Raw genomic sequence first — 57671 nt, forward strand, 5'->3', positions numbered from 1 at the left:
TTTAGCCTGTCTTTCGATGAAGCTACTTGGGGTCGAATTGTCTTTTTCTTCTTTGGTACTTATTTCGTATTCAGTGCTTTATTCGACTGGGAAATTTCAAAAAACCTCCTGACGTTTTTTGCAAGAAATGAACATATCACGCCATCCGAAGATATTTCAGAAAAGAAATCAAACTACCAACGCAATGAATATAAAATTGCTTTGATGCTCATTGGCTCGGTGAATATTTTACTGTTGATTATCAATATCATAGATATTAATTTTCTTTGGTTTAGTTTTGATTATTCGCAGGCAGGAAATCTTTCAAAGTTGGTACACGAAGGTACAGGAACGCTAATTTTAAGTATTTTCTTATCGATTGCTATTTTGCTATACTATTTCCGAAAAGACCTCAATTTTTATCAAAATAATAAGCTTTTGAAATATGTAGCTTACGCATGGATTGTTCAAAATATGATTTTGATAATTTCTGTTAGTCTGCGAAACTACTATTACATTAATTTCTATGGACTTACGCATTTACGTATCGGTGTTGGGCTTTTCTTACTAATCACGCTAATAGGATTGGTTACTTTATGGATGAAAATTAGAGATTTAAAGTCATTTTTCTATATGTTTCGTGTAAATACTTGGGCTTTGTATATAGTTTGGGTGGGTTTGACATTGGTTAATTGGGATGTGCTGATTGCTCGTTATAATCTTGCTAATACCTTTAGAAATGGAGTAGATTATGAGTATTTACTCACACTTTCAAACAAAACCTTGCCAATTATCTACGAAAATCGTACTCAACTACCTGAAACAAATCAAAATAGATTGAAAGTAAGAACAGAACAGTATTTTAAGCATCAAGATGGCTATACTTGGTGTTCATGGAATTTGGCGGATGCTGCTGCAATCGAAAAACTAAAAACCCAAATGGCAACTGACCCAATTATTACACCTAAAGCAAACTAAGATGGAGCAAGAGGAACTTTGGGTTAGGGTTTTAAAAAGGTTGAATATTTTGCCTTTAGTTGTTTGTTCTGTGTTGTTGATAGCATTGCTTGGAACATTTAAAGAAATTCAATTTATTCTGATAGCGTTATTTGGTGTAATATCTTATTCTATGGTTTATTTTGTTGAATTGGAGGAACAACAGCAAGTTAAAATGATTTGGATTTGGGCATTAAATCTGATTTCGACTACCATTTGGTTGATAATCTTCTCTAAATTGGCAGTAATGATGTTGATCACAATTGATATTTTTCCAATTCTATTGAGTGTCTTTATTGTTGGCTATCCATTATATATGCTTTATTACAATTTTAGGCTATTCATGAACGAAATTTCAAAACCAGAATTGTGTGACGGATTTCCTAATCCGTCTTACTAAAAACTATCAATTATGTTCACATTTAATCTAAAACCTTTTATCATTTTCCTCTTATTATTTCTAACAGAAGTAATGATTGCTATTTTCATGCATGATGCTATCATTCGTCCAATTTTTGGAGATTTTTTAGCGGTGATTACGTTATATTACTTGTTGAAATCATTTCTAACGTTCAATAATCTCTCCCTTATTTTGGGTAGTCTTTGTTTTGCTTATTTGCTTGAATTTTTGCAGTATATTGATTTTTTGACTTTTACAGGTTTGAAAGATTATAAAATCATTGCAGTTGTACTTGGTACTTCATTCAGTTGGGGCGATATCGTTGCTTATACTTTTGGAGCTTTATTTATTATGCTTTCAGAAAAACAATTGAAAAATCAAATCATTCAGAAAATCTTTTAATCATGGCCAAGAATGCAATAGTTCGTCAAATTTGGGGAAATGCTGATACGATTTTGTTTATTTTCGGTGGAGCAGCGGCCGAATTTTCACTCAATAAAGCAGTTGATTGGCTATATTTTACAGGAAAATTGCCTGCCGACCCTTTGGGTAGGCTATTTTCAACAGTGGTTTATGCCCAACAAATTCTCTTTTTAGATGAAGAATCAGCTTTGAGAGCAATTGATAAAATTACGGCTATTCATCATGCAGTGGAGGAAAATAGAGGTATGAAAATTCCAGATTGGGCCTATCGTGATGTTCTTTTTATGCTCATACATTACTCAATTTCTGCCTTTGAATTGCTCGAAAGAAAATTGACTGGGGTTGAAAAAGAAGAAATTTTTGAGGTTTTTTTTCGAGTAGGTAAACGAATGAATTTAAAAGATTTACCTCAAAATTATCAAGATTGGTTGGTAGTTCGTGAGCAGCATCTTCAAGAGAATTTATTAAAAAGTGATTTTACAATGGATTTATACAAGCAATATAAAAAACATTTAGGCTTCTTACGATATATGATTTTGTTGGAAGGACAAAAGTTGGTTGTACCTTTTCATGTAAAAAAACTATTGAACTTTAGTAGTATTTCCATACTGCCGATTTTCTTATGGTTTTATAAAATTAGCCGAAAACTTAAATTTGATAAGTTATTAAAATCAGCTTTATTACCATCTGATTATAAACAGCAAATTTTTGCTTTAGATATGTAAATAAGTACAGGTTCTGTTAGGGTTTAGTTGGTAAAAGCCATTTGAATTTTAGATGGCTTTTCTGCTAGTTTTTATTAGCGGTTTGTTAAATTATATAAAGTTTATTATCAAATAAAAAGATAGAATAGCATTCTACATTCTTAATTCTACATTCTTCATTGTGCTTTAGCACCTAAACCCAAACATTTTTTGTAATTTTGTAAGATAATCAAAAAAATACGCTCGAATGAATGTTGGACAAGCATATTGCTCTTTTTGTGGCAGACGTAAAAACGAAGTTGAATTACTAATATCAGGAACTGAGGCAAATATTTGTAATTATTGTGTGGAACAAGGTTTTCAGTTGGTTCAACAAGAATTGCATGGTGGAGTAGCTCCTCAGAAAAAAGAAAAAAAGAAGAAAACAGAATTACCAAAGTTTGATTTAAGACCACCCGCTCAGTTAAAAGGGCATCTAGACCAATACATTATTGGACAAGATGAAGCAAAAAAAGTTTTGAGCGTAGCGGTTTATAATCATTACAAGCGATTGACTCAGCCTAAAAGAGATGATGATGTAATGATTGAAAAATCGAATATTATCATGGTTGGCGAGACAGGAACTGGTAAAACTTATTTGGCTCGTACCATTGCCAAAGTTTTACAAGTGCCATTTGCTATTGCTGACGCCACTGTTTTGACAGAAGCTGGTTATGTGGGTGAAGATGTAGAGAGTATTTTGAGTCGATTGCTTCAAGCTGCTGACTTTAATGTTGAATTGGCTGAAAGAGGCATTGTTTATATTGATGAGATTGATAAAATTGCTCGTAAAGGCGATAACCCCTCTATCACGCGTGATGTAAGTGGAGAAGGTGTACAACAGGGACTTTTGAAATTATTGGAAGGCTCGATTGTGAGTGTGCCACCACAAGGCGGACGTAAGCACCCAGAACAAAAGTTGATTCAAATCAATACTGAAAATATCCTTTTTATTTGTGGTGGAGCTTTTGATGGCATCGACCGCCATATCGGAAAACGTATGAATACTCGCCCGATTGGTTTCTCAAATGGCGGAAAAAATGTCGAACTTTCGAGTGATACCAGCTTATTACGCTTCGTAACACAACAAGATTTAAAATCTTTTGGCCTTATTCCTGAGTTGATAGGACGTTTGCCTTTGCTTACTTACCTCAATCCACTTGACCGTGAAGCACTCCGCCGTATTTTGACTGAACCAAAAAATGCTTTGGTAAAACAGTATAAAAAACTTTTTGCAATGGAAGACGTTGTACTTGAGTTTTCGGATGAAGTACTTGAGTTTATTGTTGACCAAGCTATGGAATATAAATTGGGAGCAAGAGGTTTACGCTCGGTTTGTGAAGCAATTATGACTGATATTATGTACGAAATTCCTTCCGATAAAACCATTAAAAACTTTACGATTACACTTGATTATGCTCAAAATATGTTTGAGCGTTCGGCATTTTTTCAGTTGAAAATGGTTGCCTAGATAGTCACAAAATAGGTAAAACAAAAATACGCTGAAAGCTAAACTTAGCTTTCAGCGTATTTTTGTTTTAAAGTAAACAGGATTATTTAAAATCCCTTACATCAATTATGTTTTTGCAAAAGCTATATTCATTTGGTTGATTGGAACAAATGATAAGTAGGCGATTGGCTGTATGTTTTTCAATTTGTTCTAAATACCATGCTATACCTTGAGCATCAAGATTAGAAGTTGGCTCGTCAAGCAAAATGACTGGGGATTCTGAAAAGAAAGCCAAGCCTAATTTAAGACGTTGCTTCATTCCAGATGAAAAATTCTTAACAGTTTTATCTTTGTGTGCCGAAAGTTGTAATAAATCAATCAATTGCGTAGCCGAAATATTATCTTTAAAAGCCTTGAATTTTTGATGAAATTCTACGGATTCTTGCAGCGTAAACTCTTCAACCAATTCAAGATAAGGTGCTGCAATGACGATTTTTTTGAAAATATCATCAACACTGACTTTCTGATTAGCAACTTGATAGCTAATGTTTCCTTCAGTGTGAGGCATCACGCCAGCAAGTACTTGTAAAAGCGTAGATTTTCCGCTGCCATTTGGCCCTACAAAAGTATAGCTATTTCCAAGTTCAAAAGATAGATTTACCTTTCGGAAAATCCATTCTTTGCGAAACTTTTTGCCAAGATTTTCTAACAGAATTTTCATTAAGTATTAAACTCCCCTTTAGGGGCAGGGGGTTTACTCTTCGACTGATTTTTTTACAGGGCTTTTAATGATTCCTCTTTCAGAATTTGAAATGAAATTTAAGATTTCGTCTCTTTCTGGTGTAGCAGGAAATTCTAATTCGACTTGCGTGATGGCATCACTATTATTCAATCCTCTGAGGTAAATAAGGCGATAGATGTTTTGAATCTCATTGATTTTCTCATCTGTATGGCCTCTTCTACGCAAGCCCACAGAGTTGATACCTGCATAAGAAAGTGGCTCACGTGCTGCTTTAATATAAGGAGGAACATCCTTTCTAATTTGTGAACATCCGCCAATATAAGTGTGTTTACCAATTTTGACAAATTGTTGAACTGCTGACATTCCGCCGATATTGGCGAAATCTCCCACGGTGATATGTCCAGCTAATTGAACACAGTTGGCTAAGATGACATTATTACCGATAATACAGTCATGGGCAATGTGAGTATAGGCCATAATGAGGCAATTTGACCCTATTTCAGTACGATATTTGTCGGTTGTACCTCTATTGACAGTTACACATTCTCTGATTGTGGTATTATCGCCAATGATAGTTTTGGTATCTTCTCCCTTAAACTTTAGGTCTTGTGGAACTGCTGAAATGACGGCACCAGGAAATATCTTGCAATTTTTCCCAATTCTTGCACCTTCCATGATGATTGCGTGCGAACCTATCCATGTTCCTTCGCCTATTTCAACATCTTTGTTGATTACTGCAAATGGTTCAATTACTACATTTTGAGCGACTTTTGCGTCGGGGTGAATGTATGCTAACGGTTGATTCATTCTAATTAATTAAGACGGGGTGGCCCGTACGATTATAAATGATGAATGATGAATGATTGCAGTGTAAAGAATCAATTTCTTTACTAATAATTCATCATTGGATTTTGTGTGTTATTTGGCTTTTCTGACTAATCGAGCAGTCATATCTACATCACAAACGAGATTTTTTCCTACCCAAGCTTCACCGTGCATTTTTGCCACACCAAGTCGGATCGCTGCAAGGAGATGGCATCTAATAATCAACGTGTCACCTGGTAAAACATTGCGGTAAAAACGACAATTATCAATACCCACTAAGTATGGCCAAAACGCTTCAGGATCACCTGTAGAAGTCAATACCAAAACACCTCCTGTTTGAGCAATCGCCTCTATTTGGAGTACACCTGGCATTACTGGGTTTTCAGGAAAGTGCCCTGTAAACTGAGGCTCATTCATGGTAATATTTTTTACACCTACTACAGCTTGCCCGTCCAGATATACAATCTTATCTACGAGAGCAAATGGATAACGGTGGGGTAGAAGTCTTGCGATTTCACTAACATTATATACAGGAGGTACATTTGGATCAAATTGTGGAGCTCCTTTAGCTGAATCAAGCATTTGTTTTTTGATTTTCTTTGCTAAAGCAACATTAGGGGTATGCCCTGGACGTGCCGCTAAAATATGTGCTTTCAAAGGGCGTCCAATCAATGCCAAGTCGCCCATTACATCTAATAACTTATGTCGAGCAGGCTCATTGGCAAAACGCAAAGGCATATCATTCAAAATGCCAGTTTTGCCGATTTCTATTTTTTCTTTATTGAGTAATTTCGATAAATTTTCAACTTCTCCTTCTGAAACTTCTCTATCAACAATTACCACGGCGTTGTCAACATTACCACCTTTGATTAATCCAGCTTTGAAAAGAGCTTCCAATTCGTGTAAAAAAACAAAAGTTCGGCATGACGCAATTTGTTGTTTAAATAAATTGATGTCATGCAATTGAGCGTGTTGGCTATGTAAAACCGTTGAATTATAATCAACCATTACCGTCAAACGGTAGTCATTGAGTGGTAAAGCAGCCAATTCGATACTTTGGTCGTCGTTGCGGAAATGTATCGCTTCTTCGATTTCGTAGTAATTTCTTAAAGAATGTTGTTCTTCCAAACCAGCTTCTTCAATGATTTCAACAAACTTGATAGCACTTCCGTCCAAAATAGGAACTTCAGGACCATCTAATTGAATCATCACATTATCAACTTGCAAACCTACCAAAGCCGCTAAAATATGCTCGGTAGTATGAATTCTAACGTCATTTTTTTCTAAAACTGTTCCCCTCGAAGTATCCACTACGTAGTCAACGTCGGCCTCAACGATTGGTTTTCCTGGTAAATCAATTCGCTGGAATTTATAACCATGATTAATAGCTGCCGGTTGTAACAACATGGTTACTTTTTCTCCTGTGTGTAATCCTACGCCAGTAATTGAAACTATTTTTTGAATTGTATGTTGTTTAACGTTCATTGTAATATAATGTTACTTGTTCTTTGGTAAGTGTATATGATTGAATAGGGAATTCTATTTAATAATGGATTTTGAAAATTATCAACTTTTTGTAATAGGTTGATTATGCCAAAACTCCTTGATTGATCAAATCTTCTATTTGTTCTTCTAATGCTTTTACTTGTTTTTCTAAAGCAGGAAGTTTGCGGAAAACTGCCATTGCTCTCAGATAGTCATTCAAATCAAATGCAGGTGTTCCATTGATAGCAATTCCAGCTTTTTTGACGCTTTTAGTAACACCCGCTTGCCCTCCAACTTTTGTTCCATCGGCAACGGTGATGTGTCCGTTGACACCAACTTGACCTGCAATTACACAGTTTTTGCCAATTTTGGTTGATCCTGCAACGCCCGTTTGAGCTGCAATGACCGTATTTTCTCCAATTTCAACGTTATGGGCAATTTGTACTAAATTATCAATTTTTGCACCTTGGCGAATAATTGTTGAGCCCATCGTCGCACAGTCAATGGTTGCATTAGAACCAATGCTGACATTATCTTCAAGAATAACATTTCCTAATTGCGGAATAGTTTTGTACGTACCATCCGCTTGTGGTGCAAAACCAAAACCATCACTACCAATAACAGCTCCAGAATGAATCACACAAAAATTGCCAATAACACAATTTTCATAAATTTTGACACCTGCATACAAAATGGTATTATCGCCAATAATAACATTATCACCGATATAAGCATGAGGGTAAATTTTTACATTTTCGCCAATTTTACAATTTTTACCAATATACGAGAATGCCCCCTGATAAATGCCTTCGCCTAAAGTAGTATTTTCACCTAAAAAAGCAGGTTGTTCGATGCCTTTCTTAGAAAAGTTCAATATTTTTTGGTATTCTTCGAGTAGTTGTGTAAATGCAACATAAGCATTTTCTACAACAATTAACGTAGTAGAAAACTCTTTTTTTGGTTCAAAATCTTTATTGACAATTACGGCAGTTGCATGAGTAGTATAAAGAAAAGACTCATACTTTGCATTGGCAAGAAAAGAAATGTCGCCTTGCGAACCTTCTTCGATTTTTGATAAAGACTTGATTATCAAGGAATCATCGCCTTGAACTTCGCCATTGAGTAGGTGTGCTATTTGCTTAACCGTGAATTTCATAAATTAATTTACCTTCGTATGGCCTACCCATACTTAGTTTTTGCGTTAGTTTTTAGCTATTCGCTCAATTCAGTATTACGATATTGACTGAATAACTGGTTTTATAGAAAATATTCTTGAAATAATACAAAAACACAAATCTTTCTCGCAAAATCATTGCAAAGATACGTTTTTGCCCCAACATACATAGTATTTTTTCACGATGTTGCTTAAAGCCTTGATGGTCGGTAAGTCAGAGGCATCAGCGATATCAACTACGTTTTTGTTTTTAGTCAAAATATTGATGGTTTCATCGCCCGAAACATAGCCTTTATTACTTACATCGCCTTCGATGAGAAAATACCCAAAATCTTTTTCTTGAATTCCTTTTTCTTTGAGAGATTCAGTAATTGACTGAATAAAAGAGTCCTCAATGGGAAAGTTAGAAATTCGGATTTTATATAAATTTCGATTTAATAAATCACTGCAAATAGTCGAAAGAATTTTGTCAGAATGAAATTGCCAAGTTTTTACGCAAGCCCAAATATCATAATCGTCTAATTTGGTGAATGCTTCTAAATATTTATCGTCTGTTTGAAAAGCCTCTAAAGTAATATTTTCTTTTAAAAACATTAAAAAAGGGGGCGTTACAAATAAATCTATGCCATTTCTTATCAATTCTCTGGCTCGACTAATAATCTGAATCAGCATTGCTTCAGTACAAATTGAAGTTTTGTGCAAATATACTTGCCAATACATTAACCGCCGTGCGTTCAAAAAGTTTTCAACACTTAGCAAACCTTTTTCTTCTACAACCAATTGATTATCAACAACATTGAGCATTTTTATGATTCTATCAACGCCAATTGTTCCTTCGGCCACCCCTGTAAAGAAACAATCACGATTGAGGTAATCCATCCTGTCCATGTCCAACTGGCTTGAAATCAATTGATGAAAAAACTCCCGATGATAAGTACCATTAAACATTTCAATCGCTAAATCCAATTGTCCACCCAATTCTTGATTGAGTTTTTCCATCAAAAGTGCCGAAATATGCTCATGGTTTACTTCATTCAAGATGGTATATTCCAGTACATGCGAAAAAGGTCCATGACCTATATCATGTAATAAAATGGCAATCTGAGCGGCTTCCCACTCAATATCTAAAATAAAATGCCCTTTAGCTTGCAAAACTTGTAAAGCCTGCCCCATGAGGTGCATAGCTCCGAGTGCATGATGGAAACGAGTATGTAAAGCTCCAGGGTACACATATTCAGCCATGCCCAATTGTTTAATACGACGTAAACGCTGGAAAAAAGGATGCTCGATCAAATCATAAATTAAATCTGATGGCACACTTACAAATCCATAAACAGGGTCATTGAATATCTTGCGTTTATTGGTCATTTCTAGAAATGGCTTTAGACGACTATACAAAATTAGTCTTTTATTTTTTTATGCTTATCTATCAACAACGCAAAGAAGAATTTTTTAGTTGTGAAGAAGAGAAAAATGAGGATAAAATTTCTTTTTGCATAAAAATATTGATACTTTTTGTAATGGCTGGCAGCGACATAGTAAATCATAATTGTTTTCCTTTTAGCTATATTTTGCATTAGAAATAAAGCTTTCAATGCAAGAACTTTATGAAGGAATTTTTTAGTATTTAATTTTTTTGTATATTTGCACCACAAAGCCAAATTTTGGTTTTAGGGCCTATAGCTCATTCGGTTAGAGCAACTGACTCATAATCAGTAGGTGCTTGGTTCGATTCCAAGTGGGCCCACTCTATAAAAGGTCTAATAATCCAACGATTATTAGACCTTTTATATTTTTTATGCTTATTTGATTTGGAGTATAAGTTAAGATGCAAACGAGATTAAATATAAAAAGACTTTTCTCCAAAACGTTCCATGCAGTGATTGGGCTTAGGACAGTTCGCTCTTTCTGCCCTACAGTTAGATCTGCTTTCTCAAAAACAAAGCGAATACCATTTTCTTGAATTATAGGAAAACATCATTTATTAGGGAGTTCTTATTAACTTCTTTGTAGCACTAAACAAAAACAATTTTATTATTGAATTTCTTTTCGCAAATTTGGATACGATTCCTGTGATTTAATATCAAGAAACCCTATCCATTTAAAATGAGTGCTACAATTATATTTTTCGTTATTTTAGCCTACTTCTCTGTCTTAATAGTCATTGCAAGATTGACTTCCAGACAAACAAATGATAATACCTTTTTTGATGGAAATCGAGAATCTCCTTGGTTTTTGGTCGCTTTTGGCATGATTGGCTCGGGGATTTCGGCAGTTTCATTGGTGTCAATTCCAGGAAATGTCGGAAATAACAACCTTTACTATTTTCAATTTATACTTGGTACAATTGCTGGATATGTGTTTATTGCTTTTATTCTAACGCCATTATTCCATCAATTAAAACTTGTTTCGATTTATACCTATCTAAAGATTCGATTTGGGAATATAACTTACAAAACTGGTTCAATTTTCTTTTTAGTTTCTCAGTCATTTGGTGCTGCCCTTCGCTTACTTCTTTCTGTAAAAATATTACAATATGCTTTTTTTGATACCTTACATATTCCGTATTATGTAACTATTTCTGTTGTTTTGCTCCTAATCTGGCTATATACTAATAAATCAGGCATAAAAACTATTGTATGGACTGATGCTTTGCAGTCATTATTTTTGATTTTAGTGATTTTGATTTCTATTTTTACCATAAAGAAATCTTTAGGTTTTTCAATTTCTGAACTAACAAGCACAATTATACATCACCGATATGCCAAACTTTTTGATTGGAATATTCAATCTGGCTCGAATTTTTATAAACAATTTATTTCTGGTTTGTTAATTACAATTGCCTTAGTCGGACTTGACCAAAGTATGATGCAAAAAACGCTGACAGTAAAAAAAATGAAAGATGCCCGAAAAAATGTATTTGTATTTAGTTTTTTTATTGCTTTTGCCCAAACGTTATTTTTAGGGTTAGGAATATTGATTTATGTTTATGCCGAAAAAAATGGAATTAACCTACCCACCGAAAATGGAAAGTTTATCAATACTGATAGCGTTTATCCTTTGCTTACATTAAACTATTTTGGACAAATCGGTGCAATTGCGTTTTTGATAGGTGTAATCGCCTCAACCTTTGCAAGCGTGGATTCTTGTATAGCCGCACTTACTACTGCTTTCAGTTATGATTTCATGGATATAGAAAATCAAGCCCATGTCAAGAAAAACAAAATCAAAAATAGTGTTCTTTTAGGAGTAAATGTGGTCATGTTTGTTATTGTAATGGCATTTTGGAATAGTCAAGGAGCAATTATTAATACTATTTTTAAAATTGCAGGCTATACCTACGGGCCACTTTTAGGATTATATATGATAGGACTATTTTCTAAAATAAAACTCAAAGAAACTTTCGTGCCATTTGCTTGTATTGGGGCTGCATTGCTTACTTATTTACTAAATGAATATTTCATCGAAGCATTTAATTTTGATTTTGGCTTTATGAATATACTGGTAAATGCTCTTTTGACAATGCTTTTTTTAGCTATAATTAAAGAAAGAAAATGAAATCAAGCCAATTTTCGATAATACAAACATCTGACATCAATGATTTTGCAAAATGTGCAAAAATGATGACAGAAACTGATCCTTGGATTACGTTGGACTTAGATTATTATCAGTGCTTAAATGCTTTTGAAGGGCAATGTAAGGAGGTTTATCTTTTAAAATTGGGTGAAGAGGTTGCTGGTTTTGTAATTTTGCAAATGTGTGGCACATTTAAAGGTTATATTCAAACTCTTTGTATCAATCAAACCCACCGAGGTAAAGGTTTTGGTTCAATACTTTTGAATTTTTGTGAAGAAAAAATCTTAAAATTTTCACCCAATATCTTTATTTGTGTTTCATCATTCAATGTTAGAGCGATTAAACTTTATCATAAATTTGGTTTTAAAACGGTTGGAAATTTAGATAACTTTGTAAAAGATGGTTTTACAGAAATATTGCTTCGCAAAACAATTGGACCAATGGTTTTAACTAAAAAACAAATTTAAAATACGTAATCATGTTAAAAAAAATATTTACTTTATTTCTTTCGTTTTGTTGTCTTTTAGGGTTTTCTCAAAAGAAAGAGTCCTCTCTAACTAATGAAATAAATGCCATCATTCAAACTCAAATCGAACAATCTAAAATTCCTGGGGCAGTTATCCAAATTAAAAAAGGTAACAAAACTATCCTCAAAAAAGCATACGGATTTGCTCAATTAAAAGACTTCAATGGTAATCAGTTGGACTTTCCCGAAAAAACTTCAATCAATCATTTATACGACATTGCATCTTTAACAAAGGTTATTGGTACTACCACTTCAATAATGCTCTTGGTTGATGCTGGAAAAATCAATATGGAGGATAAAGTAGGTAAATACATTCAAGGGTTCAATCAGCCCGACAAAAAAGATATTACCATCAGACATCTGCTCACGCATACATCTGGTCTATACGATTGGTATCCATTGTATTATCGTTGTAAAAATAAAGGAGAAACCTTCAAGTTTATCGAAGAACTTCCACTCAAATTCCCGATTGGAGAAGGCCGCCATTACAGCGATTTGGGCTTTACTATTTTAGGTGAAATTATTGAAAAAATTTCTAATAAGCCTTTAAACATATTCATGGAAGAAAATATTTTTCAGCCTCTTAAAATGTCCAATACAACCTACAAACCTAATAATACAGGTCGAAAATTCAAAATTGCCGCTACTTCGCATGGTAATCCTTATGAAAAGCGAATGGTTGAAGATTCAACATTAGGTTTCAAAATTAAAGGAATTGACCCAAATTCATGGAATGGCTGGCGTAAATATACGCTCAAAGGTGAAGTAAATGATGGAAATACATGGTATGCCAATGAAGGGATTTCGGGAGCTGCGGGTATTTTTTCGACAATTGATGATATTCAAAAATTGGTAGATGTATTAAGAAGTAAGGGTAAAAATGGCTCAAAACAATTTATTTCTGAGAAAACCTTGAACCTTTTTCTGACAAAAGACAAATTTAAAAACGGGTTAGGTTGGATGATGGATAACCAAAATGCCTTTATGAAAAATGCAAAAGAAGATACTTTTGGGCATACTGGTTTCACTGGTACGAGCATTACCATTAGCTCAAAAGACAATATTTCAATTGTTTTGCTTATCAATCGTCAAAATATGGGCTTGCAACAAACCAAAGATTATTACAATGTAAACCCTATTCGAGAACAAGTTTTCAATACCGTTATGAAATATTATGGCGAATAACTACCTTTTAAATAAAAATTACTCCAAATTGACAAAATAATCAGACAAATTGACCAAAAGAAACATTGCATTCTTTTAGAAAATACTTTTGATGCTCCCCATTTCATAAAAAGTGTATGATATGGGGAGCTACTAAAAAAAAGGCTAAGTTCCCTATTGAATATTCACATTGAAATCAATATTTACATCATCACTTCCTGGAGTAATACTACCATCTTTGCTTGCTTTGCCGTTGATAGGTGGCTGGTGGCGTAGCTGAACCTTCAATTTCCCTGTTGCGGTTGCACCCGTTTTTACACTACCAGTCAAGCCAACATTCAAATTCCTTGAATCTTTATCACCATAGCTATAAGTCAATAAACTGGCTGGAGAGGGAGTATAAACAAATAAATGCTCATCTCTTTTGGTCGAAACTTCATTTGTAATATTACTTACAGGATTTTTTGATTCATCTAAAATCTCAATCGTCATCGTATAAGTTGTGTTGGCTTTCAAATTGATGATTTCGATAATTGGAGCTTTTCCTCCATCACCATCGGGGTCAGCGTATGCGAACGTTTGAGTTATACCACCCGTAGCAAAAGTCAATTTTACAGAAGTGATTAACTCATTTTCATCGGCTGCTTCTACGCTGTCTTTTTTACAGCTTGAAATCAAAAGAACACTACTCAATAGTGAGCTCAGAAAAAAAGACTTTTTTACCATGATTTATTTAGATTTGGAGTTTATGAAGTGTTGTTGTTTTTGCATTAGTGTTGCAAATATAGATCGCAATTAAATTAAATGCAATAATGTTGCAGAAAAAACTTGTCAAAAAGTATATTTTGCTCGCAAGACAACATTTCTTCCAATTTCGTCAGCAAAATAACGAAAACGGTTGAGGTAATCTCTGTATGAAGTATTCAGTAAATTGCTGACTGTCAATGAAATACCTAGGTTTTGTTTGCTTTTAATTGCAAATTGATGACTAATGGCAGCATTCCAAAGCATATATGCAGGTGGGGGAGGAGCAAAATCACCTCCAAATTCAGTAAAAACGATTTCAGAAGTTGGAATATCCTTGAAAATTATTTTGGTAGGAACCCGGTTTTGTTTGGCAACATAGAGATTGGTAAGTGAAATAATCGTTTTTTTCCAATCATAGCGAATCGTATTTTCCCAACGATTGGCAGGAATCAGAATGAGTGCTTGATTATTACTTAAATCTTGAGCTTCTAAGTATGAAAGCTTTGAATTGAGTGCAATATTTTTTTGTATTTGAAAATTGCCTGTTAAATCAACGCCTCGAAAACGAGCATTGGTTTGAGTATAGAAAAACTCAGGGAAAGCTCCTCGAATAGTCAAAGTTGGGCGACCAGTCGGTGATAAAAAGATATAGTTATTGATGAAATTATTATAGAAATGAATTTCTGTTTGGACATTTTTAGAAACATAATCGGCTGTAAGTGAAAGATTTAAAGCTACTTCTGGTACAAGATTTTCATCTCCACGCTCGTAACTTGCTGCTCCATGATGCACACCATCGCTATAAAGTTCATTGACGGTCGCTGCTCGCCAAGCCGATGAAATATTTGTGAGGAAGTTCCAATGAGAATTAGGGCGGTAATTTGCTCCTAAAGTACCTGTAAGGTTTTGGTTATTTTTTTTATTTTGGGTAATTGTTTGTTCGCCACGAGGAATGCGATAAACAGTTAAATTACGCACATCATAACGAAAACCACCTTCTATTTCCCATTGTTTTCTTACAATTCTTTCAATGAGAAAAATTCCTGAGGTAAAATTCTTGAAGTTTGGAATTAAAACCGTTGAGGTACGGGGCTGTGTCAGTGTTCCTGTCGTAAGATTTTCTTGATAAAGCCCAGTTATGCCCGCTGAACCAGTGAGCAATCTAAATAATGGTTTGTGTTCAAATAAAAATTCTCCTGTATATGTATTGAGTTTGAATAATTGCACCAAGTTTTTATCGCCTCTCAAAATATCAATTTCTTTCCTAAAATCATATTGCCTGCCTAATGTTAATGAAAGTTTTCCTGATCTGATTTGTTGTAAATTTTTGACTTTAAGCAAATTATGTTGTACTTCTTGGTAAGGGCGGTCGATTGTGTAAGTGAAATTTTCTGGTGTATAGATAGCCAATGGTGTACCACGCTTAATAGCTTCAATCAAGTCTGTTACATTGCCAATATGTGAGCCCGAAAAAACACCAATTTTTGTATTAAATTGACTAAAGAAAATATCAGTAGTCCAGTTTTTTCTTTTATAATTACTTGATAATGAGTAATTTACTTCAGAAATACCTGTATTCGCTAATCTATAATTTGGTGTTGAAATATCACCACCACGCTTAAAAGTTCCCTGTAATCGTAAACCAAAGGAATTCTGAGTTCTGAATTCTGAACGGTTCGCCGTGCGATTCTGAGTGTGTGGCTTTCTATTTCTGACTCCTAAATTTTTTAAGCCATACTCAACAATTCCAGAAGTTACAATTTGATTGCCATTAGAGAAATAAACAGTATTAAGTTCACCACCAATTTTATTTGAGTCGGGTAGGGCTTCAGGTTCGAGCATGATTACGCCCGCAATAGCATCTGAACCATAGCGAACGCCAGCCGCACCTTTCAAAACTGTGATTTTTTTTGCTACAAAAGGGTCAATTTCGGGAGCGTGTTCGCTTCCCCATTGTTGTCCTTCTTGTCTCACGCCATTATTCATGATCAAAACCCGATTGGAGTGCATGCCATGAATGACAGGTTTGGCAATCGAACTGCCTGTTTGTAAGGTAGTTACACCAGAAATCTGTTTCAATGCTTCGCCTAAAGATTGTCCACGGGTTTGGTCAAGAGCAGCATTTTCAAGCGTACTTTTAGTTTGAGTAAGATTATCTATTTTTTGAGCTTTGATGTCAATATTTGCTAAATGAAGTTCACTTTCTGAAAGTTTGATATTTTGTTCTGCCCCATGTTCCAAATTAATGATGTAGCTTTTTTCTTCATAACCCACAATTCGTCCTATGATTGTATATTTTCCTTGACAAATATTAGAGATTTTATAAAATCCTTTGGCGTCTGTACTTGTACCTTTATTTAATTCTTTGACCAAAACGACTGCTCCAACAATGGGTTGTTTTGAAATTTCATCTAAAACAATACCTTGAATGAAGCAGTCACAATCGTGGTGAATTGCTGTTTTTGTTTGGGCGGACAGCCCATTTGCCCCGAGTAGGGGAGAGAGAAGAATAAATAGACAGGCAAAAAAGTTTTTTTTCATACTTAGACTGGCACAATTTTGAAAATTGTGCTACTAAAAGTGCAACAATGTTGCAATATAGCAAAAAATCCTCTTTGAAACCAATCAAAGAGGATTTTAAAAATGACTTATTAATCTTACTGACTTACTCTGTCATAATATTTATTGTACGTAGCTTCGTAGCGTTTTGCGGCTGCTTCTTGTCCGTTTCGGCTGCAAATATTGGCAATAACTTGCAAATTACGGAGATTAATCTGGAGATAATCTTGTACATTGTTTGGCATCCATTCAGCACTTGTGTACTTGCTTTTTTCTGTAAAGTAAGCCAAATTCCCATCTGCACGCTTGGTGATTGTTTCGGCAATTTCCATTGCTTTTTTCGAATCACCTACCTCAAAGTAATACATGACGTAGTTTGAACATAATTGGTCAAAAGGAACAGCTTTATCAGGCAAAACTTTATTAGCATAGTCTAAAACTTCTTTTGCTTTAGCTTTTTTCTCTTCTCTTACCAATTGGTCAGCCAAACGCAAGAACGCCAAACGAGCAGTAATGATTGGAACTTTCAAATATGTTTCTGAATCGTAATACACATTTGGATTGTCCATGCCTCTCCACGACATTTTCTTCAACATATTTTCATACATGATGTCTGTATTGGCAAAGCCATCATCTCCTTGACTCACTTTGATTGGCAACAAACGGTAAGCATAGCCTTCCAATTGCATATAATCTTTAAGATTCAAATAATTATCATTGGCCAATGTTCCTGCAAAATAAATTGGACGTTTCCAGTTGTTTTGAGCAATCATTTCGAGTTGCATCAAATCATTTTTCAACAAGTCACGCTTGCCGATATTCCAAGTAATTTGACCACTTAAAAAAGGCTCAAATTGTTTTGGAACAAAGCCTAATTTCTTGACATCTTCTACATTATAAGTCAAGAAAAGACTATCAGATGGCAATGAATTAATGCTTTCACCTGTCGTTAATGGAATTTGAATGGCAGGATCATTTTTCTTCACTAATTCCAAATAATCCTTCAAATTGATAGGGTCTTTCAGACGTTCAACATAAGGAATTTGGTCATTCACACCACTCAACAATTGGTCAGTGCTGAATGTAATTGGTAAAGCTTCTGACTCATAGGTTTTACGTTTCATTTGCTCACAATACCAATCAGTTCCTAACAAGCTAAGGTTACATACACGCACATCAGTACGGAAGCCTTCTACTTCTTGAACATACCAAAGAGGGAAAGTATCATTATCACCTCCCGTAAATAATATGGCATTTTTTGCACAAGAATTCAATAAGTTTTTTGCAAAATCAACTTGGTGGTAACGTCCAGAACGGTCATGACCTTTCCAAGTTTGCGGAGCCATAATCAATGGAACTGCTAAACCTAAAGCTGTTGCACCGATAGCTCTTGATTGTGAGTTTTTGATGAATTTGAGTGCATAATCAAATAAGCCCATCACACCCAGACCTACCCAAATGGCCCAAATGTAGAATGAACCTACATAAATGTAATCACGCTCACGAGGCTCAACTGGCGGAGAATTTAAGAAAACAACCAAACCAATTCCTGTGAATAAGAACAACAAGAACATCACCAAAGCATCACGTTCACGACGAAAGTAGTGATAAAGTAAGCCCAAAATGCCTAAAATAACAGGAAGTCCGAAAAAGTTGGTTCTTCCTCGATTTTCTTTAATAGCAGGTGGCAAACTTGCCTTTGTTTCTAAGATATTGGTTGGTCCTGCACCTTCAATGTCACTCGAACGTCCCCAGAAATTCCAAGCAAAATAACGCCAGTACATATAACCCATTTGGCGTTTAAACATATAGCCAATATTGGTAAAAAGGGTTGGCTTTTGGTCTTGAGCAAGCCCCATTTCTTGGCGATAAATTTGTTGATGACCAGCATCGGTACTCCACATACGAGGCAATAGACTTTCGCTGTTTGGTCCCCAAATATAAGTTGGCTTGTAATCGTAGATTTCATATTTGCCTTTACCCATTTTATAAATAGGCTCGCCATTTTCAATCGACTCTAATTTTCCAGTGAATACTGGGCCGTATAATAACGGACGGCTACCATATTGTTCACGTTTCAAGTAGGAAACATAATTCAATACATTGCTTGGATTGTTTTCGTTGATGGGAGGATTGTAATTTGAACGAATCAAAGCGATGGTATATGACGAATAACCAATTAACACAAATGCGAAAGAAAGGAGGGCAGTATTGGCAATTTCCATTTCTTTCTTTTGAGTATAGAAAATACCATAAGCTAATCCACCAATCAATAAAATTACGAAGAAAATAATACCTGAGCTGAATGGCATTCCGAAGCTATTGACAAATAGTTTTTCAAAAGTAAACCCTAATGAAGGGAAACCTGTGATGACACCAACATTGACAACTCCTAAAACGACCATCCCTACTAAAAATGCAGCGATTCCACCTTTCCAAGTGATTTTTTTAGCTTTTTTGTAGTAATAAACTAAGCCTAAAGCAGGAATCGTAACGAGGTTCAATAAGTGAACTCCGATAGAAAGACCTACTAAATAAGCGGTAAATATCAAGAAACGGTTTGCGGCAGCTTCATCTTCGATGTTTTCCCAACGGAAAGCAGCCCAAATAACGATTGCGGTAAAGAAAGAAGACATTCCATAAACCTCAGCTTCTACTGCCGAAAACCAGAATGAATCAGAAAAAGTATAAACCAACGAACCAACAGCACTGGCACCAAGAACTAATATTGTTTCGGTTGTATCCAAATTTTCGCCTTTTTTGCCAAAAACTTTACGAGCCAAAAGCGAGATTGTCCAAAACATAAACAAGATTGTAAATGCTGAAGCAATGACAGAAACCATGTTTACCATTAAGGCTACTTTGGTTACATCGCTTCCCGCAAGCAATGAAGCCATGCGTCCTATCAATAAGAAAAGAGGAGCCCCTGCTGGGTGTGGAACTTGAAGTTTGTAAGAACAAGCGATGAATTCGCCGCAGTCCCAAAAACTGGCGGTTGGTTCAACGGTGAGGGTATAAGTAAGTAATGCAACGGCAAAAATCGCCCATCCGACGATATTATTGAGCCTTTTGAAATTGTTCATTTTTTGAGATTAGTGAATGAATATTCTCTTGATGGCTCAAAATTAGGGAATTTGAGGGATAAAATGGTAAAAAAGAAACTTAAATAATCTTAAAATAAAGAAAATTCATATCAAAGAAAACCTCAATGAACACAAAAAATCATGAAAGCCTTCGATTTTGGCAGGAAAAATGTTTATGATTTCTCTTTTTTCATGAATTTCCAAATTCCAAAAATCAATAATAAACCAAAAATTAGATAAAGAAGGGATGTGGTGCTGATAGAGGCACTCATACCGTATTTTGTACTGGCATAAGCAATCGCAATAGGAGCAATGCCTCCACCAAACCAACCAATTGAATTCATAAAACCAACGGCAGTCGCTCTATTTTTGGGTTTTACAACATCGTGCAGTGAAGCCCAAATATTGGCATCATAAAGTCCTTTGAAATAACCAAAACCGATGAGAGCCACAATTAAAATAGGTATAGAGAGTGTCCAGCCAGCTAAAAATATGAATGGTACACCCATTATCAGACCAATGCTTTGAGCCATCATTCTACCACCCTTATAGCTTTTTACTAATTTATCTGCTAAAAATCCACCTGAAATAACACCCAAAACAGAAGCCATTTGTAGATAAAAAGTAGCATTTAAACCTGCCATCGAAAGGCTCATATTAAACTTGTTATAAAGGAATGAAGGCATCCAAGTTAAGAAAATACTTGCCACAAAGTTTGCTCCAACAAATACTGCTACCAATATCCAAACCATCGGTTTGCTGAAAACTTGTTTGATAGTATCCAAAATATTGCCTTGTTTTAAGTCAAGTAATACGTGCGAACCATCTTCAATTTCAGCATCAACTTCAGCTTGCCCACGCACAGGTTCTTTCAAAAAACCAAGTAAGACAACACCCAATAAAACACCAAGTCCACCGAAAAGGTAAAAACTTGTGTGCCAGCCATAGTATTGTCCCATAAATCCAGCTACTGTTCCCCCAGCAATTGTGCCTGCATATACACTTGATTGATGAAATGACATGGCTTTTGAGCGAGTTTCTTTGCTATGATAATCACTCAGAAGCGACATGGATGCTGGGAAGTAAAAAGCTTCACCAAAACCTTCTAATGCACGACAAATTACTAAATGAATATAGTCAGTAGAAAGTGCTGTTCCGATAGTAACCAATGACCAAAAAATGAGACCACCAATGATAAGCGTTTTGCGTTGAAATCTATCACCTACAATCCCTGCAATCGCACCAAATCCTGCATAAACCCACATGAAAGCAGCACCCACAATGCCCAGTTGAACATCGCTTAAACCCATTTCTTGCTTTAAAAGAGGGAATACCGAGAAAATAGCTTGACGGTCGGCATAGTTAAAAAAACAGACAAACCACAGCATGAAAACTACCCACCATTTGTAATTTTTGTTCATTTGATTTCTGTTAATTTCTGCAAAATACTTTGAAATATTTTATAGTGAAACTTTTTGTATTTTTTTCGACAAAAAAATATACTATTTTCTATATAACTGAGATTATGACATTTCAGGCTATTGCTTTTTGAAACTATTCGACAAAATAGAAATAAAACAGTATGCTATTTGACATATTGTTATTCCATCAAGCCCTACTATTGATAATATGTTTGGTGCATTTAATTAATATTTTCTTCTATCTTATGCTACTTTTCAACTCTTTTGTCATTAAATTAATAAATCCTTCCTTGTCTTTTTTAGTCTCTTTGATTATTGGTTTAATCTCTTCAGGAATTGTTGAGTATTTATCTGCCCAAAGATGAATTTCAATCAAAATTGGCAATAAATCAATTCCTTTTTCAGTAAGTCTATACAAAACTTTTGCCTTACTTTCAGGGTGAGCTAATTTTTGAATTAACCCATTCTCTTCCAAAGTTTGCAACCTCGAAGCTAAGATATTGGTAGCAATTTTCTCAGCCGATTTGAGGAAATCGCCATAAGTACACTCCTTTTTAAACATCAAGTCTCTGATTATCAGCAATGACCATTTGTCGCCCCAAATATCAAGAGAGCAACTAATTGGACAGTCTGACCTTTTTTTTGTAGAATCCATAAAAATAATTTTTAAATACCACTTGCATTTTGAAAGTTGTTTGTATATTTGCACTTGCAATTTGCAAGTAAAATTACACATTAGTATTTAAAACAAAAAGAAATGAAACAAAATATTTTAATTACAGGTGCATCATCGGGCTTTGGTCTTTTGATTGCCAATAAGCTACACGAAAGTGGTTACAACGTAATTGGGACAAGTCGTAATCCTGAAAAACATCAAAACCTCGTACCCTTCAAATTATTGGCTTTAGATATTGCTGATGATAATTCTATTAAGTCTTTTACCAAAGAACTTTTTAGTGAAATCAAGCAATTAGATGTGTTGATAAACAATGCAGGTTTTTATTTATCTGGTTTGGCAGAAGAAACTTCAATCGAGTTAGGACGACAACAATTTGAAACGAATTTTTGGGGGACGATTAAACTTACAAATGAACTTTTACCCAATTTTAGAAAGCAACGATTTGGCAAAATACTAACCGTTGGGTCTATTATGGGTTTACTCAATTTTCCAAGTGCTGCCTACTACGGTGCTTCCAAACACGCATTGGAAGGGTATTTTAAGTCATTGAGATTTGAGTTAAATGAATTTAATATCAAAGTTGCAATGGTTGAGCCAATGGGTTTCAAAACCAATATTATAAGTAGTTCAGTTGCTGCCGATGGTAAAATAAATGATTACGATACTTATCGCAACAAAATCGGAAAATTCTCAAAAGATTTATTTACTAATGCTCCCGAACCTACACCTGTCATAAATACCCTAATAAAATTGATAGAAGATAAAAATCCAACGTTTAATCATCCTGTTGGTAAAGGTGCATCGGTCTTTCTTGCTATTCAACTTTTTGCCTACAAAACATTTGAAAAATCAATTTTAAAAAATATCAATAAATTTAAAATGTAGAAAAATGAAAGCATTTGTTCTTAATCGCTACGGCAAAAACGAAAAATTAAAATTTATTGATATTGCCGAACCTGATATAAACGAAAATGAAGTATTAGTACAAGTACATTCAGCGGGTGTCAATTTGTTAGATTCAAAAATAAAAGATGGTGAATTCAAACTTTTATTGCCATATAAACCTCCTTTCATTTTAGGACACGATGTGGCAGGGGTAGTTGTAAAAATTGGTTCAAAAGTTTCTAAATATAAGGTCGGCGATGAGGTTTATTCACGACCTGCTGACTATCATATTGGTACATTTGCTGAGTATATTGCTATCACTGAAAATGATTTAGCTTTTAAACCAAAAAATCTGACAATGGATGAAGCTGCCTCGATTCCATTAGTAGGTTTGACGGCTTGGCAGGCACTTGTTGAAAAAGCGAAGTTAAAAAAAGGACAAAAAGTATTTATACAAGCTGGTTCGGGTGGCGTAGGTACATTTGCTATTCAGTTGGCTAAACATTTGGGAGCTACTGTAGCTACAACAACAAGCTCGGTCAATAAAGATTTAGTTAAAAGTCTTGGTGCCGATATTGTGATTGATTATAAAACAGAAGATTTTGAAACGATACTTAAAGATTACGACGTAGTGTTGAATAGTCAAGATGCAAAAACACTTGAAAAATCGTTGAAAATATTAAAATCTGCTGGAAAAGTAATTTCAATTTCGGGCCCACCTGATGTTGAATTTGCAAATGAAGTCGGTTTGTCTTGGTTGGTTAAAATGATAATGCGTTTATTGAGTTTTAGTATTAAGAAAAAAGCAAGAAGATTGCAGGTGAACTTTTCTTTTCTTTTTATGAAAGCACAAGGAGAACAATTAAGCCAAATTACAAAACTAATAGAGTCGGGTGTTATAAAACCTGTGATGGATAAAGTATTTCCATTTGAGCAAACTAACGAAGCGATGTCTTACGTAGAAGCAGGTCGTGCCAAAGGAAAAGTGGTTGTCAAAGTGAAATAGATTGTTAGACAACATATAGTTACGAAATAAAAACAGGCATGAGATTTTGATTTTCTCATGCCTGTTTAACTATCAAAAAAATATCACTTATCAATGAAAGAAATCTTTCATTTTATCAAAGATACTTCTTTCGTTTTTGTCAGTTTTTGGTTGGAAGTTTGGCAATGTTCTCATTTTTTCAAGCATGGCTCTCTCTTCCGAATTAATCGAAGTAGGAGTGTAGAGACTTACATGAACCAATTGGTCGCCTACGCCATAGCTGTTGAGTTCTTTCAACCCTTTGCCTTTTAAACGTAAAATCTCACCTGATTGCGTACCTGCCTTTATTACAATTTTTACTTTTCCACCAACTGTAGGTATTTCTACATCTTTACCTAATGCTGCATCAGCAAAATTTAAACGTAAATCATAGACAATATTACTGCCATCACGTTTAAGCTCTGGGTGTTCTTCTTCTTCAATAACAATCAATAAATCTCCTGCAATACCCCCACGAGTAGGAACATTTCCTTTGCCTGTCATGGATAATTGCATACCTTCACCCACACCTGCTGGAATTTTGATACTCAATAAGTCTTCATTCAATTGACGACCTTCACCAAAACATACATCACAACGCTCAGTTACCACTTTTCCTTCGCCTTGACAAGTAGGACAAGGGCTGGTCGAAACCATTTGCCCGAGCATGGTATTTACAACTTTACGTACTTGACCCTGACCATTACAAGTGGTACAAGTTTTGAGTGAAGTACCATGTTTTGAGCCATTTCCTGTACAAGCATTACATGAAACGTAGCGTTTTACTTTTATTTTTTTCTCAACACCGTTGGCAATTTCTTCTAAGTCGAGTTTGAGTTTTATTCTCAAATCCGAACCTTTTCTCATGGCTTGTCCACCACGACGGCCACCACCTCCTCCACCGCCAAAGAAACTACCAAATGGACTATCATTACCAAAAATATCTCCAAATTGACTGAAAATATCTTCCATATTGACACCTTGCCCACCACCAAAACCACTGGCACCACCTACACCTTGATGCCCGAATTGGTCATAGCGTTGACGTTTTTCGGAGTCGGATAATACACCATAAGCTTCAGCAATTTCTTTAAATTTTTCCTCGGCAACTTTATCACCAGGGTTTTTGTCAGGGTGGTATTGAATCGCCAATTTTCGGTAGGCTTTTTTCAAATCATCTTCCGAAGCGTTTTTAGCAACGCCCAATAATTCGTAATAATCTTTCTTTTGTGCCATTTTTCTTGAATTACGAATTACGAATGACGAAAGACGAATGTTATTTATTCGTAATTCGTCATTCGTAATTCTTCATTATATTTAGCTTCCAACCACAACTTTTGCGTAGCGGATAACTTTTTCGTTTAAGAAATAACCTTTTTCTACCTCATCAATAACCTTGCCTTTTTTATCTTCACCAGCGGCAAACTGAGTAATACATTCGTGCAAATCAGCGTCGAAATCTTGGTCTTTTACATCCATTGTTTTCAAGCCTTTGCTTGCCAAAGTTTTTTGTAATTTGTGAAATATAAGAGCAATCCCTTCTTTCAACGGCTCTACTTCTGTTACAGTTTCAAAAGATTTATTAGCACGCTCAAAATCATCAATCACAGGAATAAGATCTTTAATTAAGCCTTCTGAAGCGTTTTGAATCATTTCAATCTTTTCTTTGGCTGTGCGACGACGGAAGTTTTCAAAATCAGCATATAAGCGTAAATATTTATCCTTTGCTTCTGCAAGTTGGTCTTCCAGTACCGAGCCATTTTCTTCCACTACCTCGTTTTCTAATTCTAACACATCTCCATTATCTGTCAACTCTTCATTATTATTAGTTGTCTGTGCCTGTTCTTCTATATTATCTGCCATTTTGTAATCAGGTTTATTTTTTGCAAATTTCGACAATTATTTTGCCAATAGGAAATTTCCTGACAAGATGGCAGAAAATTGTTGATTTAGAACATTTTTCTAATAAAATGTCTGAATGTAAGTATTAGATTTTAAGTTGATTTAAAAAAAACAAAAAAATAATGGAAAGAGTAAATATCTCGACTGGAGCTAAATGGGAAGACATCGTGGGTTATTCACGTGCGGTAAAAATTGGAAATATTATAGAAGTAACTGGTACAGTTGCAACTGATGGCAGTGGTGAAATTGTTGGAAAAAATGATGTTTATATCCAAACAAAATTTATCATTATAAAAGTAGAAAAAGTATTGGAGCAATTAGGTGCTAAATTGAGTGATGTGATTCGTACTCGAATTTTCACCACAGATATTTCTAAATGGGAAGAAATAGGTAAAGCTCACGGAGAATTTTTTGGACAAATCAAGCCATGTACAACGATGGTAGAAGTAAGTGCTTTGATTGGTAAAGATTATTTGGTTGAAATTGAGTTTTCGGCAGTTGTTGGGTAGGAATTAGGTTTTAGGAATTAGGTGTTTGGGTTTAGGGATTAGGTGTTAGGTTTTGGGATGTAATCGTAAGTTTTTCAGATAAGCATATAAATTCAGTGAAGTATAATGCTAACGATTTGTAATTGAAACACAAAATCTAAATCCTAACACCTAATTCCTAACAAAGATTATTTCTAATTGCAAATGCCACCAAACCTGCGGTGTTTTTTAAACCAAGTTTTTCCATCATACGTAGGCGATGCCCTTCAACTGTGCGTGGACTGAGAGCAACAATATCGCCTATTTCGGCAGTTGTTAAGCCTTCACAAATGTATTTCAATACTTGTAGCTCACGCTCCGAAAGGTCAGTTTTATAATTGAAGATTTTGTTTTCCTGCTGCGTTTTTCGGTTCATTTTACGAAGCATTATTTTGCTCACAAAATCACTAAAATAAATATCAGTTTCATATACTTTTCTGATTGCCTTTTCTACTTCTTCAGGGTCGGTGTCTTTCAGTAAATAACCATTTGCTCCAATTTCCATTAAATGCAATACAAATTGGTCTTCGTCGTGCATGGAAAGTATTAAAACTTTTGTTTCAGGGTATTTGGCACGAACAATTTCAGTCGTTTTGATACCATCAAGTACAGGCATTTGTAAATCCATTAATACCACATCAATGGCTTGAGTAGGTAATTTATCTAAAAACTCTTGCCCGTTCGTGGCTTCCATCACGACCTCAAAGTCAATCACTTGTTGCAGAATAGAAATCATTCCTTTCCGAAATAAACTGTGATCATCAACGACTGCTATTTGAATTTTTGACATAATCTTTTTAAGTTCTAAGTTTTGAGTTCTGAATTCTGAATTGACAAATCTCTTTGTCAAGTTCTGAGAATAAATCGCAAATAAAGCGACACTCAGAACTCAAGACTCAGCATTCTATAAAGGGATTTCTACGACTGTAGTTGTACCTTGACCAATGACTGACTTCATATCTAATTTGCCATTGATTACACTCAAACGGCTTTCGACATTTCGTATTCCTAAACCTGATTTTGGGTCTTTACGAACTTTTTCGAGGTCGAATCCTCTGCCATTATCGGTAAAGGTAAATATTATTTTTTTTTGTTCGGATGCCAATTTCAAAGTAATTTGTTCAGCTTCGGCGTGTTTGAGAGCATTGTTGACTAATTCTTGGGCAATGCGGTAAATAGTTAATTCTATTCTTTTATCAAACCGTTGATTGGCTTCAATACCTTCATGACTAAAGACAAATAAAACCCCTGATGCTAAATGAATTTTTTGAATAAATTCATCAATGGCCCACATTAGACCAAATTCTTCGAGTGTGCTTGGCACTAATTCTTTTGAGATACGACGCACATGCCCGATTGATTCATCTAATAGTTCTTTTGTTTGTTTGCCCAATGTCGTCAGATCGGATGTATTGTCAATTTTGCGTAGCAATTGATTAAAACTCATTTTGGTAGCCGAAAGCATCGCTCCAACTTCATCGTGGAGGTCTTTGGCAATACGTACACGCTCAACTTCTTGTACTTCTAAGGCTGATTCCAAGAGTTGGCGTTGCATTTCATCTTTAAGTTCTTGAATTTGCTTTTGTTGTTGGAGGTCTCTTCTAAGTTGTTTTTGTTGATAATAAGCCACAAAAACTATCAATACTACACCCATCAAAAGTAACAGGCAGGTTCCTATTATAATTAGCGTATATTGATTTTCGACCATAATTAAAGACAGATAGAAACAATCAGTAATAAAATGGAAAGTTACGGCTTTTCATATTTACTTACAAAAAATGACACCCCTAATAGCAATCTAAATATAATATTAATGATTGATACAAGTGTGTAAAATTGAATAAATAGCTCATCGGGGGCATTGATTGAGAAAATTTGTTTACCAAATAAAAAAATCAATAAACTACCCGTTGAATAAATGATTAGTCCGGCACAAAGCCAAAATGGAGAATGAATAAGAATATTTTTTACCGAGGTTTCGGCGAGTAGTGTATCAAAATAAGTAAAAACAAGTACCAGATACGCAAGCCTGTTGATTGTATAAGGGAAGTAGGAAAATTCGACAAAATCGAATTTCCAAATTCCTATGATAATACAAACAAAAAATAATAGGGTAGTAAAGATGCGTTTAATTTTTGTCGTATTTAATTGAAAAAACACATAGCAAATAACAGAAATCTCTAAGAGTTCTGAGAAATTAAAATTAAATATATTGCTTTTTCGGTTTAAATTCAGCCATAGGGAATCCAAATCCAAAAGAAAATAAACTACTAAATAATACAATAGTATTTTATTTTCTTTTGATAAGTATTTATAACGAAAAAAGCCAATAGCAATGGGTATAACTGTAGCAAATACCGATGCCATAAGAATCGGATATTTGAGCGTTTGGCTTATAAATCTATCCCACATATATTAAGCACAGGTTTTAGGGCAAGGCAAGCCACCTCCAGCACCGTCGCCATTTGGTTCATCTTTTAAGCCAGATTCGTCAAACCCAATATCTTTTCCATTCTCATCTACTGGTACTAAAAATAAACGTGGACGTAATTTACCACCTGCTTTAACGATATTCCCATCGGCATCTTCGAAAGCATGGCCATAATAAATTCTAATTCCTACTACTTCTTTTCCACCTTTATCAGCGAGTAACTTATTAATAACATTTTTTCCGAAAAGCTCGGCTCTTCTAATATCGCCATCGTCTTCGATGAATACTTCTGAAGAAGCTTTTTTAGCTTTGACATGAGCGATCAGGTTTTTAACATGACCTTGAATAGCTGACATACGGAAAAATGAACCAGCGTTGAGGAGTCTTTCTTTCATGGTTGGAGGTGTGTTTGTTTTTTTGAATATTGAGAATATTTTTTTCAGTAGTTCGACAATCTTTTTCATTCTAAAATCAAGTTTGATAAAGAAAATCAAAAATATAAATAAATTATACTATTACAAAATTATGGAATATAATCAATTGTTTGTAAATAGTTTATAATCAAGAGTTTACGAATATTTTGGTATTACTAATGCGTAAAAACCCCTAATGAATATCGTAAATATACGTAGGCTTTTTCGTACCAAAATGATACAAAAAACCTCGTCAAAGAGAACTTTAACGAGGATTGTGGCACTGAAATCAATCTTAAACAGAAAAAAACTATATTTTTTTCACGTTGACTGCATTCAAACCTTTGCGACCTTCAACAACATCGTATTGAATGTGGTCGTTTTCACGAATTTTTGTGCCGTTAAGACCTGTCACGTGAACGAAGATTTCTTGCCCTGAAACGTCATCAACGACAAAACCAAAGCCTTTAGTCTCGTTGAAGAATTTTACTACGCCTGTTTGCATTACAATAAAATAAATTAAAAAAGTAAATAAATGATTGGCAATTTACGGATTTTTCAAGACAATGCAAGTTTTTAGAAAAAAGATATTTGTACAAAACGCATATTTATTTGTATTAAATCATACTTCTTTTTGTTATTTTATTGTTAATGGCTTGACAAAACTATTTTTTTTATTACTTTCGTATTCAAAATTCAACAGACAATGCTAAAAACAGGAAAGTTAAGATACTTGGTCGAGAACCAGCTTTTTGGAGTTTGTTCTAAACTTGGTGAAAAGTTAAACTTTTCAGCAGGAAGCATTAGGATATATTTTATCTATGCTTCTTTTTTTACGTTTGGCTCTCCAATTATTATTTATTTAGTTTTAGCTTTTTGGATGGAAGTCCGAAAACACCTACGCCGACACCAAAATCCAACTGTTTGGGAGTTTTAAAATTTCGATGTTCGATATTAGAGGTTAGATGTTCGATTTTTCTTACATCCATTCTTTGTTGTACCTTACCAAACCTCTAACATCGAATTTCGAACATCAATAACCCTTAAAACAAAGCCAATTGCTTGTCATCTTCTTGATTATCAAGATTTTCATTATCAGGCAACTGTTCACTGTTCACTGATAGCGGTACGCTGCCCGACTGCTCACTGATAACTTCCTCAGCCTTTGGCTCAAGTATTTTTACCTCTACGATTTCGTAAGTATTAATTTTTTGCCCAATGGCTTTCCAACCACGCACTTCTACGAATTCATCTACATTAATTGTTTGTTTCTCAATCGTAGCTTTTTTATCTGCTTTTGTCTTGATTTCTATTCTTGGATATTTGTCTAAACTTACTGCTAATAGACGTGAGTTTTTGGTATCAGAAATGAACAAAAACTTCTTATCCATCGTAGTGGTTTCTATCTTGAAACGTTTGATATAATAGATTTTATGTTCACCCTCATAATGTAAGCAAGAAATAGGTCTTTCAGGCTCAAATTTAACTACTTTTAGAATATCTTTCTGTTCATAGCGATTGGTGAGTTCAAAGTTTGTAAACTCATATTGTCCGTCTTTATAGATGACCAATATTTTATCTTCTGAACCAAAATTGCCCAAATACTGCCCATGTTCATCACGATTGAGTTTGCCAATAACCGCATCAAACCAAATGTCAACTCCACCAAGTGTTGATTTACCAGCAGATTTTAATACAACTTTCCTGATAGGAAACTTGGTCAAAACGTTGCCCATAGAACTTCTGTTTTTGATAGCAAGTGTCGAGAAATCCCAATCGAATTGTTTCTTTTTGGCAGTTGAATTGGCTGTCAAATTAACCAAAATGCTTTCAGCTTCACCGTTGTCGTTGGCAGTAAAATACAATACTTTCGATTTTGGATTTCCCATCGTAATATCGTATTCTTTGTCACGAGTGATACCCGTTACGAAGAAACGTTTGGCATAAGAAGTTCCAGATTTTCCATCAAGATAAACGGCATTATAAATCTTTCGTTCATCATTTTTTCTGAAAACCGAACAATAAATAATATCTTTGCCTACAAAACCTTTTTCTTGGATTTTTGTGATGACATATTTACCATCTCGTTTGAAAGCAATGATTTCATCAATATCAGAGCAATCCATAATGTACTCATCCTTTTTCAAGCCATAACCAATAAAACCACCTTCACGATCAACATATAATTTTTGATTATTGGCTGCAACAACAGTTGCTTGTACTGCTCCAAAGTGTCGAATTTCAGTTTTTCTTTCACGCCCTTTACCGTATTTTTTGAGTAATTCTTTGTAAAAAGCAATGGTATAACGAACAATATTAGCTAAATTATCTTCGACTTCTGCCAATTCATCAAGCAAACGTTTCATTAATTCGTCGGCTTTGAATGAATCATATTTTGAAATACGTTTGATACGAATTTCTAATAATCTTAGTAAATCATCTTCGATAATTTCTCTATAAAAATCTTTTTTGAAAGGCTCTAAACCTTTGTCAACGGTTTGAATAACCGCCTCAAAAGTTGTACATTCTTCAATGTCTCGATAGATTTTATTTTCGATGAAAATCTTTTCTAATGAACTATAAAGCAACTTTTCTTTCAATTCGTGTCTTCTAATTTCAAGCTCACGTTGCAATAAATGTTGGGTTTGCTCAGTACATTTTTTTAGAATATCACTGACAGTAACAAAGTGAGGTTTATTATCAATGATAATACATGCATTAGGCGAAATAGAGTTTTCACACTCTGTAAAAGCATAGAGTGCATCAATCGTAATATCAGGTGAGGTATTAGGAGCTAAATGGATGATGATGGAAACATCTTTAGCCGTATTATCTTCTACTTTTTTGATTTTGATTTTTCCTGCATCATTTGCTTTGATGATCGAATCAATCAAAGTTGCAGTAGTTGTGCTGAATGGAATCTCTTGAATTTCGAGTGTTTTTTTGTCGAGTTCAGCGATTTTTGCACGGACTTTTATTTTTCCACCTCTTGCACCATCATTATAGGTAGCCACATCAACCATACCACCAGTCAAGAAATCTGGAAAAAGTTGAAAAGGCTCTTTTTTCAAACAAGCAATCGAAGCTTCACAAAGTTCTACAAAATTATGCGGCATTACTTTGGTTGAAAGTCCAACCGCAATCCCTTCTACGCCTTGAGCTAAAAGTAAAGGAAATTTGGAAGGCAAATTGACAGGTTCACGCTTGCGACCGTCATAAGACATTTGCCATTCGGTGGTGTCTTCATTAAAAAGGACATCGTTGGCAAATTTTGATAAACGCACTTCGATATAACGAGGAGCCGCCGCACCATCACCAGTACGCACATCTCCCCAGTTTCCTTGTGTATCAAGCAAGAGGTTTTTTTGCCCCATCGAAACAATGGCATCTCCAATGGAAGCATCCCCATGTGGGTGGAACTGCATACTTGAACCGATAACATTGGCAACTTTATTGAATCGCCCATCATCCATCTCTTTGAGTGCGTGCATAATACGGCGTTGCACAGGTTTAAGTCCATCTTCGATGGCAGGAACAGCACGCTCAAGAATTACATAAGAGGCATAATCGAGAAACCAATTCTCGAACATATCATCAATTACCTCTTTTTGTTGTAGAGGGTCATATTTTGGGGTTTCTTCACTCATATTATTCAGTTAGCGAAAGCATTATTCTAAGGCAAATATAGTAAAAAATAGCATTATTTTATGAAAATCTACGACTCAGGAAATCTTATTTAAAATTAGTCTAAATAAATTTTGCATTTTCAAAATCCAAAATTACCTTTGTGTCGTTATTTATAATAAGTCTAAATAAAAACAATAAACAAGTTAATATATATGAAAAATTTACTTTTTATAGTGTTCATGTTAATAAGTGGCATGGTTTTCAGTCAAAATGGAAAACTGAAAGGGTATGTAACTAATGGGGAAGGCAAACCTGCTGAATTTGTTTCGATTCAATTAAAAGAACTCCGTAAAGGTGCTACAACAGATGAAAAGGGCGAGTTTGCAATTGATAATATCAAACCTAATACTTATACTTTAGTGGCTTCATTTGTAGGTTTTAAGACTTTAGAAAGAAAGATTAAAATTGAAGCAGATAAAACGACTGGTATCAATTTAGAGCTTTTTGAAAACAGTGAATTACTAAAAGAAATCATAGTAAAAGGGTATGTGAATGCCAATGAAAAAGTAGTTTCGGTAGGAAAAATTGCGATCAAACCTATGGATTTGCCACAAAGTGTTGCCGTTGTAGATAGACAAATACTTGATAATCAGCAAGCTAAAAGCATGAGTGATGTATTGGTTAATACTAATGGCGTTTATATCATGGGTACAACGGGCGGTTATCAAGAAGAAATTGCTGGACGTGGTTTTTCATTTGGTAGCTCCAATACTTTCAAAAATGGCGTACGATATTTTAATGGAATGATTACTGATTTGAGTAATGTTGAAAAAGTTGAAGTGATGAAGGGGAGTTCGGCTATATTATTTGGAAATGTGGCTGCTGGCGGCATTATTAACTTGGTTACAAAAAAACCAAGATTCGATTTTGGTGGAGAAATAAGCATGAGAGCGGGTAGTTTTGGTTTGTTGAAGCCAACAATTGATATTTATGGTGGTATTGGGAAAAATCAAAAACTTGCGTACCGCTTAAATTCATCCTATGAAAAAGCTAATAGTTTCCGTCAAGGAGTTAGTTCAGAGCGTTTTTATATCAACCCTTCGCTTTTGATTAAGTTAGGTAAAAAAACTGATATTTTACTTGAAGCTGATTATTCAAATGATGAGCGTACGCCAGATTTTGGTGCAGGAATTATCAATTATGAAGTTGTTACACTTCCACGTGAGCGTTTCTTGGGTGTAGCTTGGAGTAATTATACAGCTAAACAGCTTTCAACAACCGCTACAATTACACACAACTTTTCTGAAAATTGGAAGTTAAACTTTACAGGAGCTTACCGAAATTATGAAACAGATTTATTTGCCAATACTCGCCCGAATACAGGAACATTGATCACAAAAGAGGGCATGTGGATTCGTAATATTCAAAGAAGTCAAGTAGCTGAAGATTATTATTTAGCACAACTCGACTTGACAGGAAAGTTTAATACTGGAAAAATTAGCCATCAATTACTTTTCGGAATGGATACTGACCAATTTGAGACAAGAACGACTGCATATAATCAATTAGCTCGCTACGATACTGTTAATATCTTTGGCACAAAAAACTATAAAATAAGAACAGATATTCCTACTTTGAGTGTGGCTACATTGACCACTTCACCTGTCAATCGAGTAGGAGTTTATGTGCAAGATTTGATTAGTTTGACCAAAAACATTAAGTTTTTAGCAGGCGTAAGATATAGTTATCAGCAAACAGGAAGTGAGGTTTATACGTTTGCATCTAAACTTACCACCAATAGCGTATATTTTGATGGAGCATTTTCGCCACGTTTAGGATTGGTTATTCAGCCAAATAAAAATATATCATTGTTTGGAAGTTATTCAAACTCATTTACGCTAAATACAGGTGTTGATGTAGATGGGAATGCTTTAAAACCTTCATTAATTGACCAATTTGAAATTGGAATTAAAAATCAATTGATAGATAATAAATTATCATTGAATCTGACTGCCTATCAAATAATCAATAGTAATTTGGCACAAATTTCTTTGGCAAATGGGAATACAAATGCCAATATCAAAGAATTGGTGGGCGAAGTTACAAGCAAAGGCGTTGAATTGGATTTTGTAGCTCGTCCAGTTAAAAGCCTTTCAGTAATTGCAGGATATAGTTATAACGAAACAAGATACACAAAATCAAATACTTTTGTGGAAGGTAGTTTATTGAGATATAATCCAAATCATACTGCCAATTTAAGTGTTAATTATAATTTTTCACAAGGGAAATTGCAAGGCTTAAATATCGGTTTGACAAGTTTGTACTTTGGCGACCGTCAGGCTGGGCGTAGTACTCGTGTACAGGTAGTAAATGATAATTTTAAATTGGTGTTGATTCCTGCATACACCCAAATTGATGCTACTGCAGGCTATACTTACAAAAACATTTCACTTCGTGCAAAAGTAGGCAATATCTTCAATGTTTATAGTTATAATGTACACGACGATAATAGTGTAAATCCGATTGCTCCACGTAACTTTTCTACTACTTTATCATTTAAGTTCTAATTTTTATGAAATTTGACACACGAAGCCTGCACCGAGATTTGGGTTATTTTTTTATTGGATTGATTATCTCTTTTTCTCTTTCAGGGATTCTACAAAATCATCGTCAGACTTGGCATCCTGAAAAATACACGGTAGAAACAAAGCCAATAAGCTTACAATTACCTCAAGATGAAAAAGAGATTACAGAAGATTTTGCGAAGGAATTGACTAATCAATTTGGTTTTAAAGATAAATTTCGCAGACATTCCATCAAGAAAGGAGAATTGAAAATTTCTTATGAGAAACATGATGTAGAAATTGACATCAAATTAGGAAAAGGAGAAATCATCGAATTCAAGAAAACGCCTTTTATTAGTCAGATGAATCAATTACACAAAGACACATCAGTTTGGTGGATTTATTATTCTGACGTATTTGCTTTAGGATTGATATTTATTGCCGTCACGGGAGCAATGATGTTTCCAAGAGGAAAGTTTAGCTTTAAATCAAGAGGTTGGAAATTGGCAGTTGCTGGCATTGTTTTTCCATTGATTTTCTTGTTTTTGATTGCTTAGAAATGTTTTAAAACCTGCAAGGTCTCCCAAAAGACCTTACAGGTTTTATTGCTACAAATTATTTTGTTGCTGCTTCAAAATTCTCACTAACTTTTTTCCAGTTAACAACATTCCAAAAAGCAGTTACATAATCGGCACGTTTGTTTTGGTATTTTAGATAGTAAGCATGTTCCCACACATCAAGAGCTAAAATTGGCGTTCCTTTGTCAGTTGCTACATCCATCAATGGATTATCTTGATTGGCAGTTGAAACAATCTTTAATTTTTTATCAGGAGTTACTATCAACCAAGCCCAACCAGAGCCAAAACGAGTGGTTGCTGCTTTGGCAAACTCTTCTTTTAACTTATCAAAACCACCAAAAGTCGCTGTGATGGCATCCGCCAATTTGCCTGAAGGCATTCCACCAGCATTTGGTGCCATGATTTGCCAGAAAAATGTATGATTCCAGTGTCCACCACCATTATTTCTTACTGCCACAGGATATTTGCTAATATCTTTCAACAATTGGTCAATTGACAATTTCTCCATGTCAGTTCCTGCAATGGCTTTGTTGAGGTTATCAACGTAGGCCTTGTGGTGACGGTCATGATGAATTTCCATGGTCAATTTGTCAATATGCGGTTCAAGTGCATCATTGGCATAGGGTAGAGGAGCGAGCGTAAACATCCCGTCAAAAATGGGAGCTTTGCTGGCAAATGTATCGCCTAATTTAAAAGCGAAAGTACTTCCTATAAAGGCTTTGATAAAATCTTTTCTGTTCATTTTTTTATGAGATATAATGGATTTCTAAAGTTCACAAATCTACTATTTTAAACGAATCAATCGGTATAAATTTGACTTTATTATGCTATTTTAAATGAAATTTAATCTTTTAATTTTTCCTAAACCCGATTAACCTCATTAAAAAATGCTTCTAATTTGTAAGGGTCTAATTTACCATTAGTGCGAACACTGCTACATAAGTCTAAACCATAAGGTTGTACGGCATCAATGGCTGCTCTTACATTTTCAGCTTTTAGTCCACCTGCTAAGAAAACAGGTACTTTCGATTGCTCTACAATTTTACGACTAATGGCCCAATTATGTACTCTCCCTGTGCCACCCAGTTCTTTTACTTCTAAATTTGGATTGCCCGAATCAAGCAAAAGTGCATCAACTTTCTCAGAAATTTCAAGGGCTTCATCTAATGTTTTTTCATCAATAACATGAATCACTTGTACGATTTTAATGGCAGGAATTGCTATTTTGAAATCTTCATAACTTCCTGATTTTAAGGCATCTACAATCTGAATGACATTTGAATGAACCATCTTTTGATGCTTAATTATCTCTTGGCTATCCGTACGACTTGTCAACAAAAACGAAGCAATAGGTGGTGGAATTGTGCGTACAATCTCATTAATCAATTCATCTGATATAGGCCCTGGCCCACTTGGCATTTTAGCAACCAAACCCAATGCCGATGCTCCGTAGCTAATCGCTTGTTTGGCTTCTAAAGGTGAACTAATACAACAGATTTTTACACGAGGTATCATGTTTTTATGTCTTAAAATTTCATACAATTAACTATTCATAAGCAATCCTACTTAAAATACTGCGTCCAAGGGTTACTTCATCAGTATATTCTAAATCTCCCCCGATAGGAATTCCACGAGCGATGGTACTAATTTTTTTATTAAAAGGTTTTAATTTTTTTTGTAGATAAAAAGCAGTTGTATCGCCTTCCATTGTTGGGCTAAGTGCCAAGATAACCTCTTGAATATCAGTATCTTGTTCTACTCTTTTGATCAAAGATTCGATATTCAAATCATTGGGGCCAATGCCAGCCAATGGCGAAATAATTCCACCTAAAATATGGTAAAGTCCACGGTACTGAGCAGTATTTTCGATGGCGAGTACATCACGGGTATCTTCTACAATACAAAGTATAGATGGATCTCGACGAGGTGAAGTGCAAATCAGGCAGAGTTCGGCATCTGAAATATTATGACATTTTCTGCAAAATGTTGTTTTTGTTCGCATCGCTATGAGAGCATCAGCCAATGATTGTGTTTGGGCTTCTTCTCTTTTGAGTAAATGCAGAGCCAACCTCAAAGCTGATTTTTTGCCAATTCCAGGAAGCTTGGAAATCTCGATAACAGCTTCTTCTATTAATTTTGAGGGGAAGTTCATTTATTAATAAGTCAACTGTCCACCGTCCACGGTCAACAGAAAATAGGTTTAGAATTAGTTTTGTAGATAAATTTGTTTCTTAGCTAATCAGTTTAAATTCTTTTTTAGTGCTTGAATCATTCTTACTATTTCTTCAACTTTATCATAAATAGTTTTAAAAGCTTCTTCATTTATAAGGTTCCTCCGTCGTGCTATATAAAGGCAGGAAACTACCTCTATTGCTGAACGTATGGCATAAGAAAGAAACTTTTTAAATTCAGGATTAGTTTGTCCAGTCGAGCCTTCTGCAATGTTTAATGAAATAGAATCGGCAGCTCTTTTAATTTGAGAAGTTAATATAAAAAGTTCATCTTTTGGAAACGTAAGTGTTAATTCATGAACAATACCAGTCAAATCAATCGCTTTTTGCCAAACTAATAATTGCTCAAATTTGAAAGCCATTTGTACTTGTCTTTTGCAATATCAACTTTTTAAACTCTTTACTATTGACTTACGGACTATCGTCCATCGTCTATTTAAGCATTATCTCCGCTGAAATCTCCCGACGACAAATTTCATTTCGTAAACCAGCCAATTCTTCAAAATCACCTGATTTTACGCCACATTTACCTTTATAATGAATAATTAAAGTACATTGTTCGGCTTGTTCGGGAGAATGATGACATACATCAATCAAAGTTTCAATTACATGGTCGAAAGTATTGATGTCGTCATTAAAAACGACTAACTCCCATAATTTTATATTAGCGATGTCTTCAATCGCTTCATCAATGACTTCAATTTCAGGACTTGGTAACGTTGTCATTTGTCTATATTTTTGCACGAAAAATGTTTGATTAATATTTGTAAAATATTGATATTCAGTTATTTGTTTGATTCAATTATCAAGAAGTATTTTTCCGAACCTCTATTTTTTATGCTAATATAATTCATTCTTGCCAAAGAGTAGTTTTGTTATCGAAAAAAAAGTTTTGATATTTGGACAGGATTTTAAACCTTTAACACTTATGACCTCAACGCTTGCCTTAACAATTCTGGTAATTTACTTTTTAATACTCATTGCAATCTCGCTTTATACAGCTCGTGGAGCTGACACAAACACATTTTTTACTGCAAATCGTCAATCTCCTTGGTATTTAGTTGCTTTTGGTATGATTGGAACATCAATTTCGGGTGTTACGTTCGTTTCTGTACCAGGAGCCGTTGGGAAAATTCAATTTTCTTATTTTCAAGTGGTCTTAGGATATGCCGTTGGTTATTGGGTTATTGCCACGATTTTAATGCCAATGTATTATCGTTTAAACCTGATTTCAATTTATGGCTATCTCGAAAAACGTTTTGGCTTTTGGTCATATAAAACTGGTTCAGCTTTTTTCTTACTCTCACGTACTATTGGTTCGGCAGTGCGAATGTATGTAGCCGTTCAAGTACTTCAATTGGCTATTTTTGATGACCTTGGTGTACCTTTCGAGTTGACTGTACTAATTGCAATGGGTTTAATATTTGTTTACACTTTCAAAGGTGGTGTAAAAACAATTATTATTACTGATACGCTACAAACTTTCTTCTTGCTTACAGCACTTGTACTAACTATCTACTTGATTAGCAAACAGTTAGATTTAGGAATAGGTGATTTATTCACAACAGTAAAAGATAGCCAGTATTCAAAAATCTTTGTTTGGGATTGGGCAAATAAGCACCATTTTGTAAAAGATTTCTTGTCAGGAGCGTTTATTGCTATCGTTATGACAGGACTTGACCAAGATTTAATGCAGAAAAATTTGACTTGTAAAAGTATTGGTGAAGCACAAAAAAATATGTTTTGGTTTTATATGGTGTTAGTTTTTGTCAATTTACTTTTCTTGAGTTTAGGTGTACTTTTATATATCTATTCCGAAAAAATGGGCTTACCAATTCCTGTAAAAACGGATGATTTGTACCCTTCGTTAGCTCTTGGGAATCAGTTTGGAACTTTGGCTGCCGTTACGTTTTTATTAGGAATAACAGCAGCAACTTATGCAAGTTCAGACTCTGCTCTGACGGCTCTTACTACTTCTTTTTGTGTAGATTTTTTGAATATTGAGAAATATGAAGAAGCAAAACGCCAAAGTTTAAAGCATTATGTACACATTGGCTTTACAGTAGTTTTTATAATCGTGATTCTTATTTTCCGAGCATTGAATAGTCAGGAAGTGATTTCAGCAGTATTCAATATTGCAGGTTATACCTATGGCCCCTTATTAGGACTTTTTGCTTTTGGATTATACCTCAAACGTCCATTAACCGACAAGTTTGTGCCATTCGTTTGCGTAGCTTCGCCATTTCTAACTTACGCCATTGAAGAGTTTACAAAAGCAACTTTCGATTTTGAATTTGGTTTCTCGAAATTAATGCTCAATGGATTTCTTACTTTTGCTGGCCTTTGGATGCTTTCGAGAAAGGAATAGGGTTTTATTTATACCGTTCACTTCCAATATAAAAATGGAAGTGAACGGTGGATAATTAAGTTAATAATGTTTTGAAATGGTGACTTATAAAACAGCCAATCAATGCTCTTTTATCTCAAAATCCTCTTCATGCTTATGTTTGAAAAGTATCGCAAAAAGTATGGCTACTATAAGTGAATATATTGCGAATGTAAGCCAAATGCCATTCCAAAGTTTTGTGCCATCGGCAAGCGTAAAGTATTTTTGAATGATAAAACCACTTGTCAAACTTCCTGAAACTGCTCCAAAACCATTGACCATCATCATAAATAACCCTTGTGCTGATGAGCGAATTTTGGCATCTGTATAAGTTTCTACAAACAACGAACCTGAGATATTGAAAAAATCAAAAGCCATTCCATAAACAATACACGACAAGATAATCATCCAAAGACCATCGGCTGGGTTTCCGTAAGCAAAAAGTCCAAAGCGTAATACCCAAGCAATCATGCTGATAAGCATTACTTGTTTAATACCAAATTTCTTTAAGAAAAAAGGAATAGCCAAAATAAATAAAGTCTCTGAAATCTGCGAAATCGACATGATAATGGCAGGAAATTTGACAGCAATGGTGTCTTTATAAGCATCAACGTTGGCAAAATCATGCAAAAATGTATCGCCATAAGCATTTGTGAGCTGTAATGAAGCTCCTAAAAACATTGCAAAAATGAAAAATATAGCAATTTTAGGATCTTTAAAAAGCTTAAAGGCATCTAAACCGAGTAATTGTGCAAAACTTTTATTATCGGTTATGGCTGCCAATGGTGGGCATTTGGGTAAAGTAAGCGAATAAATAGCCAAGATAATGGCAGAAGCAGCAGCAATGTAGAACTGATTAGACGAAGTTTCATTGTGTGTAAGGCTAATCACCCAAAGTGCTACCACAAAACCGACCGTTCCCCATACTCGGATAGGTGGGAAATCTTTCACGAGGTCGCTCGTATTATTATTTTTAAGAATTGTATAAGCGATTGAGTTCGATAAAGCTAATGTTGGCATATAGAAAATTACACAAAGTAAAATTGCCCAAAAGAAATCATGTGGATTATCAACTTGTGGAATATAAATCAAAACCAATGCACCTAAAAAGTGTAAAATAGCATACAATTTTTCGGCGTTGATGTATTTATCAGCAATGATACCCGCAAGAGTTGGCATAAATAAAGACGCAATTCCCATCGTAGAAAAAATAGCACCAAATTCTGCTCCTGACCACCCTTTATTCTGAAACCAGTATGCTCCAATAGTAATGAGCCAACATGCCCAAATGAAAAATTGGAGGAAATTCATTACAATTAATCGGTATTTAATGCTCATATCAGAAGTTTGTCTTGTGGAAATGCCCAGTATTTATTTGCATTCCAGTGTTTAGGGTTATCAATAAATTAAAGATACTCGTTTCAAGCAAAAATAGAAATTATTTTTCAATAATATTGACATAGGCCTCTAATATTGAGCTTGCATTGCCTCTGAAGCCTCCAGTAACAGGGTTTATCAGTTCGGCTTGCGAAGAAGAAGCTAAGTTAATGTATTGCTTATCAACAATTACGCCTGATGTTGGGTCAAAACCACGCCAACCACCACCAGGCAAATAGACCTCGACCCATGCGTGAAGTTCATGGGATTGCAGTGGACTTCCATAACAATAGCCACTTACAAATCGGGCAGCTATTCCGAGTGCTTTACAAGCTGCAATCATCAAAACAGCATAGTCACGGCAAGTGCCATCTTTGCTTAAAAGCGTAGTTTCGGGTGAATTTGCTGGCCCTTCGATGCGTTTTTCATAAGTAAAATTATCTCTGATATACTTAGAAATTTTCACTAAAAAATCAGTTGTTTTCCAATTGGCTTCAGCAGCAATTTGGCGAGAAAACTGATGAATCAGCGTTGTTACACCTTCTTGTGTTAAATAAGGTTGTAGTAAGGAAAGTTCTTTCTCGGGATATTTAAAAGGGAGTTTTTCAGCTTCAAATGGGAAATAGATGAAATGATAAGGGTTGAATTGCTGAGATTCGAGATCAAAATTCGCTTTAATGCTCAGTTCTTGACACGAAGTATCAAAGAAGGCAACAAATTGGGTGTTACCTTCTATGTCAGTATTTTTAAACAAAAGGCTCGGAACAGGCTGAATATCAAGCTGATAACGACTGATCTCTTGGTTGGGAGAGGCCTTCGGCGTTAAATAAATTGTGTGCGGTGTCAGCGAAACAGGGCTTGAATAAGAATACCGCAATGTATGTTCAATACTTAAAATCATAATTATTTTTGTACAACAATTTGGAAAATTGTTCTGTTGCTCTCAATTTGGAAAATTGTTGCACAAAATGCAACTTATTCTTCTGATTTATTCTTCAAACTCATCAATAATGAATAAGCTCCTTTGATAACAAAAGTTTGGTTATTCATATTATCAGTTTTGATAATTTCGGTCAGCCCCTTTTCGGTGTTGCCAATTTCAACTTCAATCATCTCAAATTGTGTGGGTGATTTTTTTGCAAAGACAAAGTGTTTATTTTCAAATCTTACAATAGCATCCTCTGGTAAAACATACGATTTAGCATTTGTAATTTCAATTTCGGCATTCATATAAGTACCAGGAATCAATGCTTTATCATACACTTCAAAATGACAATGCACATCAGTATTACGTTCATCGCTCAAACTTTTTCCGATCAACAAAATCTCACAAGGATATTTTTTATTGGGATAAGTATTGGTATAAGCTGTTACTTTTTGACCAATACTGATTTTGTCTAAATCTTTTTCAAAAACCTTTAAAGCTAAATGAATATCGCTGGTATTGACCAACTCAAACATTACATCGGTAGGGGAGATATATTTACCAATATTAACATTTACTTTGCTCACATAACCATTGATGGGCGAGTAAATATTGATACTTTTAGAAATTGAATTTTCATTGAGTTTTTCTGGATTGATGCCTGCCAATTTAAGTTTTTCTGCCAGAGCCTTTACCAAAATCTTTTGTGTTTTCAACTCCATTTCGGCTTGTTGAAAAACTTTATCACTACTTGCTTTACTTTGGTTGAGCTCTTTTTGGCGTTGATATTCATTTTCGAGAAAACTAATTTTCGATTGTGTTGTCAAGAAATCTTGCTGCATTTGAATGTACTGTTGGTCTTCGATAATGGCAATGCTTTCTCCTTTACGTACAAACATCCCAGGAATCAAGTGTGTAGATTTCAAATAACCACCCATTGGGACACTCACTGAAATGAGGTTTTGTGGTGGAACATCAACTTTACCACTCACTTTCAAAATCGTTGAAAATGTTTTTTGTTCCATTGAAGCAGTGACAATGCCAATGCTTTGCACTTGTTTTTCGCTTAGATTTGCAATGGAGCTTTCGATAGCTGTTGAATCTTTCGCTTCTTCAGTTGCTTTTTGGCTTCCGCAAGAGGATAGAATTAAAATTATGGCTACAATTAGTAGCGTATTAAATGAGTTTTTCATTTTTAATGTATGTTTGTTTTGGATAAAATTCAACTATCCAATAGTTTTTTTAATTATAATAAGTTAATTATCAGCATTTTATGTTTAGGAACGAAATGAAAGCGACCGAGCGTCGGCCGCCGTCGCCTCGGTTCGTTCCGCAATGTATTAGAACTGTACTAAATAATTAAGCTGAATAGCACTTTCATTAAGGTTTTTGATTGCCTCAATATAATCATTTTTGATAGTCGTAGCTTGATTGATCAACGTAACCCACTCTAAATAATTGATGTTGCCATTGGCCAATTGCTGTTGAGCTGTAGTGCTGATTATGGTGGAATTATTTAAAGCTGTATTTTCAAAATAGGCCACTGTTTGTTGAAATTTTTCATGCTCAACGATGGCAGTACGATAGGCCGTATTGAGGTTCTGCAAACCAACGGAATAACTACTTTCAGCCACCATTTTACTCACCTTTTCACTATTGATTTTTGCTTTTTGAGCGGCCGTAAAAATCGGAATTCCTACACCAACTTGTATTGTCTGGAACCTATAAAAACCACCATAAACCTTATTGTCGGCACCTGTTCCTCTGATACTTCCGTTGTTGTAGTTGAGCGACATTGTGGGTAAAAGTTTCTTTTTCTCTACTTCAATGGCAGCATCAGCTATTTGCTGCTGCTGACTCAAAAACTTTATTGTTGGATGTTCTTTTAATGCTTCAATATCAACCTTGTAGTTTACAGGCATTTTTAACGAACTTTCAGAAGGTAAATATGGCGAAGTTGAATTCAACAAAAACTGAAAATGTAATTGCTGCACTTCGAGGTCTTGTTTGAGTTGTGCCAATTGAACCTTGATTTGTCCCAATTGATTTTCGGCAGTAACTTTTTCTAAAACATTGCTCTCGCCCTTTGCCAAACGTAATTCTGCACGCTTATAAAATGCAGCGTACAAGCTATCAGCAAATTGCAGTAACTGACTTTTTTGCTGTAAATATAGGAGTTGATAAAATGTTTGTGTGACTTGTTTTTTGAGTACTTGCTCAGTCATTTTTACATTTAATTCACTACTTTTCCAATGCTCATGGTATAAGTTTTTTTGACTTTCATACACTTTAGGAAAACTGAAAGACTGTCCTAAACCAAATCTTGTATCTGCATAAATGCTATTGATTTGTCCAAATTCGCCCGAAATATTGGCCGATGGTAGCATTTTAGCAGTATTTATTAAACTTTTCTGGTAATCAGCTTTTAGTTTTTCATTTTTAATCGAAAGGTTATTTTTTAAAGCAACATCAATCGCCGATTGTAAAGTAATGGTGGGCGTTTGTGCATGGGCAGATGAAGCAAATGCGAGAATTATTAAAATAACTGCAGCTTTTGGTGTAATTTTCTTGATATTTCCTTCAAAAACCATGTACAAGATTGGCAAAACAAAAAGTGTCAAAAATGTAGCAACCAGTAATCCGCCAATCACAACAGTAGCCAACGGGCGTTGTACTTCTGCCCCTGCACCATTGCTGAGTGCCATTGGCAAAAAACCTAAAGATGCCACAAATGCAGTCATTAAAACTGGTCGTAAACGTACTTGGGTGCCAAGTAAAACTATTTTTTTGAGGTCGTCGATACCATCGTGTTTGAGTCGGTTGAATTCAGCAATCAAAACGATACCATTTAAAACCGCCACGCCAAATAAGGCGATAAAACCAACGCCCGCACTGATGCTGAAAGGCAAACCACGCATTGCCAAGAAGAAAATACCACCGATAGCAGACAATGGAATGGCCGAATAAATAAGCAAGCCATGTTTGATTGAATTGAAGGCAAAAAACAACAATAAAAATATCAAAATCAATGAAACTGGTACAGCAATCATCAACCTTTGTTTGGCAGCATTTAAGTTTTCAAACGCTCCACCATAAGTGACATAATAACCCGTCGGAAATTTGATTTTCTTTTCAATCTTGATTTGCAATTCATTTACAATTGTCTGAACATCTCGTCCACGCACATTGAAACCAACCACGATTCTACGTTTAGCATCTTCTCTTTGGATTTGATTTGGGCCATCTTTTATGGCCACATCAGCCAATTGCGATAAAGGGATTTGAGTACCTTGTGGTGTTGGAATAAGAAGATTTTGAATATCTTGGACGTCTTTTTTCTGTTCACCTGCCAATCTGACCACCAAATCAAAACGTTTTTCTCCTTCAAAAACCATTCCTGTACTTTGCCCTGCCAAAGCAGTATTGACAATTTTGTTTATATCTGAGATTGTTAGATTATATTGAGCAATCATATCACGTTTATACGCAATAATGATTTGTGGCATTCCTGACACAGTTTCAACATAAAGGTTTTTTGCACCTTCAACAGTGTTGACAATTTCACCCAGTTGGTGGGCATATTTGGTAAGTGTATCTAAATCTTCCCCAAAAATCTTACAAACTACATCTTGTCTTGCACCTGTCATCAGTTCATTGAAACGCATCTGAACAGGGTATTGAAAACCAACGGTCACGCCAGGAATTTCTTCAACAGCTTTGGTCATTTTTTCAGCCAATTCATCAAAAGTTTTGGCCGAAGTCCATTCACTTTTATCCTTCAAAATCACCATCATATCACTGGCTTCCATTGGCATGGGGTCGGTTGGCACTTCACCACTCCCAATTTTTGTTACCACTTTTTCTACTTCAGGAAATCTCGTTTTCAGAATATGAGCAGTTTTCTGCGTATTTTCAATGGTTGTTTTGATGCTACTTCCAGTCAAAACCCTTGTGTCAACTGCAAAATCACCTTCTTCGAGGGCTGGAATAAATTCACCACCAAGTGTGGTTAAAATAAGCACAGCAATAGCAAAAAGCCCAATTGTTGCACCCAACACTATTTTTGGAAAACCAATAACTTTCGTCAAAGCCGATTGATAAGCATGTTCAACTTTCGCCATTAATCTATCCGAAATATTAGGTTCATGCTTGGTTTTTTTGCTCAAAAAAACCGCACTCATCATCGGGATATAGGTAAGCGATAAAATAAATGCTCCTAATAAAGCAAAAGCCACTGTTTGTGCCATTGGCTTAAACATTTTACCTTCGATGCCTTGTAATGTAAAGATTGGTAAATAAACTACCAAGATAATGACTTGTCCAAAAACAGCACTATTCATCATTTTTCCTGCTGATTTATTGGTAATTTCGTCCATTTCAGCTTGTGAATACTTGGCATTACCGAGAGCATGTTTTCCTGCCAGCACGTGCATGACAGCCTCAACAATAATTACCGCTCCATCGACAATCAGACCAAAATCTAATGCTCCTAAGCTCATCAAATTTCCACTTACGCCAAATAAATTCATCATAATAATGGCAAAAAGCATCGCTAAAGGAATCACCGAAGCAACCAATATCCCTGCACGGAAATTTCCGAGAAAAAGCACCAAAACGAATATGACAATCAAAGCTCCTTCCAAAAGATTTTTTTCTACGGTGCCGATAGCATTATTGACCATTTTGGTTCTGTCTAAGAAAGGCTCGATTACGACCCCTTCAGGTAAAGTTTTTTGGATTTGAGCCACTCGAACTTTTACATTCTTAATAACTTCGCTGCTATTTGCTCCTTTGAGCATCATCACAACTGCCCCAGAAACTTCTCCTTTATCGTTGAAAGCCATTGCTCCGTATCGTGTGGCATGACCAATTTTTATTTCAGCAACATCACGAATAAATAAGGGAGTGCCACCACCGAGATTTTTGATAGCTATATTCTTGATGTCTTCAATGTTTCCGATCAAACCTTCACTTCTTATAAACAAAGCAGTTGAACCTTTTTCTATATAAGCTCCACCTGTATTTTGATTATTGCTTTCGAGAGCTTTGAAAACATCACTGATAGTAATGCCATTTGCTTGTAACTTATGTGGGTCGATTTCAATAGAATATTGTTTAAGTTTTCCACCAAAACTACTTACTTCTGCCACACCTTTTACGCCTAAAAGCTGCCGACGAACAATCCAGTCTTGAATGGTTCGGAGTTCCGTTTCATCGTATTTTGATTCGTAGCCTTCTTTTGGGCGAACTACATATTGATAAATTTCACCCAAACCAGTAGAAACGGGGCCGAGTTCGGGAACACCAATTCCAGTAGGAATTTGCGTTTGTACTCTTTGGAGCCGTTCGGCGACTTGCTGCCTTGCCCAATAAATATCGGTTGCATCATCAAAAACGATGGTTACAAGTGAAAGTCCAAAACGTGAGAAACTTCTAATTTCTTGCAGTCCAGAGATATTATTATTTGCCTGTTCGATGGGAAAGGTAACGAGACGTTCGATGTCGGTTGCTCCAAACGAAGGAGCAATGGTGATGACTTGTACTTGATTATTGGTAATATCAGGTACAGCATCTATTGGCAATTTGGTAATTTCATAGCTACCATAGCCAATTAGGGCGATTGTAAATAGCCCAATGATGAGTTTGTTTTTGATAGCAAACCCAATGATTGAATTCAACATGATTTAATAATTGAATGATTCATTTAGTAGATTGCAAGAAACAAGCTACTACAATTAATTTATAGTAAAGCAATTAGAAATATGGAGGTATTTCCAAATGGTTAATTTTTATAAAATTAGTTGGTTAGAATCTTGGCGGTTGCCAAATGCTAGAAAGGTAGGCAGAAATAATATTAGTTGAAGAAGAAAATAACACATTCTTCTTTTCGATCACAATAGCTTTTATTTGTGAAAGTTGAATAGTATAAAAAACGCTTATTGGAAAAACAAACGAATGACACTGGTCATGCGATTTGAAAGGGAGTTTATTATCGGTTGCTGCATCGCCGTCATCGCCGTGGTCAATGGCGTAATGATGATATAAAAACTCTCCAAAAGACATTGAAGGGTCGATTTGTTGATGCTCGATAAAATGTGAAAATAGCACGGGAAGTTTCAGCAATTGATTGAGCTCGGTTGCTGAAAGTAGGTAAACTACAATGAGATATTTTGCTATGAATGCCTTCACTATGCAAATATAGTTTTTTTCTGTGAAGTTTACATATTTATAACCTTATACTTCTAAGGATTTTGTAAAAATTGGCTCCATCCAATCAGTAGGGAGTTTTTGTACAGAAGCATTCAGAAGAGCATTCCATTGATAAGAAATTTGCTCTAAATCTTGTTTTTCGTAACGTTGCTCTACTATTTTAAAGCTATCTTTTTCGCACAAAACCACATCAATGGGAAAATCTACATCATTGGCACTTACCCTTGTGGAGTCAAAGGCTAAAAACCCTAACTTTAATACTTCCTGTAAAGAAGTATTGTATTTCAAGTTTCGATAAAGAATTGGTTTTCCATAGTTTGGCTGACCAATAATGATAAATGGAGAGCCTTCGGTTACTTCAACCCAATTGCCTTCTGGATAAAGCATATAAAGTTTGTGTTCATCATCATTTTCAAGCTGCCCACCAATCACTGCCGACAAATTGAATGATAAACCTGCTTCTCTTAAAGAGGCTTTATCTTCAACAGCCACTCTTTTCACCATATCACCAAAAGCGTTGACAGCTTTATAAAGTTTATCAAACTTGGTATCTTGTTCTTCTAAAACTTCTTTAAAATAAGTAATGGCCTTATCTCTCACTGAGCGTAGCCCAGCAGTCATAATAAACAATGAATGATGCTTTGACTGATGAACAAATATTTTTTTGTTGGACGAAACTTCGCTACCCGATGTGATACGGGTATCGGCAATGGCAACAATTCCTTTGGCAACTTTTACTCCAAGACAGAAAGTCATTTCTTTTGAGTTCTAAGTGCTGAGTTTTGAACGGTTCGCCGTAGCGATTCTGAGTTTTCTAAAAACTCAGCTATTTGATCATTCAAAATCTCATCACATGAATAAAATATTTTAAGATGGACAAAATTAAGAAAAATTCAGAACTCAAAACTCAGAACTCAAAACTTAATTTTACGCTTCTACTGTTTTTAAGTCAAAATAAGTCTGAAAAATCGCTTTAGCGGCAGTATTTGTTTTTATTTGAAATTCATCTAAATAAGGATGAAGTGCTTTTTTGAAAATATCTCCTACTTCAGTAAATTCAATTTCATGTCGTAGGCGAGTAAGTTCTTTTTCTGCAAAATTTGAATAGCCATCTGTCATTTTTCTGCCTGAAATTTCGTATAATGAAAGTTCGGCTTGGCGAATACAATAAAAAATCGAACGAGGAAAACTTTTATCTAAGACCAGAAATTCAACAATATGTGAAGGATTAATCACACGGTGCTGTTGGCGATACATATTAAATGCACTCACAGATTTTAGAACAGAAGTCCAAATAAGTAATTCTTGAGGTGAGCCAATCGCTTGATCATCAGGTAATAAAGTAAAGTAGCGAACATCAAGAAAGCGAGAAGTTTTATCGGCACGCTCCAAAAAACGGCCCATTCTTCCAAAGTGAAAACCTTCGTTACGAGTAACAGTGGCATCAATGATACCAAAAAATAGCTGGCATCCGTCTCTGATTTCGTCAAAAAATAATTGGAGTTGCTCTACTTCCCAGTTCTTGGTCGATTGTGTTTCTGAGATTTTTAGGTAAAACATATTGATATGCTCCCACATCTCTTTGGTGATGCTTTCTCTAATGGTTCGAGCATTTTCTCGTGCATTGGCAAGACAACTGTAAATAGAGTTTGGATTTCGTTTATCGAAAGTCATGTAATCTATCACAGTATCTCGGTTGGCAGAAGTATGATGCTCGAAGAAACCATAATTATCGGCCGTGGCAATGAGTAGTGGCTCCCACTGTTCGGTCAAAATTCCGGGAGCATCAAGTGTTAGATTTAGGTTTACACTTACAAAACGAGCATAGTTTTCGGCTCGCTCGATGTAGCGATTTATCCAATAAATGGAGTTTGCGACACGACTTAACATAATTATCTTTGGTTTTTATTGACGAAGACCAAAGATAATAAAGGAAACTGGAAAAACAAACGAAACATTGTGAAGTGAAAGAATTTTAGAAGTAAAGCCAATATTGAAATTAATAAATGTTGGATTAATGAAAAATTCACTACAAGTAGGTATTTTTTTGTAGATTGCCAACCATTAACTTTGCCGAAAACAATAATTATAAGAAGAAAATTTGGTTTTAAGGATTAAAGTTTTTAGTATAGCACAATCAAAAAAAGATGGTTTTGGAATCTCTTATTGATACTGTTGATTAGACATGAAACTAACCCGAAATGATGCCTCAGCTCTGCGAATTTCATGGTCTTCTATTTTTATTTTAAGTAAAAAATTATTTCATTATTTTGAACAGGCAACTTTATGCTTTGCTCATTTTTAATTATGCTTTAGCCAATTTGTATGATAAGAGTTTTGATTGCTGATGATCACGTGATTGTTGCTGAAAGCCTAAGTATTTTGATTGATACGATGGATGGTATTGAAGTAGTGGGTACGGTCAATAATGGTTGGCAGGTGTTGACTTTTTTAGAAACCAATGATGCTGATGTTGTACTAACAGACTTGCACATGCCGTTGATGAATGGTATTGAAACAACCATAAGGGTGCGTGAGAAATACCCAAAAGTGGCAGTCATGCTCTTAACAATGTCGGAGGAAACATCAGTGATAAAAGAAGCCTTGGTGGCTGGTGTAGATGGTTATATAATGAAGCGTGCTGAGCGAAAAGAACTCGAACAAGCTATCAAAACCGTAGCAAGTGGGCAAAAGTTTTTTAGCGAGGCAGTAGTAATGAGGTTGGCACAAATGCCTAACCCAAATACGACTAATGGCAAAGATAATATAGCAGAACATATATCGCTGACGCCAAGAGAAATTGAGGTAATGCAGCTTGTAATACAAGATCTGAGCAACAACGAAATAGCTGAAAAGATTTTCATTAGCCCGACCACAGTAGAAACGCATAGAAGAAATTTGATGAAGAAATTAGGAGTAAGTTCCGCTCTTGGATTGATGCGTTGGGCGATGAAACATGGATTTGATAAGTAATTTTTTTAATTCATTTTAAATATTTTTTGATTATGGCAACAATTACAGCTTTGTACGAAGGTAAAGTATCAGTTTGGAATGATGAAATAAATCAATTAACTGGGTTTGGTCAGGAGACTGTCTGTCTGCATCTTTTATTCGATCCCCACATAAAGACAATTGCACAAAATGACGACGTTAGTTTTATTGCAATACAGATACCTAAAATTGCTATTACTCATATTGCTCTAGGTGAAAGTTTAACATTCCATACTAAAACTGGGATTGCTATAAATATGATAAAACACGAAATCACACTTAGTGATGACTTTGAAAGGTATATCGTTTTTTTAAAAAAAGTGGGTACTAATTTTGTTCTGAATAAAATTGATAGGGGATTCATAGGGAACTTAGATATGGCTACATTAAATAATATAGTAAAGGGGCAAGAAACATCGGGTAACTTTATCAATTGTACTGTATCACGTCCTCCATGTAGTCAAAAATGAAAATAATTTTACATTCTGAGTACCTGACAGTCGAATACTTAATCTGGAGAATGTGTAATTTTTCTGATAGTTTTTCTGAGAAACTTGAAGAAAATTTTTATAATGACATGAAAGTCATTATACTTCCTGTAAATAGTAGAAATTTATTGTCAAAAGTCAAAATTGGACAAAAAATTTATATTTTTAAACAGTATGGAAAGCCAGAACCCTCAAAGTTTCTTGAGAATGAAAGTAATATTTATGACCTAAATATTTTGGGAAATATTTCAACTGAAAAAATATTTTATGACCATGGCTATGGAATTATTGTCACAGAAAAACTATTGGGGTTTGACCCAATAATGCAAATTTTATATCTTATTTTACCTCTTGGAAATTGGGAAAAGGTTAGTAATATCATTAGCTTATCAGCATCAATTTTTAGACAATTGCATCAAAGCAAAATTGATAGTTCTTTGATGCTGAAACCAGATTCTGTAAGTATTTTAAAAAAAGTTGATAGCCACAGTAACCAACTATTAATAGATGACATTAACTTCTTTGAAAGAGAATGGAAACAAGAGGACTTTATTCATTTTGATTTAAGATTGGATAATATGCTTATAAAGGATACCGAAATCAAGATAATTGATTGGGAAATGGCAATTATAGGTGATTATTATTGGGATTTGGCAATTTTTTTAAATTCATTAGTTTTATTTTTGGGGACGGTGGAAATTTATACTTTATCTACTCATTTTCGACTTGAAAGAATTAGATCAGTTGTTAAAGAATTTATAAAAACATATTTTTCTCAAAAAGAAGATGAACCTGATTTAAATAAGTTAAGAGTATATTGGAGGCTACAAAATTTTGCGTTATACGATTCTGAAATATATATTAATAGGATAAATGATTTTTTATAAAAATGTCTATAACATACAAGAAAGATATAAGCAAAATTTTTAAAAATCTTCGTTTCAATACAGATTCGAATGCTTGGTTGTGGGAAAATAAAGAAATTAAGGAAAAGGGTATTCCACGATTATTGTATGAGACGTATAAAAACAAATTAGTTAAAAATGAGATAAAAGGCGAAGTTGTCGAAGAACTAAGACCATTTATAGAATCTTTCAATGAAAAGAGGTTTTGGTTTGTTGAAACAAACGATAAAGTATTTTTAGAAAAAAATCAAATACTTGTTAAAAAAGATGGACAGTCCATTATTGTTAATGCTGGTGAGTATCTTGATGGAGGAGTATTTACAAAAGAAACACAAACTGGTAGTATTGATAGGAATCAACCTATAAAGGAAGAAAGATTCGTATATTTGTATCGCATAAAGAAACAAGAAATAGGAGTAGACAACTTTTATATTAGTGTAGAGGGTGACCAAGCAATCAATATTTTCAATAAACCCATTATTAGATTTTATTTCAATTTAAAACCTATCAAGGATGGAATCTTGGCATGGGCAAATTTTATTGAAAAAGAGTTTAGGAAAAGAGATTTACCATTTCAATTGAAGTATTCCAAAAATACAAAAAATTATGATTGTGGTGATTCTGGAGTTTTATATGTTGCCCAAAATCATTATCCTTTAGTCGCAGAAATAGTAAAAGATATTTATGTTATCTTTGGAAAAGACTCTCAATCTTCAATTCTAAGAGATGAAGTGCCACTTTTTACTCGTAAAATTTATTCAGGAATTGGTTTTGCAGAGGATCCAAATTTTGGAAAAGAATCAAGTTTTGGTGAAAATCGATGCAACTTGATTTTCGACATAATTCAAAAAAATGAAAAAATTAAGACAAGACTTAATGACAATGAATTTGATATTGCGATTGAACTAATTGTAGATGAATTAATATCAACAGGTTATAAAATTGACCTTTTTAGAAACCCTAATTCAGATTTTAATTATGATTTTGAGAAATCATTTCTATTGCCTAAGCAACATGAAAGTTCTACAGATAGCCATCACATTTTAAATAGAAGAAATCACTATTTACCCCAATGGGGAATTATAGAAAGAGAACGTTTTTTAACAACAGCAATAAAATATGCAAATGAACTGTGTGAAAAAGCAATTTGGGTTAGTAAAAAAAATAGATACACTTGGATAACCTATGATGAATCTACGGATCCCGAATTTCTCAAATTTCATAGACTTTTAAATATTAATGAAAAAAGGTTAATTAGATACTTTTTATATAAAATTAGCGATTTTGTTGAAAACAAAGATTACTACAGAAATTTTGCCTTTAAAACCTATCCAGATGATGAGGAACAGAGTTATTATAAAAACTCAGAAAAAAAAGTGTTGGAAATAGATAGTAAGATTTCTTACGATGAAACAGCACAAATCAAACAACAAGTATTTGATTTTGTGTCTAATGACTTAAAAAGTACCCTCAAAATTGATAACTATGATGATTTTAACAATAGATTTTTTCAATCTAATCTTTCTGAATCTGCTGATAAAGAATTTATTATATTGGGAGATATCCTGATAAAGAAGTATGAAAATGATCAAATTCCAATAAAAAACAAATTTGATAATTATAACTATTGTCCCAATATGAACGGTAGAATGAACATTGCTTTGTTCTTTCTCGTGCTTTATAAACCTAAAGCTTTTCCAAATTTCGAACTTGGGGAATTATCGAAAAACTTGAATGAAGGGTAACCAAAAATTGCTTTATGCATTCGAATTCGATAAACCTATAGTTTTTTCAAATTTCAAGCTTGAGGAATTAATAAAACAACTTGAGTACCTAATCCAGTTTGGGAATTAATATAAACTTCACCTTCTAAACCTTCAATACGTTTTTTAATATTCTTTAATCCCACACCATTTGCTTGTATTTTGTCGGAAATACCCTTTCCATTGTCAATTATTTGAAGGTTTATAGAACCATTTTGTCGACAAAGTTTGATACTTGCTTGTGTTGCCTCAGCATGTTTTAGAATATTATTGACTATTTCCATAGAAATACTATAAAGTTCCAATTCTATTTTTTTGTCAATTTTGATATTTTTATCGTCAAAAAAGAGACTAATATTTAGTTTTTTACTTTGATTAATGTCATTGATTAATTTCTGTAATGCACCCTTTAATCCACTCTTTTCTAACTCTGCTGGTAATAAATTATGAGAAATCAACCTAACTTCGGAATATGCATCTCCCATCATAGATAATATACCTTCATAAATTTTTTGTTCTTTTTCAGATAGTTTTTCTTTATTAAGTGCTTGTAAACGCCACTTCATGCCAGATAGCATGGAACCGAGATTATCATGTAATTCTATTGCAACCCGTTTACGTTCAATCGTTTGCCCTTCAACTAAAGCAGTTAATATTTCTTCATTTTTTCTTGATAATTCCTCATTCGCTTCCAATAACTCTTTCGTTCTATCATTTACTTTTACTTCTAAATTTTTATTTAAATCCTCTAATTTATTATTAAAAATCAAGATTTCTTTTTGTTGCTTCTCAATCTGTTTATTTTTAGTAGAAAGTTGTGTATTACTCCACCAAAACCAAATTCCAAATAATAACAAAAAGACTGCACCACCAATAAATATTTTCTTTAACAATGTTTCTTTTTCAAGACTTTGGTTTAATAAATTGATTTGACCAATCTTTTTCTCATTCTCATATTCAAATTGCATATTCTCAACTTGTTTATTAAAATCTTGTTTAGTACTCATTTCGTTTAATGCAATATATTTTTCATAGTAATAAAGTGATTTTTGAAAATTATTTAACTTCTTAAATACTTTATAATATACTTGATACATATATTTTTCAGTAACTTCAGTACCACCTTTACTGTTCAATCTTTCAGCAATTGAAAGATATTCGATTGCTTTTTGAAAATTATTTGTGTAATACCAAACTTCAGCAATGGCTATGTTAATCATTACTTTACTGAAATTGGGATAGTTTTTAATTGAATCTTGAATGTTTTTTGCTTTCTGAAGATTTTTTAATGCTTTATCATAGTCTTTTAAAAACCTATGAGTTGATCCAAGATTTACTAAAAAATGGATGTTAATATTAGGTATCTTATATATTTTATTAAGCTCTAAACAATTATTAAAATAACTCATGGCAGTTTTATAATTTTGTGAGTCATAATAGACTAGCCCTAAATTGTTTAGACTAATTAGATAATTTTTTATTTGATTGAGTTTTTTATAAATATTTACGGCATTATTTAAATATAAGATAGCTTTTTTGTAATCTCTAAGTCTTGAGTGACAATCACCCAATGTCTGATAGTTTTGAGCAATTATTGAACTGTCTTTGATTTTTTCTGCTATTGCAAGGCTCTTAAATAGATATTCAATACCTTTTATGTCTTCATTTTTACTTGCATACAAATAACCTTTTCTGTAATAAGAATTTGCGAGTCCCTTATTCCATTTTATTTTTTGAGATAATACTATAGCTTTTTCAACTAAATTTAATGTAGAGTTTTCTTGACCAGTTGGACTTAAAATTCCCATCTCACAAAGCACTCTCACTTTAGTAGTATCTCCAGCAAAAGATCTTCCTTCAGGTGGTAGTTTGGATAATACCTTTTTAAGACTATCAAGTTTTTTGTTCGATTGAGCATGAATGTAGAACGAACACAGCAATAGTATAAAACAGCAAATGTATTTTTTCATAATAAGTGGTTTGGGTGTGTGAATTTAGTGAAAAAAACTTTATAAAACCAAAATCTACTGTCCAGACAGTAGATAAAATCATGTCAAGTAGGTATTGAACGGTAGTATTACTTGGGGGATATTTGTATTGTTAATTCGATGCCCAAAAACAACTGTTGCTATGAAACCCAAAGTCAAACTTTTTCTCGCTGATAGCTATTATCTTTTTGTTGAAGGTTTGTCTATGATGCTTGCCTCAACCGATGACTTTCAGGTCATCGGTATGGCTCGCAATGTACAGGAAACTCTACATGAACTACAAAAAAACACCTGTGATGTGCTGGTGATTGATGCTAATTTTTTCTTCCAAGGAAATATACAATTTGACCAAGTTCTGAAAGGTATTTATCACGAAAAAATCCTCGTACTACACGATTCGATGTCAGTCAATTGTTTAAAAAAAATCGAAGGCAAAGTTGATGGATTTATTTCAAAATCAGCAACCCGATTTCAGCTTTTTGAT

At 34.5% G+C, this 57671-nt stretch carries 50 protein-coding genes and 1 tRNA gene (2 of these 51 cut by a window edge); 21 read left to right on the forward strand and 30 right to left on the reverse strand.

Going from position 1 to position 57671, the window contains the following annotated elements; all coding sequences use genetic code 11:
• From ACQUQZ_RS05895 to clpX, 5 genes are all read left to right on the forward strand, one after another.
• On the forward strand, window positions 1-957 hold the 3' portion of the coding sequence (locus ACQUQZ_RS05895; RefSeq protein WP_435353859.1) for a DUF4153 domain-containing protein. The gene continues 546 nt to the left of window position 1, outside the view; the window shows 957 of its 1503 coding nt (coding positions 547-1503); its start codon lies off the left edge, out of view; its stop codon occupies window positions 955-957.
• Between the two features lies 1 nt (window position 958).
• On the forward strand, window positions 959-1375 hold the full coding sequence (locus tag ACQUQZ_RS05900; RefSeq protein ID WP_435353861.1) for a hypothetical protein: 417 nt from the start codon (window positions 959-961) through the stop codon (window positions 1373-1375).
• A gap of 12 nt (window positions 1376-1387) precedes the next feature.
• Window positions 1388-1777, forward strand: coding sequence for a DUF2809 domain-containing protein (locus tag ACQUQZ_RS05905; RefSeq protein WP_435353862.1), 390 nt, complete (start codon window positions 1388-1390; stop codon window positions 1775-1777).
• A 2-nt stretch (window positions 1778-1779) separates the two neighbouring features.
• Window positions 1780-2523 carry an oxygenase MpaB family protein gene (locus tag ACQUQZ_RS05910; RefSeq protein ID WP_435353863.1) on the forward strand — a complete coding sequence of 248 codons (744 nt, stop codon included), beginning with the start codon at window positions 1780-1782 and terminating at the stop codon, window positions 2521-2523.
• A 226-nt stretch (window positions 2524-2749) separates the two neighbouring features.
• A complete protein-coding gene (clpX, locus tag ACQUQZ_RS05915; RefSeq protein WP_435353864.1) occupies window positions 2750-4012 on the forward strand; it encodes an ATP-dependent Clp protease ATP-binding subunit ClpX in 1263 nt (420 codons plus the stop codon).
• A gap of 82 nt (window positions 4013-4094) precedes the next feature.
• Here clpX and ACQUQZ_RS05920 read toward each other — a convergent pair whose 3' ends face one another.
• The 5 genes from ACQUQZ_RS05920 to ACQUQZ_RS05940 all read right to left on the reverse strand — a co-directional run bounded on the left by ACQUQZ_RS05920 (window position 4095) and on the right by ACQUQZ_RS05940 (window position 9585).
• Window positions 4095-4712 (reverse strand): ABC transporter ATP-binding protein, encoded by a 618-nt coding sequence (locus ACQUQZ_RS05920; protein WP_435353865.1) that lies wholly within the window; start codon window positions 4710-4712, stop codon window positions 4095-4097.
• Window positions 4713-4745: 33 nt separating this feature from the next.
• Entirely contained in the window at window positions 4746-5540 is a 795-nt protein-coding gene (gene lpxA, locus ACQUQZ_RS05925; RefSeq protein ID WP_435353866.1) for an acyl-ACP--UDP-N-acetylglucosamine O-acyltransferase, read from the reverse strand.
• A gap of 111 nt (window positions 5541-5651) precedes the next feature.
• On the reverse strand, window positions 5652-7043 hold the full coding sequence (locus ACQUQZ_RS05930; RefSeq protein ID WP_435353868.1) for a bifunctional UDP-3-O-[3-hydroxymyristoyl] N-acetylglucosamine deacetylase/3-hydroxyacyl-ACP dehydratase: 1392 nt from the start codon (window positions 7041-7043) through the stop codon (window positions 5652-5654).
• 103 nt (window positions 7044-7146) lie between these two features.
• Entirely contained in the window at window positions 7147-8199 is a 1053-nt protein-coding gene (gene lpxD / locus ACQUQZ_RS05935) for a UDP-3-O-(3-hydroxymyristoyl)glucosamine N-acyltransferase (protein ID WP_435353869.1), read from the reverse strand.
• A 153-nt stretch (window positions 8200-8352) separates the two neighbouring features.
• Complete coding sequence (locus ACQUQZ_RS05940; RefSeq protein WP_435353870.1) at window positions 8353-9585, reverse strand: HD domain-containing protein; 1233 nt, start codon at window positions 9583-9585, stop codon at window positions 8353-8355.
• Window positions 9586-9890: 305 nt separating this feature from the next.
• Between ACQUQZ_RS05940 and ACQUQZ_RS05945 the strand changes: the two genes are divergently transcribed.
• From ACQUQZ_RS05945 to ACQUQZ_RS05960, 4 genes are all read left to right on the forward strand, one after another.
• Window positions 9891-9964 (forward strand) — tRNA-Ile (locus tag ACQUQZ_RS05945).
• Window positions 9965-10323: 359 nt separating this feature from the next.
• The gene (locus tag ACQUQZ_RS05950) at window positions 10324-11775 is read left to right on the forward strand and encodes a sodium:solute symporter (RefSeq protein WP_435353871.1); all 1452 of its coding nucleotides are present in this window, start codon (window positions 10324-10326) and stop codon (window positions 11773-11775) included.
• A complete protein-coding gene (locus ACQUQZ_RS05955; protein WP_435353872.1) occupies window positions 11772-12260 on the forward strand; it encodes a GNAT family N-acetyltransferase in 489 nt (162 codons plus the stop codon). The genes ACQUQZ_RS05950 and ACQUQZ_RS05955 overlap by 4 nt, the downstream gene beginning before the upstream one ends.
• 11 nt (window positions 12261-12271) lie before the next feature.
• The gene (locus ACQUQZ_RS05960; RefSeq protein WP_435353873.1) at window positions 12272-13504 is read left to right on the forward strand and encodes a serine hydrolase domain-containing protein; all 1233 of its coding nucleotides are present in this window, start codon (window positions 12272-12274) and stop codon (window positions 13502-13504) included.
• 153 nt (window positions 13505-13657) lie between these two features.
• On the opposite strand, the gene ACQUQZ_RS05965 is transcribed toward ACQUQZ_RS05960, so the two are convergent.
• From ACQUQZ_RS05965 to ACQUQZ_RS05985, 5 genes are all read right to left on the reverse strand, one after another.
• The gene (locus ACQUQZ_RS05965; protein WP_435353874.1) at window positions 13658-14209 is read right to left on the reverse strand and encodes a hypothetical protein; all 552 of its coding nucleotides are present in this window, start codon (window positions 14207-14209) and stop codon (window positions 13658-13660) included.
• 105 nt (window positions 14210-14314) lie between these two features.
• The gene (locus ACQUQZ_RS05970) at window positions 14315-16771 is read right to left on the reverse strand and encodes a TonB-dependent receptor (protein ID WP_435353875.1); all 2457 of its coding nucleotides are present in this window, start codon (window positions 16769-16771) and stop codon (window positions 14315-14317) included.
• Window positions 16772-16887: 116 nt separating this feature from the next.
• Entirely contained in the window at window positions 16888-19872 is a 2985-nt protein-coding gene (locus ACQUQZ_RS05975; protein ID WP_435353877.1) for a glycosyltransferase family 117 protein, read from the reverse strand.
• Window positions 19873-20045: 173 nt separating this feature from the next.
• Window positions 20046-21293: an MFS transporter gene (locus ACQUQZ_RS05980; RefSeq protein ID WP_435353878.1), complete on the reverse strand. Its 1248-nt coding sequence runs from the start codon at window positions 21291-21293 to the stop codon at window positions 20046-20048.
• A 238-nt stretch (window positions 21294-21531) separates the two neighbouring features.
• Window positions 21532-21948, reverse strand: a complete 417-nt coding sequence (locus ACQUQZ_RS05985; protein ID WP_435353879.1) for a winged helix-turn-helix transcriptional regulator — start codon at window positions 21946-21948, stop codon at window positions 21532-21534.
• A gap of 102 nt (window positions 21949-22050) precedes the next feature.
• Between ACQUQZ_RS05985 and ACQUQZ_RS05990 the strand changes: the two genes are divergently transcribed.
• On the forward strand, window positions 22051-22857 hold the full coding sequence (locus ACQUQZ_RS05990; RefSeq protein ID WP_435353880.1) for an SDR family NAD(P)-dependent oxidoreductase: 807 nt from the start codon (window positions 22051-22053) through the stop codon (window positions 22855-22857).
• Window positions 22858-22861: 4 nt separating this feature from the next.
• Window positions 22862-23863 (forward strand): NADP-dependent oxidoreductase, encoded by a 1002-nt coding sequence (locus ACQUQZ_RS05995; RefSeq protein ID WP_435353881.1) that lies wholly within the window; start codon window positions 22862-22864, stop codon window positions 23861-23863.
• A 90-nt stretch (window positions 23864-23953) separates the two neighbouring features.
• Here the strand turns inward: ACQUQZ_RS05995 and dnaJ are convergent, their stop codons facing one another.
• Window positions 23954-25117: a molecular chaperone DnaJ gene (gene dnaJ, locus ACQUQZ_RS06000; RefSeq protein ID WP_435353882.1), complete on the reverse strand. Its 1164-nt coding sequence runs from the start codon at window positions 25115-25117 to the stop codon at window positions 23954-23956.
• A gap of 81 nt (window positions 25118-25198) precedes the next feature.
• Window positions 25199-25744, reverse strand: a complete 546-nt coding sequence (locus ACQUQZ_RS06005) for a nucleotide exchange factor GrpE (RefSeq protein WP_435353883.1) — start codon at window positions 25742-25744, stop codon at window positions 25199-25201.
• Window positions 25745-25905: 161 nt separating this feature from the next.
• Here ACQUQZ_RS06005 and ACQUQZ_RS06010 point away from each other — a divergent pair, with 161 nt between their 5' ends.
• A complete protein-coding gene (locus ACQUQZ_RS06010; protein ID WP_435353884.1) occupies window positions 25906-26292 on the forward strand; it encodes a RidA family protein in 387 nt (128 codons plus the stop codon).
• A gap of 157 nt (window positions 26293-26449) precedes the next feature.
• On the opposite strand, the gene ACQUQZ_RS06015 is transcribed toward ACQUQZ_RS06010, so the two are convergent.
• The 4 genes from ACQUQZ_RS06015 to ACQUQZ_RS06030 form a co-directional block, all read right to left on the reverse strand.
• A complete protein-coding gene (locus ACQUQZ_RS06015; protein ID WP_435353885.1) occupies window positions 26450-27100 on the reverse strand; it encodes a response regulator in 651 nt (216 codons plus the stop codon).
• 114 nt (window positions 27101-27214) lie between these two features.
• Window positions 27215-28018 (reverse strand): sensor histidine kinase, encoded by an 804-nt coding sequence (locus tag ACQUQZ_RS06020; RefSeq protein ID WP_435353886.1) that lies wholly within the window; start codon window positions 28016-28018, stop codon window positions 27215-27217.
• Window positions 28019-28725: 707 nt separating this feature from the next.
• Window positions 28726-29136 (reverse strand): hypothetical protein, encoded by a 411-nt coding sequence (locus ACQUQZ_RS06025; RefSeq protein ID WP_435353887.1) that lies wholly within the window; start codon window positions 29134-29136, stop codon window positions 28726-28728.
• Between the two features lie 328 nt (window positions 29137-29464).
• The gene (locus ACQUQZ_RS06030; RefSeq protein WP_435353888.1) at window positions 29465-29659 is read right to left on the reverse strand and encodes a cold-shock protein; all 195 of its coding nucleotides are present in this window, start codon (window positions 29657-29659) and stop codon (window positions 29465-29467) included.
• A 201-nt stretch (window positions 29660-29860) separates the two neighbouring features.
• Here ACQUQZ_RS06030 and ACQUQZ_RS06035 point away from each other — a divergent pair, with 201 nt between their 5' ends.
• On the forward strand, window positions 29861-30091 hold the full coding sequence (locus tag ACQUQZ_RS06035; RefSeq protein WP_435353889.1) for a PspC domain-containing protein: 231 nt from the start codon (window positions 29861-29863) through the stop codon (window positions 30089-30091).
• Between the two features lie 106 nt (window positions 30092-30197).
• Here the strand turns inward: ACQUQZ_RS06035 and ACQUQZ_RS06040 are convergent, their stop codons facing one another.
• The gene (locus tag ACQUQZ_RS06040) at window positions 30198-32801 is read right to left on the reverse strand and encodes a DNA gyrase/topoisomerase IV subunit A (protein ID WP_435353890.1); all 2604 of its coding nucleotides are present in this window, start codon (window positions 32799-32801) and stop codon (window positions 30198-30200) included.
• Between the two features lie 192 nt (window positions 32802-32993).
• On the opposite strand from ACQUQZ_RS06040, the gene ACQUQZ_RS06045 reads away from it, so the two are divergent.
• The gene (locus ACQUQZ_RS06045) at window positions 32994-35348 is read left to right on the forward strand and encodes a TonB-dependent siderophore receptor (RefSeq protein WP_435353891.1); all 2355 of its coding nucleotides are present in this window, start codon (window positions 32994-32996) and stop codon (window positions 35346-35348) included.
• A gap of 5 nt (window positions 35349-35353) precedes the next feature.
• Window positions 35354-35902 (forward strand): PepSY-associated TM helix domain-containing protein, encoded by a 549-nt coding sequence (locus ACQUQZ_RS06050; RefSeq protein WP_435353892.1) that lies wholly within the window; start codon window positions 35354-35356, stop codon window positions 35900-35902.
• A 58-nt stretch (window positions 35903-35960) separates the two neighbouring features.
• Here the strand turns inward: ACQUQZ_RS06050 and ACQUQZ_RS06055 are convergent, their stop codons facing one another.
• The 5 genes from ACQUQZ_RS06055 to ACQUQZ_RS06075 form a co-directional block, all read right to left on the reverse strand.
• A complete protein-coding gene (locus tag ACQUQZ_RS06055; protein ID WP_435353893.1) occupies window positions 35961-36665 on the reverse strand; it encodes a superoxide dismutase in 705 nt (234 codons plus the stop codon).
• A gap of 119 nt (window positions 36666-36784) precedes the next feature.
• Window positions 36785-37438, reverse strand: a complete 654-nt coding sequence (locus ACQUQZ_RS06060) for a phosphoribosylanthranilate isomerase (protein ID WP_435353894.1) — start codon at window positions 37436-37438, stop codon at window positions 36785-36787.
• A gap of 31 nt (window positions 37439-37469) precedes the next feature.
• Complete coding sequence (gene recR, locus ACQUQZ_RS06065; RefSeq protein WP_435353896.1) at window positions 37470-38075, reverse strand: recombination mediator RecR; 606 nt, start codon at window positions 38073-38075, stop codon at window positions 37470-37472.
• 87 nt (window positions 38076-38162) lie between these two features.
• Complete coding sequence (locus ACQUQZ_RS06070) at window positions 38163-38516, reverse strand: four helix bundle protein (protein WP_435353897.1); 354 nt, start codon at window positions 38514-38516, stop codon at window positions 38163-38165.
• Between the two features lie 70 nt (window positions 38517-38586).
• Window positions 38587-38880, reverse strand: a complete 294-nt coding sequence (locus tag ACQUQZ_RS06075) for an ATP-dependent Clp protease adaptor ClpS (protein ID WP_435353898.1) — start codon at window positions 38878-38880, stop codon at window positions 38587-38589.
• A 202-nt stretch (window positions 38881-39082) separates the two neighbouring features.
• Here ACQUQZ_RS06075 and ACQUQZ_RS06080 point away from each other — a divergent pair, with 202 nt between their 5' ends.
• Window positions 39083-40522, forward strand: coding sequence for a sodium:solute symporter (locus ACQUQZ_RS06080; protein WP_435353900.1), 1440 nt, complete (start codon window positions 39083-39085; stop codon window positions 40520-40522).
• Window positions 40523-40621: 99 nt separating this feature from the next.
• On the opposite strand, the gene ACQUQZ_RS06085 is transcribed toward ACQUQZ_RS06080, so the two are convergent.
• From ACQUQZ_RS06085 to ACQUQZ_RS06115, 7 genes are all read right to left on the reverse strand, one after another.
• Window positions 40622-41878: a nucleoside permease gene (locus tag ACQUQZ_RS06085; RefSeq protein WP_435353902.1), complete on the reverse strand. Its 1257-nt coding sequence runs from the start codon at window positions 41876-41878 to the stop codon at window positions 40622-40624.
• 100 nt (window positions 41879-41978) lie between these two features.
• On the reverse strand, window positions 41979-42818 hold the full coding sequence (locus ACQUQZ_RS06090; RefSeq protein WP_435353903.1) for a transglutaminase family protein: 840 nt from the start codon (window positions 42816-42818) through the stop codon (window positions 41979-41981).
• Window positions 42819-42892: 74 nt separating this feature from the next.
• Window positions 42893-44035 (reverse strand): efflux RND transporter periplasmic adaptor subunit, encoded by a 1143-nt coding sequence (locus ACQUQZ_RS06095; RefSeq protein ID WP_435353904.1) that lies wholly within the window; start codon window positions 44033-44035, stop codon window positions 42893-42895.
• Window positions 44036-44182: 147 nt separating this feature from the next.
• Window positions 44183-48523: a CusA/CzcA family heavy metal efflux RND transporter gene (locus ACQUQZ_RS06100; protein ID WP_435353905.1), complete on the reverse strand. Its 4341-nt coding sequence runs from the start codon at window positions 48521-48523 to the stop codon at window positions 44183-44185.
• 124 nt (window positions 48524-48647) lie between these two features.
• Window positions 48648-49031 carry a hypothetical protein gene (locus tag ACQUQZ_RS06105; protein ID WP_435353906.1) on the reverse strand — a complete coding sequence of 128 codons (384 nt, stop codon included), beginning with the start codon at window positions 49029-49031 and terminating at the stop codon, window positions 48648-48650.
• A gap of 45 nt (window positions 49032-49076) precedes the next feature.
• Window positions 49077-49808, reverse strand: coding sequence for a peptidase (locus tag ACQUQZ_RS06110; protein WP_435353907.1), 732 nt, complete (start codon window positions 49806-49808; stop codon window positions 49077-49079).
• A gap of 171 nt (window positions 49809-49979) precedes the next feature.
• Window positions 49980-50942, reverse strand: coding sequence for an alpha-E domain-containing protein (locus ACQUQZ_RS06115; RefSeq protein WP_435353908.1), 963 nt, complete (start codon window positions 50940-50942; stop codon window positions 49980-49982).
• A 435-nt stretch (window positions 50943-51377) separates the two neighbouring features.
• Between ACQUQZ_RS06115 and ACQUQZ_RS06120 the strand changes: the two genes are divergently transcribed.
• Genes ACQUQZ_RS06120 through ACQUQZ_RS06135 form a run of 4 tightly spaced genes read left to right on the forward strand, consistent with a single transcriptional unit; the run spans window position 51378 to window position 55181 of the window.
• A complete protein-coding gene (locus ACQUQZ_RS06120; RefSeq protein WP_435353909.1) occupies window positions 51378-52025 on the forward strand; it encodes a response regulator transcription factor in 648 nt (215 codons plus the stop codon).
• A 32-nt stretch (window positions 52026-52057) separates the two neighbouring features.
• Entirely contained in the window at window positions 52058-52513 is a 456-nt protein-coding gene (locus ACQUQZ_RS06125) for a hypothetical protein (protein WP_435353910.1), read from the forward strand.
• A complete protein-coding gene (locus ACQUQZ_RS06130; protein WP_435353911.1) occupies window positions 52510-53418 on the forward strand; it encodes a phosphotransferase in 909 nt (302 codons plus the stop codon). Before ACQUQZ_RS06125 ends, ACQUQZ_RS06130 begins: the two co-directional genes overlap by 4 nt.
• Before the next feature lie 2 nt (window positions 53419-53420).
• Entirely contained in the window at window positions 53421-55181 is a 1761-nt protein-coding gene (locus ACQUQZ_RS06135) for a T3SS effector HopA1 family protein (protein ID WP_435353913.1), read from the forward strand.
• 53 nt (window positions 55182-55234) lie between these two features.
• Here ACQUQZ_RS06135 and ACQUQZ_RS06140 read toward each other — a convergent pair whose 3' ends face one another.
• The gene (locus tag ACQUQZ_RS06140; RefSeq protein ID WP_435353914.1) at window positions 55235-57169 is read right to left on the reverse strand and encodes a tetratricopeptide repeat-containing sensor histidine kinase; all 1935 of its coding nucleotides are present in this window, start codon (window positions 57167-57169) and stop codon (window positions 55235-55237) included.
• A 160-nt stretch (window positions 57170-57329) separates the two neighbouring features.
• Here ACQUQZ_RS06140 and ACQUQZ_RS06145 point away from each other — a divergent pair, with 160 nt between their 5' ends.
• On the forward strand, window positions 57330-57671 hold the 5' portion of the coding sequence (locus ACQUQZ_RS06145) for a response regulator transcription factor (protein ID WP_435353915.1). It continues 285 nt past the right edge of the window; only the first 342 of its 627 coding nucleotides appear in the window; its start codon is at window positions 57330-57332; the stop codon falls past the right edge of the window.

Source organism: Emticicia sp. SJ17W-69 (genome assembly GCF_051209875.1).
GTDB lineage: Bacteria > Bacteroidota > Bacteroidia > Cytophagales > Spirosomataceae > Emticicia.

Excerpts from the sequence above, each read along its gene's own strand:
- ACQUQZ_RS06140 (WP_435353914.1), bottom strand. The coding sequence starts at position 57,169 with ATGAAAAAATACATTTGCTGTTTTATACTATTGCTGTGTTCGTTCTAC.
- ACQUQZ_RS06115 (WP_435353908.1), bottom strand. The coding sequence starts at position 50,942 with ATGTTAAGTCGTGTCGCAAACTCCATTTATTGGATAAATCGCTACATC.
- ACQUQZ_RS06135 (WP_435353913.1), top strand. The coding sequence starts at position 53,421 with ATGTCTATAACATACAAGAAAGATATAAGCAAAATTTTTAAAAATCTT.
- ACQUQZ_RS05990 (WP_435353880.1), top strand. The coding sequence starts at position 22,051 with ATGAAACAAAATATTTTAATTACAGGTGCATCATCGGGCTTTGGTCTT.
- recR (WP_435353896.1), bottom strand. The coding sequence starts at position 38,075 with ATGAACTTCCCCTCAAAATTAATAGAAGAAGCTGTTATCGAGATTTCC.
- ACQUQZ_RS06125 (WP_435353910.1), top strand. The coding sequence starts at position 52,058 with ATGGCAACAATTACAGCTTTGTACGAAGGTAAAGTATCAGTTTGGAAT.
- ACQUQZ_RS06005 (WP_435353883.1), bottom strand. The coding sequence starts at position 25,744 with ATGGCAGATAATATAGAAGAACAGGCACAGACAACTAATAATAATGAA.
- ACQUQZ_RS06030 (WP_435353888.1), bottom strand. The coding sequence starts at position 29,659 with ATGCAAACAGGCGTAGTAAAATTCTTCAACGAGACTAAAGGCTTTGGT.
- ACQUQZ_RS06050 (WP_435353892.1), top strand. The coding sequence starts at position 35,354 with ATGAAATTTGACACACGAAGCCTGCACCGAGATTTGGGTTATTTTTTT.
- lpxD (WP_435353869.1), bottom strand. The coding sequence starts at position 8,199 with ATGAAATTCACGGTTAAGCAAATAGCACACCTACTCAATGGCGAAGTT.
- ACQUQZ_RS06085 (WP_435353902.1), bottom strand. The coding sequence starts at position 41,878 with ATGAGCATTAAATACCGATTAATTGTAATGAATTTCCTCCAATTTTTC.
- ACQUQZ_RS05955 (WP_435353872.1), top strand. The coding sequence starts at position 11,772 with ATGAAATCAAGCCAATTTTCGATAATACAAACATCTGACATCAATGAT.
- ACQUQZ_RS05910 (WP_435353863.1), top strand. The coding sequence starts at position 1,780 with ATGGCCAAGAATGCAATAGTTCGTCAAATTTGGGGAAATGCTGATACG.
- ACQUQZ_RS06045 (WP_435353891.1), top strand. The coding sequence starts at position 32,994 with ATGAAAAATTTACTTTTTATAGTGTTCATGTTAATAAGTGGCATGGTT.
- ACQUQZ_RS06095 (WP_435353904.1), bottom strand. The coding sequence starts at position 44,035 with ATGAAAAACTCATTTAATACGCTACTAATTGTAGCCATAATTTTAATT.
- ACQUQZ_RS05980 (WP_435353878.1), bottom strand. The coding sequence starts at position 21,293 with ATGAACAAAAATTACAAATGGTGGGTAGTTTTCATGCTGTGGTTTGTC.
- ACQUQZ_RS05995 (WP_435353881.1), top strand. The coding sequence starts at position 22,862 with ATGAAAGCATTTGTTCTTAATCGCTACGGCAAAAACGAAAAATTAAAA.
- ACQUQZ_RS06100 (WP_435353905.1), bottom strand. The coding sequence starts at position 48,523 with ATGTTGAATTCAATCATTGGGTTTGCTATCAAAAACAAACTCATCATT.
- ACQUQZ_RS05975 (WP_435353877.1), bottom strand. The coding sequence starts at position 19,872 with ATGAACAATTTCAAAAGGCTCAATAATATCGTCGGATGGGCGATTTTT.
- ACQUQZ_RS06075 (WP_435353898.1), bottom strand. The coding sequence starts at position 38,880 with ATGACAACGTTACCAAGTCCTGAAATTGAAGTCATTGATGAAGCGATT.
- lpxA (WP_435353866.1), bottom strand. The coding sequence starts at position 5,540 with ATGAATCAACCGTTAGCATACATTCACCCCGACGCAAAAGTCGCTCAA.
- ACQUQZ_RS05930 (WP_435353868.1), bottom strand. The coding sequence starts at position 7,043 with ATGAACGTTAAACAACATACAATTCAAAAAATAGTTTCAATTACTGGC.
- ACQUQZ_RS06090 (WP_435353903.1), bottom strand. The coding sequence starts at position 42,818 with ATGATTTTAAGTATTGAACATACATTGCGGTATTCTTATTCAAGCCCT.
- ACQUQZ_RS05900 (WP_435353861.1), top strand. The coding sequence starts at position 959 with ATGGAGCAAGAGGAACTTTGGGTTAGGGTTTTAAAAAGGTTGAATATT.
- ACQUQZ_RS05905 (WP_435353862.1), top strand. The coding sequence starts at position 1,388 with ATGTTCACATTTAATCTAAAACCTTTTATCATTTTCCTCTTATTATTT.
- ACQUQZ_RS05920 (WP_435353865.1), bottom strand. The coding sequence starts at position 4,712 with ATGAAAATTCTGTTAGAAAATCTTGGCAAAAAGTTTCGCAAAGAATGG.
- ACQUQZ_RS06025 (WP_435353887.1), bottom strand. The coding sequence starts at position 29,136 with ATGAAAGAAAGACTCCTCAACGCTGGTTCATTTTTCCGTATGTCAGCT.
- ACQUQZ_RS05940 (WP_435353870.1), bottom strand. The coding sequence starts at position 9,585 with ATGACCAATAAACGCAAGATATTCAATGACCCTGTTTATGGATTTGTA.
- clpX (WP_435353864.1), top strand. The coding sequence starts at position 2,750 with ATGAATGTTGGACAAGCATATTGCTCTTTTTGTGGCAGACGTAAAAAC.
- ACQUQZ_RS06035 (WP_435353889.1), top strand. The coding sequence starts at position 29,861 with ATGCTAAAAACAGGAAAGTTAAGATACTTGGTCGAGAACCAGCTTTTT.
- ACQUQZ_RS05950 (WP_435353871.1), top strand. The coding sequence starts at position 10,324 with ATGAGTGCTACAATTATATTTTTCGTTATTTTAGCCTACTTCTCTGTC.
- dnaJ (WP_435353882.1), bottom strand. The coding sequence starts at position 25,117 with ATGGCACAAAAGAAAGATTATTACGAATTATTGGGCGTTGCTAAAAAC.
- ACQUQZ_RS06080 (WP_435353900.1), top strand. The coding sequence starts at position 39,083 with ATGACCTCAACGCTTGCCTTAACAATTCTGGTAATTTACTTTTTAATA.
- ACQUQZ_RS05965 (WP_435353874.1), bottom strand. The coding sequence starts at position 14,209 with ATGGTAAAAAAGTCTTTTTTTCTGAGCTCACTATTGAGTAGTGTTCTT.
- ACQUQZ_RS06070 (WP_435353897.1), bottom strand. The coding sequence starts at position 38,516 with ATGGCTTTCAAATTTGAGCAATTATTAGTTTGGCAAAAAGCGATTGAT.
- ACQUQZ_RS06020 (WP_435353886.1), bottom strand. The coding sequence starts at position 28,018 with ATGGTCGAAAATCAATATACGCTAATTATAATAGGAACCTGCCTGTTA.
- ACQUQZ_RS06015 (WP_435353885.1), bottom strand. The coding sequence starts at position 27,100 with ATGTCAAAAATTCAAATAGCAGTCGTTGATGATCACAGTTTATTTCGG.
- ACQUQZ_RS05970 (WP_435353875.1), bottom strand. The coding sequence starts at position 16,771 with ATGAAAAAAAACTTTTTTGCCTGTCTATTTATTCTTCTCTCTCCCCTA.
- ACQUQZ_RS06110 (WP_435353907.1), bottom strand. The coding sequence starts at position 49,808 with ATGACTTTCTGTCTTGGAGTAAAAGTTGCCAAAGGAATTGTTGCCATT.
- ACQUQZ_RS06055 (WP_435353893.1), bottom strand. The coding sequence starts at position 36,665 with ATGAACAGAAAAGATTTTATCAAAGCCTTTATAGGAAGTACTTTCGCT.
- ACQUQZ_RS05960 (WP_435353873.1), top strand. The coding sequence starts at position 12,272 with ATGTTAAAAAAAATATTTACTTTATTTCTTTCGTTTTGTTGTCTTTTA.
- ACQUQZ_RS06060 (WP_435353894.1), bottom strand. The coding sequence starts at position 37,438 with ATGATACCTCGTGTAAAAATCTGTTGTATTAGTTCACCTTTAGAAGCC.
- ACQUQZ_RS06010 (WP_435353884.1), top strand. The coding sequence starts at position 25,906 with ATGGAAAGAGTAAATATCTCGACTGGAGCTAAATGGGAAGACATCGTG.
- ACQUQZ_RS05985 (WP_435353879.1), bottom strand. The coding sequence starts at position 21,948 with ATGGATTCTACAAAAAAAAGGTCAGACTGTCCAATTAGTTGCTCTCTT.
- ACQUQZ_RS06130 (WP_435353911.1), top strand. The coding sequence starts at position 52,510 with ATGAAAATAATTTTACATTCTGAGTACCTGACAGTCGAATACTTAATC.
- ACQUQZ_RS06120 (WP_435353909.1), top strand. The coding sequence starts at position 51,378 with ATGATAAGAGTTTTGATTGCTGATGATCACGTGATTGTTGCTGAAAGC.
- ACQUQZ_RS06040 (WP_435353890.1), bottom strand. The coding sequence starts at position 32,801 with ATGAGTGAAGAAACCCCAAAATATGACCCTCTACAACAAAAAGAGGTA.